This is a genomic window from Novacetimonas hansenii (assembly GCF_014843995.1).
In the GTDB taxonomy this organism is placed as follows: domain Bacteria; phylum Pseudomonadota; class Alphaproteobacteria; order Acetobacterales; family Acetobacteraceae; genus Novacetimonas; species Novacetimonas hansenii.
In genome coordinates this window covers 3,347,501-3,402,991 of sequence record NZ_CP062147.1, presented here as the reverse complement: position 1 = coordinate 3,402,991, position 55,491 = coordinate 3,347,501, and the positions used below count along the sequence as shown (strand labels likewise).

The window sequence follows — 55,491 nt, the reverse complement described above, 5'->3', positions numbered from 1 at the left end:
GGGATTTCCACCTTGCCGAACTGACGCATGCGCTTTTTGCCTTCCTTCTGCTTGTCCAGAAGCTTGCGCTTGCGCGAGATGTCGCCGCCATAACATTTGGCCGTCACATCCTTGGACATCGCGCCGAGTGTTTCACGTGCGATGATACGGCTGCCGATGGATGCCTGAATTGCGATCTTGAACAACTGCCGGGGGATCAGCTCTTTCAGCTTCGCGCAGATCGCACGTCCCCGCGTTTCGGCTGCCGAACGGTGCGCGATAAAGGACAGCGCATCCACGGGTTCCTGATTGACAAGGATGGAGATGCGCACAAGCTCGCTCTCTTCATAAGTGTCCATCTGGTAGTCAAAGCTGGCATACCCGCGTGAGACGGATTTCAACCGGTCATAGAAGTCAAAGACCACTTCATTCAACGGCAGGCGATAGACCGCCATCGCCCGGTTGCCAACATAGGTCAGGTCCTGCTGTATCCCGCGCCGTTCCGTACACAGCGTCAGCACCGCGCCCAGATATTCGTCAGGCACCATGATCGTCGCCTTGATCCACGGTTCCTCGATACGTTCAATCAGCGATCCGTCGGGCATGTCGGCGGGGTTATGCAGTTCCTCCATCGCGCCATTGGTGCGCCACAGGCGATAGACGACCGATGGGGCCGTGGCGATCAGGTCGAGGTTGAATTCCCGGCTGAGGCGTTCCTGGATGATTTCCAGATGCAAAAGCCCAAGGAAACCACAGCGGAAACCAAAGCCCAGCGCGGCGGAGGTCTCGGCCTCGTAATGGAACGACGCATCATTCAGGCGCAGTTTGGCAAGGCTGTCGCGCAGCTTCTCGAAATCATCGGCGACGATGGGATACAGCCCGCACCATACCACCGGTACGGATGGCTTGAACCCCGCAAGGGGCATGTCGGCGGGGCGCCGGTCATCGGTCAGGGTATCGCCCACGTTACAATCGGCCACCGTCTTGATCGCCGCGTTGATATAGCCGATTTCCCCCGGGCCAAGTTCATCCATCGGGGTCAGGCGCGGGGCGAATACGCCCACCTGGTCAACATTGTGAACCACGCCGGTGGACATCATGCGAATGCGCATGCCCTTCTTCAGGCGGCCTTCCTTCACACGGACCAGTGTGATGACCCCAAGATAGGGGTCATACCAGCTATCGACCAGCAGCGCCTTGAGCGGGGCTTCGGCATCGCCCTTTGGCGGGGGCAGACGCGTGACCAGGGCTTCGAGTACCGCCTCGATGTTCAGGCCGGTCTTGGCGGAAACTTCCACCGCGTCCTCGGCGTCGATGCCCACGACTTCCTCGATCTGCGCCTTGACGCGTTCGCAGTCAGCGGCAGGCAGGTCCACTTTGTTCAGGACGGGTACGATCTCATGGTTGGCGTCGATGGCCTGATACACATTGGCCAGTGTCTGCGCCTCCACCCCCTGTGACGCATCAACCACCAGCAGCGATCCCTCGCATGCCGCCAGCGAACGGCTGACCTCATAGGCGAAGTCGACATGGCCCGGCGTGTCCATCAGGTTCAGGATATAGGTCTTGCCATCCTTTGCCGGATAGGTCAGGCGCACGGTCTGTGCCTTGATCGTAATGCCGCGTTCACGTTCAAGGTCCATGTTGTCAAGGACCTGGTTCGTCATCTCGCGCTGTGTCAGCGCGCCACAGGCCTGGATCAGGCGATCGGCCAGCGTCGATTTCCCATGGTCGATATGGGCAATGATCGAGAAATTGCGGATCAGGGAAAGGGGCGTGTCGGTCATGCGCGAGACATAAGGTAAAAATTGCCAAAAGTCAGCCGGGACATCATGAATTAATCCTGTTTTCAGGGGCCGTCGCGCCTGAACCTGCGGCAATGGTCAAAGGCAGGCCATCGCAATGCGGTGAACACGTGTATCGCCGTCCATTTCGATGGTTTCCCCCTCTATGCGCCCAACGCCACGAATACGGATTCGTTCATGCAGCGGCGCGGTCAGGGGCACGTCATGCCACCGGTCGGTCACGATCCCGCAACAGGCATGGGAATCAGGACCATGCAGCAATACGCGGTCATGCTGCCGGATCGCAGCGGTGGGGGAGACCACAAGTACGGTCCCGGCGCGAAAGATCGGTTCCATGTTATCGGAATCGACCAGTACCGCGTAGGAATGATGGTCCGCCAACCCATGGAAATCCCATGTTTCCCAACGGTCGCCACTGGGCAGGCCGGATTCGTCAAACAGTTCGGCCTGCCCCAGTTCCGAAAATGGCACGATCATAAGGTGCGCATGATGCGTCCCGCCCAGCCTGTCGCCATGGCCGGTCATCAACCGCCCGAACCCTTCGAGCGAGATGCCGGTGGCCGACAGTGTGCGCGCCAGACTTTCGGTCCCGGGCCAGCGCGGCCGCCCCGATGATGTCATACGTTTGGAGGGGTTGAAGGTCGTGCTGTCCAGCCCCGCCGCGCGGGCCAGTCCCGATGGGGTCATGCCGCGTTCCGTCGCCAGAAGATCCAGCGCCCGCCAGATGTCTTCATGGCTGATCATGTCAGGGCCGTTTCATGATTTCGCTGCAATGCCGTTTGATTCCTGTTGCTGAAATTACAAACCGCCCGTCATCGCGTTGCAGGGCCAGCCCCATTCCCGCCAGCCGTTCCAGGCACGGTGTATCCGGCAGACCCGCCGGGCGCCCAGCCTGTTCACTCAGGCTCAGGCGGTGCAGGGCCGAACGGCAGCAGGTCTCAAGATAAGGCTGGTCCCACATGGCGTCAGTCACCCTGTCGCATGGGCACAGCGCCAGCCGGTGCCGATGCGGCAGGCTGGCGGGGCCCAGGGACGCAAAACCCGCGTCGGTGGCCGCATGAAGGACGTATCATCATGAATGTCGATAAGAAAATGCAAAGCTTTCAATGGCGAACCATCAGTATACATCATCACAATATTTTAATAAATATGCTATTTTTCAATATAACCGAATTGGGCGGGTTTCGTGTCCCTTGTGCCACGGAAAAGGCAGCCATGTGTTATGGGGTCTCCCGTCCGGCGGAGGGGGACATTATGTGAGGTGCAGGGCGACAGGGTGCGATTTTGACACAACCTTGTCCAAATGCAGCCATATGTCCGTGGTTGTTTCCAGTCGGACCAGCTTATCTTGCAGTTGATGAGGGTAATAATGAAGTTTAATCGTTTTTTTCTTGCAGCGAGTCTGTCCGGTGCTGTTTTCGCCCTTTCCCCTGCGGCGCACGCCACGGATTGCAGCCAGAACTCAACCACGCCAAGCTGGGACGTGCTGGATCGTGCGGCGCAGGCGGGGGATTGTGCGAACAACCGTCTTCAGGCCTATCGTGACAAGAGCAACGCGCAGATGCAGCAGCGCCAGCAGGCCCTGAAGGACAAGGAAAACCAGTTGCGTGATAATACGACCGGCCGCTGGGACCGTGCCCGCAAGGCAGAGGAGCAGAAGCTGGCGAACGAACGTTCGAACCTGGACCAGCGCGTGCAGAATGGTCGCAACCGTCTTGATACGATCCGTAATGCCCCACAGCAGAAGATGGACCAGATCCGCAACGCTGGCGCCGCGGAAAAGCAGAACTGGAACAACATGCGCAATCAGACGCGTTCCGATGTCGATAGCCTGTTGGGCGGCGGGCAGTAACGCCTGATCCCTTTCCCATCACGGGGACAGGGAACGACAATGGCGCGTATTGCGGTGTGCCCCGCGATACGCGCCATTTCTTTTTGTCCCCGGGACTTGTCCCAAACAACCGTGGCTATCCTGCCTGGGGATTACAATTTTTCTGGGGCAGGGTCCAAGATGTTGGGTTCTGTCCTGCCGCAAAAGGACAGCACCCAATATTCCTTAGAGACTGTTTGAAAAGTCAGGCTCGATAACATCCTGAAATCATAAAAGTTTTTGGTGAAGCTTTTTCCAAAAAGCTTCAGAAGACGCCGCCTTTTTGGAAAAAGGCGGCACCCAAACACTTCTCTTGTTTTTTATCAATGAGTTGTTTTCAAACACTCTTTTAGTTGTCTCGGAACGCCGTCAGGTCAGACCGTTCAGGCCGGTCGTGCGCTGCGCTTGCGTGACGATCCGGGTGCGCCCCCACGCGGGCCACCATGCCCACCCCCGCCACCAAAGGGACGCGGACGACGGGCACCGGCGGGCGGGCGTCCACCAGGGCCACGCGGCCCCATGGAACGGCGCGGGCCCATGCCGCCACCGGGGGGGGCGGATGCCGGGGCGATCTGCACCTCGTCATTGTCGATCGCGGCGATGCAGGAACTGAACTTTTCCGCCGTATCAGGCGTGATTTCGAACAGGGTCTGTGTATCGGCGATGCGAATCGCGCCGATATCGGACTTGCGCACCCCGCCAAGGCGGCAGATCAGCGGCACCAGCCATTTCGGGTCTGCCTTGTCCTGCCGTCCGACGCTCATGGAAAACCATGATCCCGGCTCACGCGGGGCATGATCGCGGCCTTCGCGCGGCGCACGGGGGCCTTCGGCGCGCGGTGCGCGGGTGTCAGGCGTGATCTGGCGCACGTTTTCCGGCTGCGGCAGGTGTGCGCGATAACTGCGCAACAGGGCGGCCGCCAACTGTTCGGGGGAATGGCCTTCCGTCAGGCGGGCAATCAGTTCATGATCCGCCTCGGGCACGGCGGCGGACAGGGCCGGGTCCGCCAGCAGGCGCTGTGTATCAAGCACACGGATTTCTTCCGCGCTGGGCACGGCGGACCATGTGGCCGAAATCTTGGCCCCCATCATCAGACGTTCTGCGCGACGGCGCTGCGATACCGGCACCATCAGGACGCAGACGCCCTTGCGTCCCGCGCGGCCCGTGCGGCCCGAACGGTGCAGCAGGGTGGCCGGGTCGGTCGGCAGGGAGGCATGCACCACCAGCGCCAGCGCGGGAATGTCGATGCCGCGCGCCGCCACGTCGGTTGCGACGCAGACGCTGGCCTGGCCCTTGCGCAGGCTGTCGATCGCGCGGGTGCGTTCGGCCTGCCCCAGTTCGCCAGACAGCGCAACGGAGGAGAAGCCGCGTTCCACCAGCGCGGATTGCAGATGGCGCACCAGTTCACGCGTGGCGCAGAACACCATCGTCGTCGGGCTGTCGGTTTCGCGCAGGACATTGACAACGGACGGAATGATTTCCCGTGCATCCGTCAGCAGTGCGCGATATTCGATATCCGCATGTTGCTTGGTGCCCGACAGGGTGTCGATGCGCAGGGCATCATGCTGGTAACGCTTGGCAAGCGAGGCGATCTCGCGCGCGATCGTGGCGGAAAACAGCAGCGTACGCCGCGTTTTCGGCATCGCGTCAAGCAACTGTTCAAGCTCGTCACGAAAGCCGAGGTCAAGCATCTCGTCCGCTTCGTCCAGCACGACCACCCGCAGGTCCGTCATGACCAGACGCCCGCGTGACAGATGGTCACACAGGCGACCGGGCGTGCCGACGACGATATGCGCGCCGATCTGCAGGGCGCGTGCCTCGCGTCGGGCGTCCATCCCCCCGATGCACGAGACGATGCGCGCGCCTGCCGCCGCGTACAGCCATGTCAGTTCACGCGTGACCTGCATGGCCAGTTCGCGCGTGGGGGCGATGATAACCGCAAGCGGTGCGCCGGCGGGACCCAGGCGTTCGTCACCGCCCAGCAGCGTATCGGCCATCGCCAGGCCAAAGGCGACCGTCTTGCCCGACCCGGTCTGGGCCGACACGAGGAGGTCACGCCCGTCGGCGGCGACGTCGAGAACGGCGGTCTGTACGGGCGTGGGGTTTTCATACCCCTGTTCGTCCAGCGCGCGCTGAAGTGCGGGATGGGTTTCAGGAAACGGCATATTATGAAGCAATCCGGGCAGAGTAAATTCAGGGCGACGCAGGAGGAGAGGCCGCCGGCCCTTCATGCGTCATGGGGGAAGGGGGTGCATAAAGAAAGATGGCCCGAAATGCCAGCAATAATGACGGGCCATGCCCAACGTCGCTTTGCGCGGGATGCTCACCCACGGCTTGTCACGCATGATCGGGGCCCCTCATGACAGGCCCGCCCGTGCCCGTTCCCGGCCGTGACGCACCTTCGACCCATCTCAGTGACCAGCCGTGGAGCGTCGTGAAAAAACGGTCAGGGCTGCTTTTGGCGCCCTGATTTCCCGGACATGTTCCAAGGCGCGCCGCCTGATTTGGGCCGGGAGGCTTTTGGACATGGCCGCTTCGGGAGAAGGGGGCATCGAAGAAATTTTGCATTTTCATCAATGCCGCGAAAATTCCTTGCGATCCGCACGTATCAGGGAACGAGGACGGCTGCCCCTTCGAAACGGCCATGGCGCAGGTCATCAAGCGCACGGTTGGCATCACGCAGGGGATAGGGCGTGGTTTTCGTGCGAACCCCCACGCGCGGGGCAAGTTCGAGGAAGTCTATCCCGTCCTGTCGCGTCAGGTTCGCGACCGAGACAAGCTGCCGTTCCTCCCACAGCAGGTCATATGAGAATGCCGGGATCTCGCTCATATGGATGCCCGCGCATACGACGCGCCCGGCCTTGTGTACGGCCTTCAGCGCAGCAGGCACGAGTGCGCCTACCGGGGCGAAGATGATCGCCGCGTCAAGCTGTTCAGGTGGGGCCTCATCAGATCCGCCCGCCCATGTCGCGCCAAGGTCGCGGGCGAAATCCTGTGTCTTCGTATCGCCAGGCCGGGTAAAGGCATAGACCCGGCGTCCCTGCCACAGTGCAACCTGTGCGATGATGTGGGCGGCGGCGCCGAACCCGTACAGGCCGATACTCTGCGCGTCCTTGCCTGCGATCACCAGTGAGCGCCATCCGATCAGGCCCGCGCACAGCAGGGGGGCCATGGCCACGTCATCTGTGCCATCGGGCAGGGGGAAGGCGAAATGCGCATCCGCCACGGCCATGGTGGCATAGCCGCCATCACGCGTATATCCGGTGAAGAGCGGGTGATCGCACAGGTTTTCCCGCCCGGTATCGCAATAATGACAATGCCCGCATGTATGGCCCAGCCATGGGATGCCGACGCGTTGGCCGATATGCAGGTCCGTGACATTGGCGCCAAGCGCGTCGATGCGACCGACAATTTCATGTCCCGGCGTCAGGGGATGGCCGGGAAAGGGCAGGTCGGCATCCACAACATGCAGGTCGGTGCGACAGACGCCACAGGCCCCGACCTTGACACGGATCTGTCCCGGTCCCGGGGCAGGGTCCGGCAGGGCCGTCCATTGCAGCGCTGTGTGCGGGGCGTTCAGTCTCATGGCATGCATGGCGTTATTCCTCCCTCGTCATCAGGCCCGTATGTGCGGGGCGCTGGAGCGGGGGCATCCTACCATCATGATGCGCGCGTGCGCATGACATGCGTCACACCGCCCTACAACACCGACGCATGCGGCACATGCAGGCCACGGACAGGTCTCTGTCGGGAGCGCGCGCATATGATTGACAATGTGCTGGGGCAGTCGTTCTGGAGCCGTCGTTGCTACATGACGCCGGAAGGCGATGTCCGGGTTGGACGATACCTGCTGTAAAAAGGGATACCGGCCGCGCCGTCAGGCTGTTTCCGGCAGGGGTCAGTCAGATGTGCGGTAAGGGGTCATGGCATCAAGGGCCTGCATCTCGCCAAGGATGGCGGTACGTTCATGGCCCAGGAATTCCGCCACCGCATGGCGCAGGCCCGGATGTTCGATCCAGTGCGCGGAATGGGTCAGGCATGGGCGATAGCCACGTTGCAACTTGTGTTCGCCCTGCGCGCCCGCCTCCACCCGGCGCAGGCCGTGGCTGATGGCGAAATCCATGGCGCGGTAATAACAGAGTTCGAAATGCAGGAAGGGCCAGTCGCCACGTTCACAACCCCAGTTGCGGCCATAGAGCGTATCGCGGCCCATCAGGTTCAGCGCCCCGGCAACCGGCGTCCCGTCCTGTTGTCGCGCGATCATCAGGACGACCCGTGCGCCCAGACGTTGCGACAGAAGGGAGAAGAACGGGCGACGCAGGTAGGCGCTGCCCCATTTGCGGTCCACGGTGGAAAGGTAGAAGCGATAGAAATGATCCCACAGTTCCTCGGTAATGTCGGGGCCGCGTAGGGTTTCGAACACCAGGCCACAATTGTTGGCGTCGCGGCGTTCGCGTCGGAGTGTCTTGCGCTTGCGCGAGGCAAGGGTGCCAAGAAAATCGTCAAATCCGCCATAACCGGGATTGTCCCAGTGATACTGCACCCCCAGCCGCTGAAGCCATCCTTCGTCCCCCATCAGGTCATATTCGCCCGGTTCGCAGAATGTCACATGGGTGGAAGACAGGCCCAGTTCGCCACAAACCTGCCGCAGGGCCGCAATCAGCGTACGCGCCATGTGTGCATCCCTGCGCAGGTCCGCGCGCACCAGCAGGCGCGGCCCTGGCACCGGGGAGAACGGCACGGCGACCTGTAGTTTGGGGTAATAGGCGCCACCCGCATCCTCGAATGCGCGGGCCCATTGCTGATCGAACACATATTCGCCGAATGAATGCGATTTGACATACATCGGGGCCACCGCGGCGATGGACCCGTCGGCCATGCGCAGGACCATATGCTGTGGCAGCCATCCGGTGCGTGCATCGACCGACCCGCTATCTTCAAGCGCGCAGAGGAAGGCATGGCTGACGAACGGATTGTCGTCGCCTGCGCACAGATCCCACTGCGTGGCCGCAATCTCCGCGATGCGACGGTGAAGGGTCAGGGCCGGCCGGGCCGGGGGGCGGGTGGAAGACATCGCGTTATCCCCGCATGTCGTGCGGCGGGCCTTCGCATCTCGACAGGAAGGCCCGCAATCGTGGATCAGGCGATTTCGAACAGGCCTTCGACCTCCACCGCCGAATCCAGCGGCAGGGAGGGTACGCCCACGGTCGAACGCGCATGACGCCCGGCATCGCCAAACACGGCAACGGCCAGGTCGGATGCGCCGTTCATGACAGTCGCATGCTGTGTGAAGTCAGGCGTGCAGGCAATGAAACCACCAAGGCGCACGACCCGCTTTACGCGCGACAGGTCGCCAATGGCGGCCTTTACCTGCGCGATGACGTTGATCATGCTGTATCGTGCGGCCTCCACCGCCAGTTCCACTGCGACATTGTCGCCCAGCTTTCCGGTGGCATACAGCTTGCCATCCACCAGCGGCAGCTGCCCCGATACAATCAGGGAGGAGCCGTTGATGACGGCGGCGACGTAATTGGCAACCGGGGCGGCAGGCGTCGGCAGGACAATGCCATGCTGCTTGAGGCGCTCTTCGGGGGTGTGTGCGGACATCGGATCAATCCCTGTTTTTCACTGGCGCACGTGCGCCGTCATACAACCAGCCGCAGCCTGCCGCGTCGCGGTGGCGGCGTTTCGTCATTGTCACCGCCCGAATGCCCACTGGCCGGGTGTCCCTTGGCCATGTGCCCCTGTGCGGCATGTTCACGCGCAGGAAGGTCCAGCGGCAGCATGGGCGATGGCGTCGGCATCATGCTGTCCTCATGCGGGGCATCAGGCAGCCTGCGGCCAAGATAGGCATCGGACAATGCCCTGAAGGCGTAGTCCAGCATGGATGTCGCATAGGATGCAACCGCATCACCTTCGACCGTCCCGGCTGGGCCGAAATGGCTGTAGGCAAAGGCCTCGATATAGGTTTCCAGCGGCGCGCCATATTGCAGGCCGATGCTGACGGCCTGTCCCAGACTGTCCATCAGGCCACGTGTCATCGGGCTTTCGCGCGTGGGCGTGATCGAAATTTCGCCCAGCGTCCCGTCTTCGTATTCGCCAGTGCGCAGGTACAGGCGGTGACCGCCGACACTGGCCTTTTGGGTAAAGCCGCCATGGCGGGGGGGCAACGGGCGGCGCACGCCACGTTCCAGCAGTGCGCGGGTCTGCAACGTGTCACGCACGCAATCGGGGCGTGGTGGCATGCGGTCGATAAACCCGGCAAGCGCGCGATACATCGACTGGTGGGAGGACGCATCGGGCAGGGGCAGCACGACATCGCCCGCCAGTGTGGCGGCAAAAGCAGCCTCCAGCGTCAGGCCACGGCATGCCAGTCGCGCCAGCGTGCTTGTCGCCAGGCGCCCGTCGGGACGCAGGGGGGAAAATGCCGGGGCCAGCCCGCATGCTTCGACCCCAAGCAGTGCGTCGATCGGGCCGGGGGCGGAAAAGCCGGTTTCCACACGTGCCATGGGGCGTTCGGTTTCCACCGCCGCATCCTGCCATACGGTGCGTGCGATCTGGTTCACGCCGGGGACGACGCTGCGCACGGGCGGCAGGGGCAGGGCGTCCGCGCCTTCGCCTGCGTGGGCCACCAGCGTCGCCAGCGCGACAAGGCTGCATGCCGCGTCGCGTCCGCCCTCGCTATTGTAATCAAGGCCAAGGCCCGCAAGGCAGGCATCAAGGTTGGTCAGCAGGATTTCCCCCGCGACCATCGTGCGTGTTCCCGCCATGTCATCGGGCATCGTGGCCGGGGTCGGTGCGGGATCACCAAGCGGCAGTTCCCCGTTGCGCAGCGCCGCCTTCTGTTGCGCGATGGCGCGCAGCACGCGGGCCAGCAGGCGCAGCGCGGCCACAAAATCATCGGCACGGAAGCCGATGTCGGGATGCACGAATGCGGCAAGGTTGACGATAAATCCCGGCCTGCGGTCGAAATGCCCGTGCCACAGCGCCTCTGTCGGGGCGGCCTGGCGCAGCAGCAGCAGGCACGAGAGAGAGCGCGCGACCGGTTCGATGGCCGGCCCGGCGGTATCGCCCGCGCACAGGTCATCAATCCATCGCGCCGCCTCGTGCGTCAGGTCGATGGGACGGTGGCCCGGCGTCAGCCGCGCAAGCGCTTCCGCCGCCGTATCGTCCCAATCGGCGGGAAGTGTGACGGTGCGGGGGGTATCGTCGGGGTCCGCGGCGGCCTGCACGGTACGCATGCGAACGCCGTTCCAGTGGCTTCGTGCTGTCATGGGGGCAGTTTATCCCCGCCTGCCATCCGGCCGGAACCCGGTGGAAGGGGAGTCGCAACTATACATTCCACTGTATATCGTGGATATGGGGGATAACTTTGTGTGAATGACGCATGGGGCCATTGGCGGCGGCACGGTCGCGGCGTGATGCGTGCGATATGGGCACGATATGTGCGCGATCCCGCAGATGTGACGCCGTGTTCGCGGAAAATGCCGCTAGGTTGCGGGTCATGGCAAATCTCGGCACCCGTATCTATACCAGATTCAAGGGCCGGCTGGTTGGCAAGGATGCCGATGGCCGGTGCTATTATGAGGCCCGCACGGCCAACCGGACCGGTGGAGGTCTGAAGCGGCACGAACGCTGGGTCATCTATCACAAGGGGGAGGATGCGTCCGCCGTCCCGCCGGAATGGTGGGGATGGCTGCATCATGTCGATGACGCCCCCTTGCCCGAAAGCGCGCGCAAGGCTTGGCAGGCCCCGTACCAGCCCAACCAGACCGGCACGCCCGATGCCTATCGCCCGCCCGGCAGCGATTATCGCGGCGGGCAGCGGGCTTCAACCACCAGCGATTATGATGCATGGTTCCCCGAAGGGTGAAACGCACGGCATAACCTGTTATGGGTGATGCTGATCGATTTTGGGAAAGCATCGCGTCATGGTTGCTGCGGTTTCAGCACGTCCGGAACGAAAGCCGGCTGATCTTCTGGCCGGGTTCGCGGTCCTTGCATTGCTGGGCGGGTTTCTGGCCTATGCCGTGATTGACAAGGGCCGGCCCGCCGAAAGCGGATACCGCCTGAATGCATCGTTCGCGCATATCGACGGGCTTGCCGTCGGGTCGGACGTGCGCCTTGCCGGGATTACGGTGGGACAGGTCGTTGAGGAACGGGTTGACCCCAAAACATTCGCCGCGGGCGTGACCTTTACGGTGCGCCCCGATATCAGGCTGCCCGATGATACGGCGGCCATCATCACCAGTGACAGCCTGTTGGGCGGGAAATATATCGCGTTGTCCCCCGGCGGGGATGACAGGATGCTGCGCCCCGGCGCCACGATCGGGGAAACGCAGGGGTCCATCAGCCTCGAACAACTGCTGAGCAAGTTCATCTTCTCCGTCACCGACACATTGACGCAGGCCAACCAGGCGCGTGCCCACGCGCAGCAGTCCGGCGCGGCCCCTGTAGTAACTTCCCCTGTTGCACCTTCCCCCGTTGCACCTGCCTCTGTCGCACCTTCCCCTGCCACGTCTGGCACTCCCACGTCTGGCACTCCCACATCTGCCCCGCCCCCTCTTGCGCCACTTGATGCGCCTGCCGTGGGCAAGGCGCCGTGACGATGGGACACGGTGAGAGTGAAGATGATGCGATTCCCGCGATCTGGCCCCAACCCGATGGACAGCCGGTGTCATGTCGGGAAAAACTGGTGGTGCTGCGTGAAAATTATGTCGAACTGCATGATGTCATGCGCGACGCGTTCGAGGATGCGATCCTGATGGGTGTGGATGAGGCGCAGATGCGGCGTATCCTGACTGAACTGGTCAACAGGATGCGGAGCCCGCACGCATGATCCGGCAGATGCGTGTTGCTGCCTTCGCCAGCTTGCTGCTGTGCGGGGGCATGGCCCTTCCTGTTGTGGCCCATGCCGATGCGCCGCAGTGGCTGGCGCCCCCCGTGATGTATCCGCCTGATACGTGGAAGGGGCGTGGCGTCGCGATCGTGCGTATCCTCGACAAGCTTGATGCCCATGTGCAGATCCTCAATATTCCCGCCGGGCAGGATGCGACTTACAAAAGCCTGACGCTGCATGCGCGGGCCTGTCTTGAACGGCCGCCGACGCTGCCTGCTGACACGGCGGCGTGGCTTGCCGTGCGTGACGCGCATGAGGGCATGACCCCCTTTGATGGCTGGATGCTGACGCAGGAACCCGCGCTCGGCCTTTTCCAGAATCCGCTTTATGACGTGCAGGTCGTCGGGTGTGCCGGGGCGGATGTCGCCCCGATTCCCCCGCCGCTTGCGGTGGTGCAGCAGCAGGCCACCCCTGCCGACGTTCCTGCCGCCCCCTCTACCGCGGCATTGGGGACAGCCGCCATGACACCCGATGGTGCGGCGTCCCCGGCCACACCGCAGACGGCCACACCGCAGCAGGCGACGGCCCTGCCGCCGTTGCCGCCCCTTCCGCCTCAGCCGTCATCGCCGCCCCCGGTGCGCCCGGCAGCCCCTTCGCTGTCGTCCCCCGTGGCGCCCATGGCCGCCCCGCCACCGGCAGCGGAAGATAATTCGGCGGCTGCCCCACTCTTGCTGCATTGATATGCAAGCATGGTTCGACGCCACGTAAACGGGGGGCTGGCAGTGCCGTTCCCTTCGTTTGCGTCGATATTTTCGCCTGTTCGGTTTCCCGGAGGTCATGAAACATGATGAGCCTGATGTCTTTCCTGCCTGGCCATGGCGACATGCCCCCCCCGGACAAGACCGCGTTCTTGCTGGATTTCGACGGGACTCTGGTGGAAATCGCGCCGACACCCGAATCGGTGAAGGTGCAGGCCGGGTTGCTGGCGACATTGCGGCGGTTGCGGGCGAAATGCGGGAATGCGGTGGCGGTCATTTCGGGCCGCCCGATTGACCAGATCGACTTCTTCCTGGGCGATGTGCCCTATGCCGTGGCGGGGGAACATGGCATCGCCGTGCGCCGCAGCCCCGGCGGTTCCATCGTGCGCGCCAACCTGCCGGCCGTGCCGTCCGCATGGCTGGTGCAGGCGGACGCGCTGGCGGCGAAATATCCCGGCGTGCGGATCGAGCGCAAGAAGGCGGCCGTTGTCCTGCATTTCCGTGGCGCGCCCGATGCCGGTCCGGCCCTGCGTGAGGTGGCCGATGGCTGGGTCGTGTCCGACCCGCGTTTCCATGTGCAGGAAGCCAAGATGGCGTGGGAAATCCGTCCCGCCGGTATCGACAAGGGCCACGCGGTGCGTGATCTGATGAAGGCGGCGCCGTTCGCGGGGCGTTATCCCGTGTTCATCGGCGATGATGTAACGGACGAGGACGGGATACGCGCGGCGGTCGCACTTGGCGGGATCGGCCTGCGCATCCCGCGTGACTTTACCGATCCCGCCGCCGTGCGGGCATGGCTTGGGGCACTGGCATGTGGGGGGGCTGACACATGGGGCGCCTGATTATCGTATCGAACCGTGTCCCCGCCCCGCGGGAGCGCAACCAGCCCGCAGGTGGGCTTGCCGTCGGGTTGAAAGATGCCCTGCGTGAAGGCGATGCCCTGTGGTTTGGCTGGTCCGGCCGGCAGGTGGAGCAGATGGAGGGGGACCCCACCCCCGGTATCGACCAGGTGGGGAACGTCACCTATGCCACCATCGACCTGACCCGCGCGCAGCATGACGGGTTTTACCAGAATTTTTCCAACGGCATCTTGTGGCCGCTGTTCCATTATCGTGTCGGGCTGATGAACTATTCCCGCATGGACTGGGAGATGTATCTGGGCGTCAACGCCATGTTCGCGCGCACGTTGCGCCCGCTTTTGCGGTCCGACGACACGATCTGGATCCATGACTACCACCTGTTTCCGCTTGGGCAGGCGCTGCGTGACCTTGGGGTAAAGTGCCGCATCGGATTTTTTCTGCATATCCCCTTCCCGCCATGGAGCCTGGTGCGCGCACTGCCGGGTGCGGAATTGCTGCTGGAGGATATGCAGAGCTATGACCTCGTTGGTGTGCAGACGCCCGAGGACGCGGAAAACCTGAACCATGCGCTGCGTATGAATCACATGGCCGAACGTGGGCAGGCGTTCCCGATCGGCATAGACCCGGTCGAATTCCGCGCGCAGGCCGAAACCAGCATGGAAGGGCCGGAGGTCAGCCGGTTGCATGACAGCCTGCGCGGGGCGCAACTGGTGCTGGGTGTGGACCGGCTGGATTATTCCAAGGGTTTGCCCGAACGTTTCAAGGGATACGAGGCGCTGCTCTCGCGCTATCCCGAACATCGTGGCAAGGTCACGTTCCTGCAGGTCGCCCCGATTTCACGCGGCAATGTGGAGGAATACCGACAGTTACGCTGTCAGCTTGATGAACTGACGGGACGGATCAACGGGGCCTATTCCGAATTCGACTGGACGCCGATCCGCTATATCACCCGTCCGATTTCGCGCGACGTGCTGGCCGGGTTCTATCGCATGGCGGATGTGGCGCTGATTACGCCGCTGCGTGATGGCATGAACCTTGTGGCCAAGGAATATATCGCGGCACAGGACCCGGCAGATCCCGGTGTGCTGATCCTGTCGCATTTCGCCGGGGCGGCGCCCGAACTGGACGAAGCGATTCTGGTCAATCCCTATGACACGGACGAAATTGCCGATGCGCTGCATCAGGCGCTGACGATGCAGCGACCCGAACGCCAGACCCGCTGGATCGCGTTGGAAAAGGAAGTCAGCCGCACGACTGCCGTAAGCTGGGCCAATGATTTCCTGCAGGCGCTTGACGAGGCACCTGTTTGTGTTTCTTCGTAAGGAATGATGAAAGGCACAGGATTTGTGATGGCGCTGGCGGGTGCGCTGGCGCTCGCTCTGGCGTGGTGGACGGAACACGTGCTGGGACATGTCCCATGCGGGTTGTGCCTGTGGGAAAGATGGCCCTATCGCGTGCTGGTGGGGCTGGGGCTTGGGACCATGGTGCTGCCCCGTGATACGGCCCGCGTCATGCTGTGGCTGTGCATGCCGGTTCTGCTGGTGTCATGTGGGTTGTCCGTGCTGCATGTCGGGGTGGAACAGGGGTGGTGGCCCAGTCCGCTGCCGGAATGCATGGCCCCCACCTTTCATGGTGGCACCTTTGCCGAACGGCTGGCGTCGATGCCCGCGCGTCCGGCAAAGCCATGTGATGCCCCGACCTACCTGATTGCGTGGCTGCCGGTTTCCATGACCGCACTTAGCGGGCTTTACGCCCTTGGGCTGCTGTTGCTGGTGCCACGGGGGCTGAAGGTCAAGGGACGCTTCCGCGGCCGCGGCCGAAAAACAATCCAATGACGAACAGTATGATAAAGATAAAGAACAGGACCTTCCCGAAATAGGCGAAGGTCGATGAAATCCCGCCAAACCCGAAAACCGCAGCGATCAGGGCCAGGACGAGGAAAGTGATGGTCCAGCGTAACAGGTCCATATCCGCGTTCCTTCAGTTGGTATGTCGCATGGTGCCTGTGCGTCGCCGACGCCCATGCATGCAGTATAAATGTTTCACTCCCGATGAAGTTCATCGCGATGGGCATATCGTGAAGGCCGGGGGTTTGTGACGGGCCGGATGTAGGACTACATCTGACGGTCCGTGCTGCGTGCGCTGTCCCGTGGGGGCGGTACGTAGGGGCGCTACGTGGCCGGGTTGCGGCATCAGGCGGAGGCAGTTTCATGACGGATTTCCACGCACTCTATCGTCATGGGTTCGCGCGGGTCGCGGCCTGCACGCTGCCGGTGGCGCTGGCGGACCCGCAGGCCAATGTCGCGCGCACTGTACAGCAGGCAGGCGCCTGTGACGCGGATGGGGTGGCGGTTGCGGTTTTCCCCGAACTCGGCCTGTGCGGTTATGCCATTGAGGACCTGCGCCAGCAGGATGTCGTGCTGGAGCGTGTGGATGCGGCCGTGGCCGAACTGGCGGCGGCCACGGCCGGGCTGTTGCCGGTGCTGGTGGTGGGCGCGCCGTTATGTCATGGGGGCGAACTGTATAACTGCGCCATCGTGATCCACCGTGGCCGCGTCCTTGGCGTGGTGCCCAAGTCCTACCTGCCCAATTACCGTGAATTCTATGAGGCGCGGCAGTTCGCCCCCGGCGCGGGCGTGCGCGACAGGCATATCCGCGTCGGCGGACAGGACGCGCCGTTCGGGACGGACCTCCTGTTCGATGCGGCTGACGTGCCGGGCCTGACGCTTGGGGTGGAAATCTGCGAGGATATGTGGGTGCCCCAGCCCCCCAGCACCCATGCCGCATTGGCGGGGGCAAGCGTGATCGCCAACCTGTCCGCCAGTGACATCACGGTTGGCAAGGCGCAGACCCGCACCCTGCTGTGCCAGGCCCATACGGCGCGGTGCGTCTGCGCCTATGTCTATGCCGCCGCGGGGGAGGGGGAATCGACCACAGACCTTGCCTGGGACGGACAGGTTTCGGTGTTTGAAAATGGGGCGGTCCTTGCGCGCAGTGCCCGCTTTCCCACGGGTGCCGTGCGTGCGGTGGCCGATGTCGATCTTGACCTGCTGCGGCAGGAACGCATGCGCATGGGCACATTTGGCGACAACCGTCGCGCGGCAGGCGGGGATGGCACATGGCGGCGGGTGGGGTTTGTCCTTGATCCACCGATGCGTGACATCGGGCTGCGGCGCGACATCGCACGCTTTCCCTTCGTGCCGTCCGATCCCACCCAGCTTGAGCAGGACTGCTACGAGGCATTTGCCATTCAGGTGTCCGCGCTGAAGCAGCGGATGCGGACATCGGGCGCACGACGCATGGTGATCGGCATTTCGGGGGGGCTTGATTCCACGCACGCACTGCTGGTCGCGGTCAGGGCGGCGGATGAACTCGGGCTGGGGCGCGATGTGGTGATGGCCTATACCATGCCCGGATTCGGTACGACGGCGGGAACACGTTCCAACGCACTGGCGTTGATGGAGGCCCTTGGCGTCACGGCGGCGGAAATCGACATCCGGCCAACCGCACGCATGATGCTGGAACAGATGGGGCACCCCTTTGCCGGGGGGGCGGCGGTATATGATGTAACGTTTGAAAATGTGCAGGCCGGGTTGCGCACCGATTTCCTGTTCCGGCTGGCGAACCAGTCAGGGGGCATCGTCATTGGCACAGGCGACCTGTCCGAACTTGCGCTGGGGTGGTGTACCTATGGCGTGGGGGACCAGATGTCGCATTACAATGTCAATGCCGGCCTGCCCAAAACGCTGATCCAGCACCTGATCCGCTGGGTCATGTCCAGCGGGGCAGAGGATGCGCGGACCTGTGTCATCTTGCGTGACATCCTCGATACGGAAATTTCGCCCGAACTGATCCCCGCGCATGAGGGGCACCCGGTCCAGAGCACCGAGGCACGAATCGGCCCATACGCCCTGCAGGACTTTAACCTGTATTATATCCTGCGCCATGGGTTCCGCCCGTCGCGCATCGCGTTCATGGCGTACCATGCCTGGGGTGATGCCACGTGTGGGGCATGGCCACCCGGATTCCCCGATGATCGCAAGGTGGCCTACCCGCTGGAGGAGATCCGTCGCTGGCTGCTGGTGTTCGTGGAGCGTTTCTTTGGCTTCAGCCAGTTCAAGCGTTCCGCCATGCCCAACGGCCCCAAGGTGCTGGCGGGTGGGGCATTGTCACCGCGCGGCGACTGGCGTGCGCCATCAGATGGGAATGCGCGCTTGTGGGTCGAGGAAATAGAGCGCGCTGTTCCCCTGAAGTAACGCCAGCCGGCCAATTTGCGCAATCCGTCGGCCCGGCCTGTCGTCTTCGAGAATTGTTAACTTCCTTCTGTCTAATTCCTGCGTGCGGGATCGGGTACGCCGCGCTGGTGACGGCGGCGGCCCCATTCACGGTGGGATGCAGGCGGTTGTTCCGTAACGCATGGATATCCCCCCACAGGTCGGAACAGGTTGGTGGCAGGGCGCGTGGCCCATGTCCGCACCACGGAACAGGGAGCGCAAAGCATGCAGGCTGTAAGCATCACGGGTGCGCAGGGTAGTACCGTATCCATTGCCACTGACAGTACGTTCACCAATACCCTTGCCCAGCAATATGCGCAGCAGGTGACTGCGACGCTGGCGGATGACACGATGGTCAGTGCGACGACCGGCACGAACCAGGCCACCGCCGCCCGCACCTTCGTCGATATCACGTCAGGCGGGACCTATACCCTTGATGGCAGCGATGCAGGCATCGTCATCGGTGGCCTGAACGGGCAGACGCTCAGTCAGGCCGTATCCGTCAACGCCACGGGTGTCACGACGCCGGTGGATGTGATCGCGGGTGACAGCGGCGGCGTGACCTATACCGCCGGCAGCCAGTCCGGGGTCTTTACGGCGGCATCAGGCAATAACGTGTTTATCGGCGGGTCGGGTGATTACGTCATCAATACCGGCGCCGGGCGCGACACCATCAGCACCGGCACCGGTCAGGACACGATCAATGCTGGCATCGGGGCGGCCGCGATCTACCTTGCCGCCGCCAACAACACGCTGGACCTGAAAGGCGCGGATACCGTTTATTCCGCCGCTGGCGCGGCACAGAATGTCACGCTTGAAAGCAAGGGATCGGTTTCTGGCGGTTCCAGCCTTGACCTTGGGGCAAAGTCGCGTGTGACCGATACCGGCAGCGACAACAGCATGACCGTGCATGGCGGCAGCACGATCACCGGCGGCACGGATGACAGTGTCACCCTGATGAACCAGCAGGGCCTGTACGGGCTTGAAGACCTGCTGGAGGCGCAGACGATGAACAGCGAGGCGGGGGATACGATTTCCGCCACCGGATTCGTGACGATCAACGATCCGACCGGCGGCGATGTCAGTGTCGATGGCTGCCTGCGGTTCCTCAATGCCCGCGGTAGCGCCACCGTAAGCGCATGGCGCAGCACCATTTATGGCGCGGCTGGCACCGATGACCTGAACATTACCGCCAGCGATGATACCTATACCGATTTTGATGGCAGCCAGGGGTCAGGCAATGAACTGTTCGATGGCAGCAATTCGACGGGTGACATCACTGCCATCGGCGGCAGCGGCCATAACACCCTGATCGGTGGCAGTGGCAACGACACGATGTCCGGCGCCAATGGCATCAATGATTTCATCTTTATCAAGGGGCATGCAGGCGGCCAGGACATCATCAAGGATTTTGGCAAGTCATCGGGAAATGTCGTGCAACTGAGTGGGTACAACATGACGCAGGCGTCCCTGCAGGACATGATCGCCGCCGCAACCGTGGCCGGTGGCAATACCACGGTGTCCCTGTCGGACCATACGCGCGTGACCTTCGTGGGTGTGACGGACCTCGGCGCACAGAATTTCAAGGCATAGGGTCTGATGACGGCGCGGTTGCCTGCCAATTGATCCACGGATGATCCGTCCCGGGAAATGGCCGGGGCGGATTTTTTATTCCCCTCACGTGACGGGGCAGGGTATCTGGCGCGATTTCAGGTATGCGCGCATATGATGCCATGATGCGACATGTGGCATGGTGTTGTCCCTGATTCCTGCTGGTCTTTTCGGGCATTTTGCGGGGATGCCTGTCCGGGGAAAGATGACAGGAATGTGAAATAATGATACATATTCGATATAAAACATTCCCTCTTCACCAAAGTTGGTATCATATCGTCTACTTCGGTAAGGGATGACGCTTTTGCTGATCAGAACAGCAATATTTGGCATGTAATGACAAAAATTCTCTGGCGTAACTCTATCTGCCGCGTTACAACCCGCGACCTCCCGGCCATGATGGTTCATGCACCATCGCGGGCGGGGACAGGATATGACCTGATTTTATACAGCATGGTTTGAAAGGAGCAGACAGTCTCGATGAGCAAAGCCTTTATTGCCGCCGTGATTCAGGATTCGATCGATTGCACTGGCGTGGCCGCCAACCAGGCTGCTTCGGACCTGATGGAAGCTATTATCAAGGAACTGAAGCGCGAAGGTGGGTTCACCCTGCCGTCATTCGGTACTTTTACCGTCAAGAAAACCAAGGCTCGCAAGGCGCTTAATCCGCGCACTGGCGAACCTGTCAAGGTCAAGGCAGGCAAGACCGTCCGTTTCAAGGCGAGTCCCAACCTGAAAAAGGCTGTCTGATATAACTTTGCCCGCCGACCGTCATGTGACGGCCGGCGGGCACATATATTATGTGACATCTATCACTGTGGCACGGCCCGTGGGCCGGGTCAGGTGAACCATACGCTCAGGCTACGTACGCCCTGCGCGCCGCGGATCAGCACGCCCTGGATATCCGCCGTTGCGGAAGGGCCGCTCATCAACACGCCATAATGCGCAGTGTGGAATTCCGGCCGCGTCTGATAGGCCGTGTGCATATTGGCCGTGATCTCGCCCGGCGACAGCAGGATGACGATATGCTGTGCCAGATGCGCCAATGAATTCAGGGGCAATTGCGCCTCGCTCAGGAAAATCGACCCCGTCTCCGCAATGCCGAAGGCCGCGCGTACGACCGCGATGTCCACATCCTGGGCGTCCTGTGGGGTTTTCAGGGTTTCCGCGCGCATCGTGCCGTTGGTTTCGGGCACGGCGGAACAGACATTGCGCGCATCGGGGAAACGTCGTGCGATTGCCGCGTCAAGCGTTTCGTCACCCTGACGTTCCATCACGTCCCCGCCCAGGAGCTTGAGCGAGGCAACGAACCGTTCCACGCTGGCGTCAAGATTGCCCAGCGTCACAACGGGCGGCAGGGGATACTGCTCTGGCGCGGGGCGGTTGGTGCGCAGGGCCTGAAGGATTGTATCGCGCGCGTTCATCGTGAGTCCTCGGTCTTGCTGGCCTTGTCTGTCCGGTTGGCCTTGTACCATGCATGGAATGTCTGTTTGACCGGATGGGGATTTTCGCGGTGCTTGCCCCATGGATTGAGCCAGTTATACAGCGCAAAGCGCGGCAGCGTGCCCAGGGCTGTTTCCGTGGCGCTGATGGCGGCGCGGTACAGCTTTGGCTGTCCCATCAGCTTGCCCGCCATGTGCATGATCTCACGCTTGACGAACGGCATTTCATGGTGCTGCACCAGCACGCGGCGCCATTTGTACAACTGTTCGTGGATGTTGATCTTGACCGGGCAGACATTGGTGCAACTGCCATTCAGCGTGGAGGCATAGGGCAGGGTGCTGTATTTGCGTTCGTTGAAGGTCGGGTCGATGATCGCCCCGATCGGTCCTGAATACACCGCGCCATAGGACAGGCCACCCGACCGGCGATAGACGGGGCAGGTATTCATGCATGCCCCGCAACGGATGCATTTGAGCGAGGTCCAGAAATCCTCCATCCCCAGCCGTGCGGAGCGCCCGTTATCGACGAAGACGACATGCATTTCGCCCCCCTTCTGCGGGCCACGGAAATGCGTTGTGTATTGCGTGATGGGCGATCCCAGCGCACTGCGTGACAGCAGGCGGATGAAAACACCAAGGTCGGCCATGCGCGGCACAAGGCGTTCGATGCCGATGGTTGCGATATGCAGGTTTGGCACGGTGGCGCTGAGGTCGGCATTGCCTTCGTTCGTACAGACGACAAAGGTGCCGGTTTCCGCGACGACGAAATTGCCGCCTGTCATCCCCGCATCGGCGTGCAGGATTACGGGACGGGCCGCCTGTCGTTGTGCCTCCGCCAGCAGGTGGGGGGCGCGGATGTCGGGGTCGGTCTTGTAATCCTTGGCAAAGATGCGTGCGACATCCGATGTCAGCTTATGCACGGCGGGTACGACGATGTGGCTGGGAAGCTGATCGTCAAGCTGCTGGATGCGTTCGCCAAGGTCGGTTTCGGTGACGGTGACGCCGCGTTTTTCAAGGTAGGGCCGCATGTCACATTCTTCAGTGACCATCGACTTGCTTTTGATCAGGCTGCGTGCGTTGTGGGCTTGGAGGATCTCGCCCACGATACGGTTATGTTCCGCCCCGTCACGTGCCCAGTGGACGTGGATGCCGTTTTTCTTTGCGTTCTCCTCGAACTGCTCCAGATATTCCGGCAGGCGGGCGAGCGTATGTTCCTTGATGCGCGAGGCCTCGGTGCGCAGTTCCTGCCATTCGGGCAGCATGTGCATCTGGTCATCGCGTTTCTGGCGCATGTCCCACAGGCGTTCATCATGGAACTGCAGGTGAGGGGCATCTTCGAGGAATTTTTCGGCGGCTCTGGCGTGGTTGACCGGCCTGTTGCTCATGACCGTGCTCCGTTCAGGATCTGTGCGATATGGATGAAGCGGATCGGGATACCGGCACGTTCGGCGCAGCCCTGCTGGTGCATCACGCACGACGAATCCGCCGATACGATATATTCCGCGCCGGCCTGGTAATGGTCGCGCACCTTGTCCACGCCCATCCGTGCGGACACCGCTTCTTCCGTGACGGAGAAGGTGCCGCCAAAACCACAGCATTCGTCAGGCCGCTTGGGGGTCGCAAAACGGATGCCCTTGACCTTCGTCAGCAGGTCCATCGGCTTGGAAAACGGTTTTTCACCCAGTTCCGACATGCTGGCGGTGCGGAGTGAGCGCAGGGTGCCGCAACTGTTATGCAGGCCGACTGTGTGGTTGAACTCCGCCCATGGGAATTCCTCCACCTTCAGGATGTCATGCAGGAATTCCACCAGTTCATAGGTGTTTTCACGCACATGACGGACCTCATCGGTCTGGGGGATGGCGTCGAAATTGTCGCGTACATGATGCGTGCAACTGCCTGATGGCATGACGATCTTGTCAAACCGGGCGAAGTTGCGCACGAACAGGGCCTCGGCAGCGGCGGCATCGGAATTGCAGCCGGAATTGCCCATTGGCTGTCCACAGCACGTCTGGTCAAGCGGGTATTCGACATCCTGTCCCAGTTTTTCCAGCAACTCCAGCGTGGCAATGCCGGCCTGCGGGTAGAAAGCATCAATATAACAGGGAATAAACAGGCCAATCTTCATCAGGGAGCACTCATCCGTAACAGATGGGGGGAACGTGGCGCATGGTATGTTATGGCGTCAAATATATATTGAACTAGGTTTCCATATATTATTTATATGGCAAATGGATTTAAGACATCTACGCTATTTTGTCGCTGTCGCGGAAAATGGCAGTTTCACACGCGCGGCCGAACAGTTGGGGATAGAGCAGCCCCCCCTGAGCCAGCAGATCAAGCAGTTCGAGAACGAACTTGGCGTCCTGCTGTTCCAGCGGCTGACACGTGGGGTGCGTCTGACGGATGTGGGCGTCGTACTGATGGATCAGGCCAAGGCCATCCTTGGCATGCAACAGCAGTTCCTGTCCATCGCGACCGGCCTTGCGCGGGGTGAACGTGGGCACCTGCGGGTCGGGCTGGCGGGGGCGGTGTCGCTGTTGCCGCTGATCCCGCAGACGGTGCGCCACTTTCGCGAGGAATGGCCTGATGTCACCATCTCGCTGGAGGAAAGCAATACGCCCGCCCTGCGCAAGGCGTTGCATGACCGGGCCATCGATATCGCAATCGTCCGCCCCCCCGTGCCCGATGGGGGGGAGGGGCTGGTTGTTTCGCCCCTGCTGGCGGAACCAACGGTGGTGGCGCTGCCCAAGGGGCACGAGCTGGCCTCCCGCCCAAGGCTGGAGCTTGAGATGCTGGCGGATGAACCATTGATCATCTTTCCGCGCGAACTTGGTCCCGGGTTTCATGACGCCATCCTGTCGGCGTGCCAGAATGCGGGCTTTACCCCCCGTATGGGACAGCAGGCCCCGCAGATCGCCTCGACCGTACCGCTGGTTGCGGCGGGTCTTGGCATTTCTGTGGTGCCACAATCACTGCACCAGATCCATTCGGGGGGGGTGACCTATCACTCGCTGGGGCCCAAGGCGCCCAAGGCGGACCTGGCGATTGCAATACGCGCGGGGCAGCATTCGCCGCTGATTGCGCATTTCGTGGCGATCTTGCGTGATTCGTGCCGTGATATGCAATTGCCAGAGGGGGACGGGATGACGTCCGATCCCCCGGAGATTACCTGAAAAATTGCCCGAAAAGCTGACGCCTACAGGACAGTGGGCGATAGGGGCGGTTGGGCAATGGCCGGTTGGGAAAGAACAATCAAAGCTTTTGGACGCGGCCTGTTCAAAAAGACAATGTTTTTGTGATGTTTTTGAAAGCGGATTCTTTGGGAATCTGAACTTTCGCTCTCATTTACCCGTGGGTCGATTTCAGAATAACCATGTGGACATGGTAAAAAGGGGGAACCCCTCTATGGGAGTTCCCCCTTCATAACCAATCACGGCCCGCCATTCAGGCGGGATCACGGCAGGTCAGTTGTTGTTGCTGTCGTTGCTGGTGTTGCCGTCGTGGTTGTGGTGCTTGCCGCCATGGTGCCTGCCCTCGTGATGTTCACCTTCATGGTGCTCACCTTCTTTATGCTCGCCACCATTTTCGCCATCGCGATGTTCGCCGTGGTTGCCCTGCTCTTCATGGCGCTCTTCGTGGTGGTGGTTGTTTTGCTCGTCCTGCGCCATGGCGGGAACGCCATACGCACCAAGGGCACCAGCAACACCGGCAATCATCAGGAAACGTGTAAACTTCATGAAATGTCCCTCCTATTTATTTCATCAATAAAGCATTATGAACGCGACCTTATAGTGTCTTTAATGTGTACAAATGTTTCAGTCCGAAATAATTGAAAAATAAATTTATAGTTTTTTAATAAATATATTAAGGGCGGACAAGACTATACGATTCTGGACATGGATCATGGGTGTTCCACAAGATTTGTTTGCGGTGTGACGGGTTTTACTGTCTGTCACGTGCCGCATGTACCAGCGTATGGATAAATGACAGCTTGCGCAGAATGGCCGGTGTCAGCACGAAAGGATAGAAATCCGCCAGTCCCATGGACCGGTTCAGGCTGTTGACGGCATAGGTCAGTGGCAGCCACCCCTGCGCAATGGTATCGAATGCCGCCACGTCATAGGGATTGTCGTCAATCATGGCGCGCTGGCTCTGTGGATTGCCGGGCTGTTCACGCACCGTCATGCCATAGGCCCATGCCGTTTCCAGCGTGGAGACGATGTGCAGGTAATGCGCCCATGTCTCTGCAAAATCCTCCCACGGGTGGCAGGTGGCGTATTCGCTGACATAATGCGTCCGCCATCCCTGTGGTGGCCCATTTTCATAATGCCGTTGCAACGCCTGTTGGTAATCCATGCGGTCATCGCCGAAAATGGCCCTGCATTGCGTCAGGAACTGCTCGTCGCGTACCAGCAGGTTCCAGTAATAATGTCCGATTTCATGGCGGAAATGGCCCAGCAGCGTGCGGTAAGGTTCGCCCATTTCCATGCGCATCTTCTCGCGCTGGGCATCATCGGCTTCGCGCAGGGCGATGGTGATCAGGCCGTTCTGGTGCCCCGTCATGACCGGTGGCCCCTTGGGTGCGTCATCAAGGAAATCGAAGGCCAGCCCCTCTGTGGGGTCCTGTTGGCGCGTATGCATCGGCAGGTGAAGGCGCAGCAACGTATAGAACAGGCGATGCTTGGCGATTTCGATCTTGTGCCATCGTTCCAGGTTGCCGGGCACGGACAGGTTGGGGATGATGCGGTTGAACTGGCATGCAACGCAGAATGCCTGTCCGGGCTGGCTGGCGGGGATCAGCCAGTTGCAGGTTCCATGGGCATGGTTGGCGCAGAATCGGTAAGGGCCGTCATCTGCACGTGTATCAAGCGCATGCCATGCGTTGCCATCTTCGGTCGGGGTCAGTGCAGACAGGCTGTTAAGGGTGGGGATATAGCCTAGCCGGTGCCCACAGCGTTCGCAGGCCGTATTTTCGAAAAACAGGACCTGATCGCAAGACTGGCATGAAAAGAGTTGCACGGCTGTTTGCTTTCCGTAACGCGAAGGGGTGCATGTGCCACGCCCCATGGGGAAAGTCAGGATATGGCATTCCCGTGTGGGTCGTGACAGTCCTTTATCTTCTGGGCCTTTATCTCATGGGCCTTTGTGTTGTCGCTGCGGCCTGCATGATGAAGGGTCATCGAAACGTCGAGGGTTGCGTTACAACTGTCGAGCAGCCCTGAAACCGGGGCGACCTGTTCGGGATGTGCCGCCGCTGCCAGCGCGATGTGTCCCCGTGACGTCAGCAGTCCCGACGTGGTGTCGAACCCCACCCATCCGATGTCGGGGATATGGGCCTGTGCCCAGGCATGCAGGTCGCATGTCGTGCCGCTGGCATCGGGTTGTATCAGGTATCCCGACACGAAACGCGCGGGTATGCCCATGTGGCGCAGGACCTGTATGAACAGCCACGCGCTGTCACGGCATGATCCCGTCTGGCGGCCCAGTGTTTCTTCGGCGTCCCAGACACCGGCCTCCATGCGGGTGCGGTAGGTGGTGCGGGTGGCAATCATCCGGTTGATCGCCGCCAGCCGGGCGCATGGGTCGGCAGTGTGGATCGACGCGGCCTCCGCAACGAAGGCGCGCAGGTGCGGCCCGGCGGCCTGTGGCGTCATGAAGGTGCCAAGCGCCGGGGCCGGGGTGGGGATAAGCTCGGCGCACGGGGCGGAACCTGTTGCTGGGGCAAGGTCCGCCGTCAGGCGCACCGTGATGTCGAAATCACGAACCTGCCGGTCAAATGTGATGTGGGCTTCGTGGTTGCCAAAATCATCATGTCGCCATGTCCTGTGGTGGTCATGGGGCGCAATATCCATGGCATAGGATACGATGGGGGTCGGGCATGCCGCGTGCGGGCGCAGGCGGATGGTCTGGGGGCCAAGGAAAACCGGGCGGTCGTAATGGTAGCTTGTCCGGTGAACCAGCGTGACGGGCCGGTTCATCACAGGGGGGCTTTCACGAAAGCATGTCGTACAAGAAAAGGCATCATGTTCCCGGACCGCCATGCGTACAATGTATCAGGCACGCGCCCCCCATGCATTGCATGACTTTGCCAGCAGCACCATACGCTGTGGTCATTTCGTTGAAGGAATGGCGAAAAAAGGAAATGGCATGCAGATTTCACCTTGGCAAGAACGTGTTTTCTTGCTCCGCTAAGTCGTAAGCGTAACGAAATGGCAGGTGGGTGGGCATGTTTCCGTCACGCCTGACCCCCCTTCCGCCAAGGGTACGGGAGCAGGGGCATGAATGATACGGTGGGGCGCGGCCAGGGACAGGGCGCGGGGCTGTTTGCGACATATGACGTGCCATCGTCCTTTTGCGAACTCATGCACCGTGCCGATCCCGCCACTCCGGGCCTGCGCTGCGTGCGCGACCGGCTGGCGCATTTCGACCTTGATGAGCTGCGTCGTCGCACCGCGGCGGTGGAGGCACAGCTTTATCGCCTGGGTATTACCTTTACCGTCTATACCGATAATCAGGCCATCGACCGCATCCTGCCCTTTGACGTGGTGCCGCGGATCCTGACGGCGGCGGAATGGGATCATGTGGAACGCGGCGTGCGTCAGCGCGTGCAGGCGATCAACCTGTTCCTGTGGGACATTTACCATGACCGCCACATCCTGCGTGACGGGATCATCCCGTCGGAAATGGTGTTGGGCAATGCCAATTACTGTTCCGCGATGGTGGGGCTTGACGTGCCGGGCGGGGTCTATGTCCATGTCAACGGCACGGACCTGGTGCGCGACCCCGCCGGGCGTTTCCTGATATTGGAGGATAACGCCCGTACGCCGTCGGGCGTGTCCTATGTCATTGAAAACCGGCACATGATGTTGCGCATGATGCCTGACCTTGCCTCCGGTCTGGATATCCGCCCGGTTGACGAATATGGCCCCCGCCTGCATCGCGCGCTGGCGGAAACCGCGCCGCAGGGCGTGGACGACCCGCAGGTCGTGCTGCTGTCGCCGGGTATTTATAATGCGGCGTATTTCGAACATGTCTTCCTTGCACGCGAAATGGGCATTCCCCTTGTAGAGGGGCGTGACCTCATGGTTGTCGATGGTCGCGTTTTCATGCGTACGGTCGCGGGGCTGTCGCCGGTCCATACGATCTATCGTCGCCTGAATGACGATTTCCTTGACCCGGAGGTCTTCAATCCCGACAGCCTGCTTGGTGTGCCGGGGCTGGTGAATGCCTATCGCCGGGGGAATGTCACCATCGCCAATGCCCTTGGGACCGGCGTTGCCGATGACAAGGCGGTCTATGCCTATATGCCGCGTATCATCCGGTATTATCTGGATCAGGACCCCATCCTTGATAATGTGGAAACCCATATCTGTGCGGAGAAGGCGGGGCTGGATTACACGCTGGCGAATCTTGAACATCTCGTGGTCAAGCCGGTTGGGGAATCCGGGGGATATGGGCTGCTGATCGGGCCGCATGCCACGTCGGCCGAACTGGATGATTTCCGTGCGCGCCTGATGGCTGATCCCGCCAATTATATCAGCCAGCCCGTCATCAACCTGTCGGTTTCACCCACATTGTGCCCGGCTGGGCTGGAGGCGCGACATGTGGACCTGCGTCCCTTTGCCGTGACGGGCAAGGATACATGGGTGCTGCCCGGTGGCCTGTCGCGCGTGGCGTTGCGCAAGGGATCGCTGGTGGTCAATTCCTCGCAGGGGGGTGGTTCAAAGGACACATGGGTGCTTGCGTCATGAAAAATCTTTCGGTTTTCCCCACACCCGTCCTGCCGGGCCTTCATAACCTGCTGTCACGTTATGCCGAGAGCATGACATGGATGGCGCGTTATATGGAGCGCATCGAAAACCTTGCCCGCCTGATTGAGGTGACGGGCACCTTTGTCCGTCCCCGCAATGGTCATGCGGGGTGGGAATCCCTGCTGCAGATCAACGCGGACGAGGACCGTTTCCATGCAATACATGAGGAGGCGTCGGAACATGCGGTCGTGGGATTTTATATCACCGAACGTGACAATCCCGGTTCCATTGCCGGGATGGCCCATGGCGTACGTGAAAATGCCCGGGCGTTGCGTCCACTGATTTCCACGGAAATGTGGATGCACCTGAACGTCTTTACGCAATGGGTGCGCGACCTGACGCCGCGCGATGTTCGGGCCGGCAGCCTGTCGGGCATCTGCACGCGCCTGAAACAGGAATGCCAGACCCATTTCGGCATTACCGAAGGCACGTTGTACCGTGATCAGGCATGGCTGTTCTATGTGCTGGGCAAATATCTGGAACGGGCGGACCAGATCACCCGCCTGTTGGATATCAAATATCACATCCTGTTGCCGCGCGGGGTTGATGTCGGGTCCGATATCGACACCAGCCAGTGGACATCCGTCCTGCGGTCTGCTGCGGCCTATCACGCGTTCCGCCGTGTGCTGCCATCGGGGATGACACCGGTGAACATCGTCGGATTCCTGCTCAAAAATGATGGGTTTCCGCGTTCACTTTCCACCAGCCTGCGTCAGGTTCATTCCGCGTTGGGGTTGCTGTCGGGGGAATATCGCCTGCGCCACAGCAGCCACATCCTTGAACGGGTGGAGGAATTGCGCGTAACCCTTGCGGAACAGACCGCCGAGGAAATCATCGGGCGCGGCCTGCATGAATATATGGAATGGATGCAGTGCCAGTTGCGCCAGATTCAGGAGGAAATCATGCAGGCGTTCTGGCCTGCCGTGCCGGTGCCTGTATCGGTCGCGATGTCAGGGGGGCAGGTGCAGTAATGCGCGTGGCCATGCCCCCGCCGGGGGTGGGTGACCCCATATAAAATGCAAGGGCGTGCCGCGCGCGGATATTTCCACTCCCCCCCAGGTCACGCCGCTTTTTTAAGAGACTGTTTGAAAAGTAAGTCTCAATAACATCCTGAAATCATAAAAGTTTTTGGTGAAGCTTTTTCCAAAAAGCTTCAGAAGACGCTGCCTTTTTAAAAAAGGCAGCACCCAAAAACTTTTCGTGTTTTTTATCAGTGAGTTGTTTTCAAACACTCTCTAAGAAAAAGGCGGCATCCGGAAGCTCTTGCTCACCCCTGCCGTCAGGCCGGGGCAATTTCCTTGGGCGTATAGCCCGCAAGCCATGTGATGAGGTCGTCAGAGGCAAGCGGCTTTGAGAACATGTAGCCCTGCAGCACATCGCAATCCATGTTGACCAGGATCTGGCGCTGTTCTTCATGCTCCACCCCTTCGGCAACCACGGTCATGCCCAGACTCTGGCCAATGCGGATCACCGCGGTTACGACCGAACGGACCTTGTCCACTGTTTCCAGACCGTTCATGAAGCTGCGGTCGATCTTCACCTCGTTGACCGGCAGGCCAGCAAGGTTCGACAGGCTAGAGAAGCCGGTCCCGAAATCGTCCATCGACATGCCGACCCCCAGTTCACGCAACGCCTGTGCGGCCTTGATGGTGCGGTCATAATTGTCGATCATCGTGCTTTCGGTAATTTCCACCATCAGGCGTGCAGGCGGGATACCTGTTTCTTCCAGGACTTCCGCCACGAATTCCGGCAGCTTTTCATCGCGGAAATGCAGCGGGGACAGGTTGACCGACACGGTGGGGACATCAATCCCGTCGCGGATCCATTCGGCCATCTGGCGACATGCCGCGCGCATCGACCATTTGCCGATGGCCTCGATCTGTCCTGTTTCCTCCGCCACGGCGATGAAGCGCGCAGGGGAAATGAACCCAAGGGTCGGGTCGTTCCAGCGTGACAGCGCCTCCACCCCATACATCTTGCCCGTGCGGGCATGTACCTGCGGCTGATAGACAAGGCGCAGGCGATCATGCGCAATCGCATCACGCAACGCCGCAGCAAGGATCAGGCGGTCCGTAGCCTGCTGGTTCATCTTGGGGCTGAAGAAGCAGTAATTGGCCCCCCCATGCGCCTTTGCCTGGAACATCGCCGTTTCGGCATGCTTGAGCAGTGTCTCCCCCGCCTCACCATTCTCGGGATAGACGCTGATCCCGATGCTGGCGGAAAATGTGACGGATACGTCGCCTACCTGCATCGGTTGGGACAGCAGGCGCAGGACCATGTCAGACAGGGATGACGCATGCTGCTGGATGCCGCTGGTGATGATCGTGAACTGATCGCCGCCGGACCGTACGATCGTGTCGTCGATGCCGATCGCATCACGCAGTTGCGTCGCGATATAGGAAATCAGGTCATCGCCCGCCGCATGGCCGAAGACATCGTTGATGTTCTTGAAATTATCCAGTCCCAGCGACAGCAGCATGAAATTGCCGCGTGTGGGACGGCGCAGCATCTTGTCGAGGTGCTGGCGCAGCCACATCCGGTTCGGCAGGCCCGTCAGCGTATCGAAATGCGACAGCTTGGCGATATGTTCCTTTGCCTCGTACCGCTCCAGCGCCAGCGTACACAGATGCAGGCTGGCGCTGACGGCCTTCTGGCACCATGATTGCGGCTGGCGCTTGGTGCGGAAATACAGGGTGAACACCCCGGCCACCCTGCCGCCACGCAGTACGATGGGGGTGGCCCATGCGGCGCGGATGCCGTTGCGCATGGCCGCCGAACGCAGCGTCAGCCATTTGGGGTCAATCTCGATATCGGGGGAGGTAATGCTTTTCCCGGTATAGGCGGCGACGCCGCTGCTGCCGACATCCGGCCCGATTTCAAGGGAATCGAACAGTTCGACCAGCGACAGCGGCAGGCTGGCGCGACCGACGCATTTCAGCTTGGAACTGTTATCCACCGTAAAGATGGCGGGCATCACGTCGAGGCCGTTATTTTCAATGCGGCGGCAGATGAAATCCATGATTTCGCGCAGGCTGAGATCGCTGGAGATTGCCTCCAGCGCGTCGCGCTGCAACGTTTCGAGGAAATGGTTTTCTGTAATGTCCGTCAGCACGACGACGATATTCTCGATATCGCCATGGTCTTCGAACACCGGGTTCATCGTGGCCGAAACCCAGATGTCGCGTCCGTTCTTGTGCCGTGCGCGGATGTCCAGGGTAAAGCCCTTGTCATTCTGCGCCCCGGCATGAAGCTGGTTCAGCGTGCTGATATCCGTCGTGTCGCCCGCCAGGATGACCGACAGGCCATGGCCGATGACGTGGCTGGGTTCATAGCCGAACATGTCGGTAAAGGCCCGGTTGACGTAAATCAGCCTGAATTCAGGATCGAGGATGACCACCCCACGATCGGTTTCGCGTACCACAAGTGATAGCAGGCGGATTTTTTCGCGGTCCGCCACCTCCTGGGAAATGTCACGGATCAACGCCATGTAGCCGATCTTGCCGCTGACTGAAATGCGTGACAGCGACAGTTCCGCCCAGAAGCTGGTACCGTCGAAACGTTCCACCTGCACCTCGCGCGAGGTGCCGACGATCTTGTTGATGCCCGTGTCGCGATTATGCTTGATCAGGTCATCATGGGATGAGCGGATCTTGCGCGGGACCAGCACGTTGACGTTGCGGCCCAGCACATCCGCGCGCGTGCAGTTCCACAGCCGTTCAGCCGCGCTGTTGAAGAATGTAACCGTGTTGGTCTCATCAATCAGGACGACCCCCAGAATGGTCTGTTCAAGGGCAGGCAGGACTGTGACCTGCGTGTCATCGAGGGTGTCCCGGGGCATGGCGAACTCCACAATTTCAGATGCGAACCAGATTACAGGCAGAAAATGCAAAAAGCCCCGCGACGGAAATGACGGGTCGCAGCGGGTGGGAATGAAGGGAATGAAATGCGGATGTGCGGGCGTATCATCGTGGCCCCGTGCCCATGTTGCATCGGGGCCAAGCCTGCAGCAAACAGGCGGGGCACTGTAAACGGGCAGCAGGAGACTGATTGTCGTAAAGAGGCATCCAGCAGTCTGATTTTATCATGGCACCAGAAGTAGATTTGTAAATTCGTGAAATAATATCAAAAACTTATGATCCTCTCTATAAGTTTAAAAAAACATTAATAACTGTTGCGGCTAATTTAAATCACATTTTTGTGATATTTGCGTGTCATATCATATTCATACCGGCATCACGGGACCAGAACGTTCCCGTCCCGCGACTGTACACCGCCAGCGCACATTACGGGCAGTCCGCACTTTGGTGGGAGAATTCCCCCAACGTTCCTGTGTGCATGACGGGCAACGGCCATATGTGAACACATGTATGATAAATGTTAAAAAAGAATATCGGAAATACGGAAATCCAAGCGCTGACCCGGTCCTGATTGGCATGGGGCCTGCGCATCATGCGCCATGCGGATTTTGCGTCGTACGATTCGAACAGAAGGGGGCATTTGTCCCCCGTATCGCAATGGACGCGTCACAGTCGCAACGGTGCGCCACAAAAACAGCAATGCTGCCTGCACCCGGCAGGGGCCTCTCCAGAGAGGGGCGGCGTGCGGGGATAGGGATGATTTGGAAAATCGGCTGGCTGGGGCGGGAGGATTCGAACCTCCGCATGGCGGAATCAAAATCCGCTGCCTTACCGCTTGGCTACGCCCCAATTTTTACGAACGATTCGTCGTTGCTGCCGCACTTCTAAAGCGCGAAGCGGGTGCGCGTAAAGGGGCAACAGCACTTCGACGGATGGAAAAGCCGTTTTCAGGCAAAAGGTTCCAACGGCAGGTCCACACTTGGGTCCGTGGAGAAGTCATGCGCCCCGAGGCCCGTGGCGGATTCCGGTGCATCAGTGGCCTTGCCGCGTCCGGGCAGTGCGCTGAAACGCAGCGCCTTGTCGAGTGCCTTGTCGAGGGTGGCCATGGTGGTGCCCATGTCCTGGCTGTCATCCTTGTCCCATGCACGCAGTGTCAGGGTCCATGCCCCAAGCAGCGCCTGGACACGCAGCGCGCCCGCCAGTCCGCTGACTTCCAGACCTGCGGCGCCAAGCATCCATTTCATGCTTTCGACCGTCGCCCCACCCAGCAGCAGCGCCAGTGGCGGGTCGAACGGCAGCGCACGCAGCGCGGCGCGCACACCGGGGCGGTACTGTTGGAATACATCAAGGCGACGCATCAGCAGGTCGAACAGTTTTTCACGCGGGGTGCCGGTTGATCCGTCATCCACCAGCGCCGCTTCATCCGCAAGGCGCCCCAGCGTCAGCAGGATATTCGCCTTGAACGCAAAGCGCTTGCGCGCGACATCCAGACTCAGTCCCGCATCGCGTGCGGCATCAACAACCGTCATTCGCCGCCAGCCGTAAAGGGCGGCGCGCTCCATCGCGGCGCGGAGAAGGGCATCGTCAAACTGGTCGTTGTCCATGGAAATCACGATCTTCCGGATGTCTTGTCTGCCCGGGCGTGTCGGGTGCGCATATGATGCAATGACACGGGCCGGGCGCTGACGTGATATGGCGAAAGGTTTCGCCGGGTTGTGGCCGTTATATTGCGCGTATCTCAGGATGCAAGTTCACGTGCCCGTTCGGTTGCCGCCCGTACTGCCGCATGCAGGGTGGCAGGCCATGCATCGGGGGCCATCAGGACCGACAATGCCTGTTGCGTGGTGCCGCCCGGGCTTGTGACGTTGCGGCGCAGTTCGTCGGCGTCGATCCCGCTGCGCTGCATCAGCACGCCCGCGCCCGAAACCGTCTGGCGTGCGATCTGGCGTGCAAGGGCGCGGGGCAATCCCCCCTCTATGCCCGCCTGTTCAAGAAGTTCCGCCAGCAAGAAGACATAGGCCGGGCCGCTGCCGGAAATGGCGGTCACGACATTGATGTCATCTTCGTGCGTAATCCATGCGGTCTGTCCCACTGCGGACAGGACCCGGTCGCACAGCGCGCGTTGCGCCGCGCTGGCGCATGGTGGCGCATAGGAGACGGTCATGCCTTCGCCCACCGCCGCAGGGGTGTTGGGCATCGACCGGATGACGACGGGGTGCGCGCCGGGGGGCATATGGGCACGCAATGCGTCCGTCAGGCCACCGACCGTTCGCCCCGCGAGGACCGACAGTACCGGTGCATGGGTGGCCAACGGTGCGACGGCGGCGATGGCGGCCGCCACCTTCTGTGGCTTCATGGCCAGTACGATCAGGGCAGGGCGGAAATCCGCCGGCAGGTCCGCCACGTCACGGACCAGACGGTGTGGCGCGGGCAGCGTGTCACGATGGCGATCGACGACGACGGAGGGGGCAAGCCCCTCCGCCAGCCATCCTTCGAGCATCGCGCCGCCCATTTTCCCGCATCCGATCAGCAGGATGGACGGAAGGGGAGTGGCCTGCGCATCCGCCATCACGCCATACCCGCACAGTCGAGCATTGCGGCTTCGAGTGCTTCTGTGGGGGATTTCCCGCCCCATAGTACGAACTGGAACGCGGGATAGAAACGCTCGCACTCCGTCAGGGCGATGTCGATCATGTCCTCAAGGCTTTCGACCGATGCGCCGGGCGCGCCACGCAGCAGGACGGCATGGCGAAACAGGGGCATGCCATTGTCCAGGTCCATGCCAAAATGTCCGATCCACAGGCGTTCGTTCGCCAGCGCAACAAGTTCGAATAGGTTGCGCCGCTGCGCATGGGGGACCTTCAGGTCAAAGGTGCAGGTGAAATGCATCGCGCTGACTTCGCGTGACCACGAGAAGAACAGGCCGTAATCGCACCATTTGCCAGGTGCCTCGGCCGCCATTTCCGAATCATTGCGCCGGTCGAAAGCCCATTCATACCCGCCGACGATCTGTTCCATCAGATCAAGCGGGTTGGAGTCCTTGGGCGTGGTCGTGAAATTCAAGGCAGGCATTTTGGGACTCCCCGAAGCCGTCGTGGAGGGAATCCGGCATTCCCCGGATCCCGAGCGTCTGCAACCCGTTCCCCGCCACAATGGGGGCGTGGGAACGTAATCCCAACCCTATTGCCGGTATGGTCGTGGTGGCAAGCCTGTGGCGATGTGGCGGCTGCTGCATGTCCGGGGCGCATGTTGCGGATTCATGCGCCGGGGGCCGCACCAATGGCGGCAACCTGCGGGCGCGACCCGTCGGCGCGTCCACAGGTCATGCACGCGCTGCCCGCGATGGCGTGTCGCGCCGGACGCCGTGCCGCGTCAGCCGCGATAGGATGTGGCGGCGGGCGTCGTCATGCTGGCTTCAAGGTCGGCGATGCGGGTTTCAAGGGCCGCAATCTGCTTTTCGGTCGTTTCCTGTGCGATTCGCGCACGGGTCGCCATTTCGCGCACGACCTCGAATTCATCGCGGCGGACAAGGTTCAGGTTCGCAAGCGCCTCATCAACGCGGGCGCGGACCATGGCGCCGATTTCCTCGCGCACGCCGGACAGGGCGGAAAAGGCACCGCCGGCAACACCGGCAAGGTCATCAAAAATGCGTGGTCTGGCGGACATCGCGCGTAACTCCTTAGGTCATGGACCGGATGGGCATGGCACGCCGGGTCGCGACGTGCGGTGCGTAAGTATAGCCCCATACCCGTCGCAGAGCCATCCGTGTGGCCATCCATGCCACAACGCCATCCGCGCGGCGGCATGGATGGCGTTGTGGCATGACGAAGTTGGCGCTGTCTTTGTGGTGGTTTATGGCATGGTGTTGCGGCGTTTGCGGACAATAAGAGAGTGTTTGAAAACAACTCATTGATAAAAAACAAGAAAAGTTTTTGGGTGCCCCCTTTTTTCAGACAAGGCGGCGTCTTTCGAAGTTTTTTGGAAAAAGCTTTACCAAAAACCTTTATAATTTCAGGATGTTATCGCGCCTGACTTTTCAAACAGTCTCTAATGGGATTTTGGCGTCATGATCATCATTACAGGCGGCGCGGGGTGTATCGGGTCGTGCCTGCATCAGGCGTTGCAGGCGCGGGGGGAACAGACCGCCATTGTCGATTCGCTGGGTAATGGCGGGAAATGGCATAACCTGTGCAAGCATGTGCCGGATTTCCTGATCGCACCGGCAGACCTGGATGCTTTCCTCGACAGTCGGCCTGACGTGACGGCGGTTTTCCATCTTGGCGCGGTCAACGACACCACCGCCACTGATGGCGACATGGTGTGGCGCACCAATGTGGACCTGTCGCTGCGCCTGCTGGAATGGTGCACGCATGAAGAAGCCCGCTTCATTTATGCATCATCCGCCGCGACATATGGTGCGGCGGACCGGGCGGGAATGTTTTCCGATGATCCGGCGCACCTGCACATGCTGCGCCCCAACAGCCTGTATGGATGGTCCAAGCACGCATTCGACTGCCTGCTGCAACGCCGCCTTGCGCAGGGCGACCTGCAGGGGCTGTCATGGGCGGGGCTGAAGCTGTTCAACGTCTATGGCCCCAATGAATATCACAAGGGAGCCATGGCCTCGCTTGTGCATGCGAAATACGTCGAACTGCGTGCCGGTGGCCCGGCGCGCCTGTTTCGTTCCGACAGGCCGGACGTGGCTGACGGGCATCAGGCGCGTGATTTCATATGGGTGGGGGATGTGGTGTCGGTCATGTTGTGGCTGCTGGATCACCAGCATGTCCACGGGCTGTTCAATTGCGGGACCGGGGTGGCGCGCACCTGTCTCGACCTTGTGGATGCGGTGTGCGATGCGGCGCATGTCGCGCGGCGGGTCGAATTCATCGACATGCCTGCCGCCCTGCGCGGGCAGTACCAATCCTATACCTGCGCCGACATGACGCGCCTGCGCACGGCGGGTTACACACAGGCTTTCACCCCGCTTGCACAGGGTGTGGAACGCTATGTCCGTGCGTATCTTGCCGCTGCCGACCCGTATCTTTAAAGGTTTTGGGTATCGCTTCTTTTTGACATGATGACGCCTTCTGACCTTTGGGTTTGACAAAGCTCCGCCACGACATTGGGGAAATTCGCGATGGTGTGGGATTTTTCATGTCAAACGGATGTGGGGGATTGCCGGATGTGGCAGACCCAATAACATCTTGGGATTATGTGGGACCCTGGGAATGGATTTTCCGCGAACCTTCAGGTAACGCCGCCTTTGCCGCAGGTGGGGATGGCATCGGAAAACGTTTACTTTATTTATTATCAACGGGTTATTTTAATGAAGCAGGCACTGCGGCCCCGTGCCTGTAAAATCCCGATTGTGAAAGTCGCTGCATGCTGCCTGTCCTGATATTCCCGCAATTCGACCCGGTCATGGTGCATTTCGGACCGTTTGGCCTGCGCTGGTATGCGATGGCCTATATCGTGGCACTGGTGGTCGGGTGGCGCGTGGCGCGGCGCCTTGTGGCGCTGGCACCACGTGCGGCGTCCGCGCTGCAGGTCGATGACTTCCTGACCTGGGCGACGCTGGGTGTGGTGCTTGGCGGCAGGCTTGGCTACATCCTGTTTTATCAGCCGGGATATTATCTGTCCCACCCGCTGGCGATCCTGGAGGTCTGGCACGGGGGAATGTCGTTCCATGGCGGGGCCGCAGGGGTCATTATCGCGCTGATCATCTTTACGTGGCGTAATAAACTCAGCTTCCTTGGCTTTTCGGACCGGATCACCACGGTGGTGCCCATCGGGCTTGGGCTGGGGCGGGTCGCCAATTTCATCAATGGCGAATTATGGGGGCGTGAGGCCCCGGCCACCCTGCCATGGGCGATGATCTTTCCCGATGCCGGGCCGGTGCCGCGCCATCCCTCCGAACTGTACGAGGCTTTTGCCGAAGGGCTGGTGCTCTTTACCGTGATGTGGCTGGTGTCACGCAGCCAGAAGGTGCGTGAACATCCCGGCTTCCTCGCGGGGCTGTTCCTGTTCGGTTATGCCATCGCACGCACGGTGTGCGAACTGTTTCGCGAACCGGACTCCTTTATCGGCTTCCTGCCGTTTGGCGTTACCATGGGGCAGGTACTGTGCGTGCCCATGGTGATCGGCGGGCTGGGGCTGATGCTCAATGCCTGCCTGCGTCCCGCGCGCACGGAGCTGATGCCCCCCGATGCCCCCGGGCTGGAGGAGGACGGGGACATCGCCCGATGAATGTTCCTGCCGCGCCTGTCCGGCTGGACCGTTTCATGGCCCGTGCCAATGCGGCGTATTACAGCGGGCGTGACCCGTTTGCCGATTTCATTACCGCGCCCGAAATCTCGCAGATGTTTGGCGAACTCCTTGGCGCATGGGTGGCGGTCACATGGCAGGCCATGGGCACCCCCACGCCCTTTGTCCTGGCGGAGGCCGGGCCGGGCCGCGGGACGCTGATGGCCGATGCGCTGCGCCTGCTGGCACGCGTGGCCCCCGCCTGTTACGCTGCGGCGCGGGTGCATATGGTCGAAACCTCCCCCCGCCTGCGTCAGGTCCAGGCCACGTCGCTGGCGCCGCATGTGGGGGTGTGTGCGCCTGTCTGGCATGATGCGGTGACAGGACTGCCACCGGGGGCGATGATCCTGCTGGCCAATGAATTCCTTGATGCGCTGCCCATCCGGCAGTTCGTGCGCACCGCGCGGGGATGGGACGAACGCAGTGTGGTGGGGGAGGTGTTCGTGACCGCCCCCGCCACTGACCTGCCTGCCGATGGCCCCCTTGCGACACGCGATGTGCCCGAAGGCGAGGTGCTTGAAACCTGCGAGGGCGCGCTTGGCATCGCGCGTCAACTCGGGCGGCGGCTGATGGATGGGATGGGGGCCGCACTGTTCATTGATTACGGGTATGACGGGCCGGGATGGGGCGATACGTTGCAGGCCCTGTGCGATGGGCGTCCGGCATGGCCGCTGGCTCGGCCGGGGATGGCGGACCTGACGGCGCATGTCGATTTTGCGGCATTCGGTATGGCCGCGCGCGCGGGCGGATGCACCACATGGGGCAGTGTGACACAGGGGGCGTTCCTGTCGGCGCTGGGCCTGTTTCCCCGTGCGCAGCAGCTTGCACGCAACCAGCCGCATGAGGTCGCACGCCAGATTGGCGAGGCCGCGCAGCGCCTTGCGGCGCCCGATCGCATGGGCGGCCTGTTTCGTGTCATGGCCCTGACATCGCCCGGCATAACCGGATTGGCGGGATTTGAGGGCTGCATGCCCACCGCGCCAACTTGCGCCGGTGGTGGCGGGAATGCTGGTCCAGCAGAAAGCGGCCAGGCGAAAGATTAAGTCCAGGGAAAGATTAAGTAAGGAAAAGGTAAGTTGGGAAAAGGCGGGCCGGAACACGGCGGACAGGTAACGGGCGGATGATGCAAATGGCGGGGAAGGGGCAACTGGAAGACGATCAGCTGGATGGGGCGATCGTGCGGGCCGGGGCGCTGGGTCATGTGCCACATGGGTTTTTCACCCGCCTTGGGGGGGTATCGACCGGGCCATATGCATCGCTGAACTGCTCCATGCGCAGTGGCGATAATCCTGCCGCCCTGCGTGAAAACCGTGCACGGGTCGCACGCGCGGTGGGGGTCGCGCCAGAACACCTCCTTAGTGTGACGCAGGTCCATGGCCGTGATGTGGTCAGCGTCAGCGCACCATGGGCCGAGGGACAGGGCGCGTCGGCAGATGCCATGGTATGCGCCCGTCCCGGCCTGGCACTGGGGGTCATTACCGCCGATTGCGCACCGGTTCTGTTTGCTGATGTGCGGGGGCAGGTGGTGGGGGCCGCACATGCCGGATGGCGTGGCGCCGCCGCTGGCGTGCTGGAGGAAACGGTTGCTGCGATGTGCGCGCTGGGAAGCCGGGCGGGCGATATCCGTGCCGTGGTCGGCCCCTGTATCGCGCGTGACAGTTACGAGGTCGGGGCTGACATGCGGGACGCGGTGCTGGCGCTGGACGGTACGGCGGGTGCATTTTTCACCCCCGCGCGGCGGGAGGGGCATGACCAGTTCGACCTTGCTGCCTATTGCGTGGCGCGCCTGCATCGTGCGGGCGTGGGGGTGGCGCGGGCGCTGGGGATTGATACCCTGACGGACGAGGGCCGGTTCTTTAGCCATCGCCGCCGCACGCTGGCGGGGGGCGGGAAGATCGGGCACCAGATTTCAGTAATCACCGTGCCCCATGTATGATGCCGCAATGAGGGTAAAGTTTTTCAGGCATGGCGTGATGGCCCTGACGATGTCGGGCCTGTGCTTCCTTGCCGGGTGTCTCGACGTGCCGCATCCGTTCCGTCGCACTGGCCTGTCGCAGCTTTCTGATGCGCCGCCCGCACGACTTGCGGTGCCGTTGCCCACGCAGGCGCTGCTGGTCAACATGGCCGCGCAGACATGGCAGAAGGACATGGTTGCCGCCATGCTGGACCAGTCGGTTCCCGCCGTGGGGCAGGCCGCGAAAAATGGCGACTGGTGGTTACGCATGACCGCCACACTTGAGGGGAACATGGTCGTCCCGACCTATGCCGTGATCACCCCGAAAGGGGAGGTCCGGGGGCAGGTCAAGGGGGCGCCCGTGCCCGCCGCGTCGTGGTCTGGCGGGTCTGATGCGGTAATGATGGCATCGGCGGGACAGGCCGCGCCAGAGGTCGCGACCCTGCTGACCGGTATTCAGGCCGCCCAGATGCAAAAAGACCCGAGCAGCCTGAAAAATCGGCCCGCCCATGTGTTTTTCCAGGGGGTGAGGGGCGCGCCGGGTGATGGGAATGCAGCACTGGCCCGGGCATTTTCCGCATCGTTGCGCGATGCCCACGATCAGGTCCAGCATACGCAGGGCGGGGCCGATTTTACCGTCCTGTGTACCGTGGTCGTAACACAGTTGCCCGCGCCCGGTCCGGCACGTCAGCGCCTGACGCTGACATGGCGTGTGACCGACCCCCATGGCAAGGAAGCCGGGGCCGCGACGCAGATCCATGATATCGCCGCGCATGCGCTTGACCGGAAATGGGGCGATGCCGCCGAAGCCGCGGGCGAGGAAGCCGCCGGGGGCGTGCGACAGATCATCTCGCGCTATTCCGGGCGGGATAATGTGCCGCTTTCTGCGAATGCCGCCACCGTTACGGCCCCGCCTGCCGCGAGTCCGCCCATCGTGCATTCAGCCGCCCCACCACATTCCGTGACCCGGCATGTGCCTGCCATGGCGGAGTCGCCCGTGGCCTCTATCCCCGCGGCCTCCACCCCTGCGGCCTCGACCCCCGTGATATCGACCCCAGTGGCGCCAGCTTCGGTGGCGCCAGTTCAGGTGGTGCCAACCCCGGCGGTGACGGCGTCACCGCTCCCGGTTGCCCGTGTTGCCCCTGCTGCTCCTGTCCCGGCCGCCCCTCCTGTTCCTGTGCCCCCTGTCCCTGCCGCTCCTGTCACACCGCCTGTGGTGGCCAGAGCCACCGCCGTTCCTGCTGTTGCTTCTGTCCCGGCTTCTGCGGTTGTGGCCTCTCCTGCCGCACCACCCGTGATGGTTCCCGCGACGGCGGGGCCGACGATACCGCCATCCGTACCGTCACCCGTGCAAGCGTCCGTTCCGCCTGCCCAGACCGTATCGACACAGGTTCCATCTTCCGCATCGTCCGCCACGCCGTCCACCGCCACACCCGTCACCGTGCCTGCGCGGCACCTGCCGGGGGTGACCCTGCCGCCGCGATAACCGCCCGGCGGCAGGTGTGGCTGTCACGCCACGTTGGGGATGTGTGTTTATGATGCAGGTCCGCGTTGATGTGTTCTGGCCGCACTTCGGGGCGGTGCGGTGGTGACACGGACTGGCGCGATTGCTAGAACCCGGCCCATCCATGCAAACGGAAGTGCCCTGCACGGTCGCTCCGCCTCACGTCGTCCGGGAACGTCGCAAGATGAAAATCGTCGCCTGTAACAGTAATCTGCCCCTTGCTGAAAAAGTTGCGGTCGAACTGGGGATGCCCTTGTGCGACGTAACCGTCCGTCGCTTTGCCGACATGGAAATCTTTGTCGAGATCCATGAAAACGTGCGTGGCGAGGATGTGTTTGTCATCCAGAGCACCTGCTCGCCCACCAATGACAACCTGATGGAACTGCTGATCATGCTCGATGCGCTGCGTCGTGGCTCTGCCCGGCGCATCACGGCGGTCATGCCTTATTTCGGTTATGCGCGGCAGGATCGCAAATCCGGCCCCCGCACCCCCATCAGCGCAAAATTGGTGGCGAATATCCTGGTGGAGGCCGGTGCCAACCGCATCCTGACGATGGACCTGCATGCCATGCAGATCCAGGGATTTTTCGACGTCCCGGTGGATAACCTTTATGCCGCCCCGCTATTTACCCGCGATATCAAGGGCCGCATGGGGCTGGAGGCGCCGTTGCCGTACGAGGCCCCGGAACTCAATATCCCCGGCGGACCGCATAACCTGATGATTGTCTCCCCCGATGTGGGGGGCGTGGTGCGTGCGCGGCAACTGGCGCAGCGGCTGAATGTGGACCTTGCCATCATCGACAAGCGGCGCGAACGCGCTGGCGTGTCAGAGGTGATGAATGTGATCGGTGATGTGCGCGGGCGGTACTGCGTGCTGGTTGATGATATCGTCGATAGTGGCGGGTCGCTGTGCAATGCGGCGGAGGCCCTGATGCGCCATGGCGCCGCTGCGGTGGAGGCATATGTGACCCATGGCGTCCTGACGGGCGGTGCAGTCAGCCGCATCGGGCAGTCCCCGTTGCAGATGCTGACCCTGACCGACAGCATTGCCAAGACGGAGGACGTGCGCCAGTCGCATAATATCCGCCAGATCAGCACGGCCAACCTGCTGTCCCGCGCCATGCGTGCGGTGTCGGATGAAAGTTCTGTGTCGTCCCTGTTTGACTGATTGGACTGATTTGACTGGGGCCACCGGACGGTGGGGGCCTGTGTGACGGGCACGGTCTGACTGGCACGGTCTGATGGGCCGGCGTCATGATGCAGGATTTATTTCATAGTATGTCACGGGGTTGAATTGACCCGGCAATGGGTGAAGGCTATCGCCGGGACAGCCAATCAGGAAGGAACCTGCTGATGACGGACCTGCTCGCCCGGCCATACTGGTATCTGCGACATGGGGAGACGGACTGGAATGCCGAGGGGCGTTCACAGGGCCGGACCGACATCCCGCTCAATCCCACGGGGGAGGCGCAGGCGCGGCAGGCGGGGCTGGTGCTGGCGCGGCATCTGGGAGAACATCCCATCGCGCGCATTGTCTCTTCCCCGCTGGGGCGTGCGCGGCGTACGGCGGAAATCGTGGCGCAGGTCCTTGCGGAACATGGTGCGCCGCTGTTCCAGGTGGACCTTGATGACGGGCTGAAAGAAGTCTGTTTCGGCGACCAGGAAGGCAAGCCGATGGGCAATTGGTACGATAGCTGGATCGCGGGGGAATACACGCCTGTGGATGGCGAAAGCTTTGCCGAACTGCGTGAACGCGCGGTTTGCGCCATCAACCGCGCGACCGAGGCCCCCGGCGTACCGCTTGTGGTCTGTCATGGCGGCATGTTTCGTGCCCTGCGCGCGGCAATGGGGTTGAAGCCCAACGTACGCCTGCCCAATGCAACGCCCATGTGGGCGCAGCCCGCAGGCCCCGCACAGCCATGGGAACTGACCGCCGTTTCCTGATACCGCTCTTCGCGTTTCGCGGGCCATTGCGCGACGCGGCGGCCGTTTCAAGGTGATGTGGTGGCCGTAAGACCCATCCCCGATGACGGAAGGGCAGGATGCGTATCGTGCGCGCCACATTGCCCGGCCCGATGGGGTAAAAATGCCTGTCCACATTGCATCGCGCAGCCTTTTCCGTTAAAGGCCGCGCACGCGCTGGCACCCCTGGAGGCTGGCGCGCCTTGTGATTCAGGAGCAGACAAGTGACCAAATTCACGAAAATCAATGTTTCTTCGCGCGCGAAGGCTGGTAAGGGGGCAGCGCGGGCGACGAGACGTGCCGGGCTTGTTCCCGGTGTTATCTATGGCGGCAAGCAGGAAGCCGTGCTGATCGCGCTCGACCCGCGTATCGTGGCCCGCGAACTGCACAAGCCGGGCTGGCGCTCGCGCATCTATGACATCTCCATCGATGGCAGCAAGACGGAGCATGCGCTCCTGCGTGAAATCCAGTTGCACCCGGTATCCGACGTGCCGCTGCATGTTGATTACCAGCGCCTTGCCGAAGGGCAGAAGGTGCATGTGGAAGTCTCCATCACCTTCACCGGTGAAGAAGTCTCCCCCGGTATCAAGCGTGGTGGTGTGCTGAACATCGTGCGTCATACCGTGGACGTCGTGGCCGACCCCGCCAACATGCCCGAGGGCTTCAGCGCGGATCTGTCAAAGCTCGACATCCATGACAACGTGCGTTGGGAAGACCTCAAGGGTACGGAACATGTGACCCCGGTCCAGCATACCCCGAACTTCGTCATCGCCACCATCGCCGCACCGACGGTCGAGGCTGACGACGCGGGTGGTGACGCCGCGGCCGCGGACGCCGCGGGCTGATCGCGCGAACCTGACACGACTGGACAGACGCCATGCTCCTTTGGACCGGATTGGGAAACCCCGAACCGGGGATGAGCCGGAATCGCCATAATGTCGGGTTCATGGCCGTTGACCGGATCGCCGAACGCCACGGGTTCGCCCCGTGGCGCAAGCGCTTTCGCGGTGAAGTCAGCGAAGGGCAGATTGGCCGCCACAAGGTCATGCTGCTCAAGCCGCTGACCTATATGAATCTTTCGGGTGAAAGTGTTCAGCAGGCGGCGGCGTTTTACAAGCTGTCGGCCGATGCCATCACGGCATTTCACGACGAACTGGACCTTGCCCCCGGCCGTATCCGCGTCAAGCGCGGTGGCGGGGCGGCAGGGCATAACGGGCTGCGGTCCATGGACCGCATGCTTGGCACACAGGATTACTGGCGTGTGCGGATCGGCATCGGCCATCCTGGCACCCGCGAACGGGTGACGGGGCATGTGCTGGGCGATTTTTCGCGCGATGACCGGCTGTGGCTCGATCCCATGCTTGATGCGCTGTCGGATACGGCGGCAATCCTTGCGGACGGGCAGCCGGAACTGTTCATGACCAGAATGGCCAGCCACACGGGGGAATAGGGGATATGGGCTTCAACTGCGGGATCGTGGGGCTGCCGAATGTCGGCAAGTCCACGCTGTTCAATGCCTTGACCGAAACGGCGTCGGCACAGGCGGCGAATTACCCCTTCTGCACGATCGAGCCGAATGTCGGCCGCGTGGCCGTGCCTGACCCGCGGCTGGCGGAACTGGCGCGTATCGGCAAGTCGCAGAAGATCCTGCCGACCAGCCTTGAATTCGTCGATATCGCGGGTCTGGTGCGTGGCGCGTCGCGTGGCGAAGGGCTGGGGAACCAGTTCCTTGCCAACATCCGCGAGGTGGACGCCATTATCCATGTCCTGCGCTGTTTCGAGGATGATGACATCACCCATGTCGAGGGTGGGGTCGATCCGCTGCGCGATGCGGAGATCATTGAAACCGAACTGATGCTGGCCGATCTCGAGTCGTTGGAAAAACGGATCGTGGCGCTGCAGAAAAAGGCGCGCGGCAATGATCGTGAGGCCGCAGCCCAGGTCGAATTGATGGAGCCGTTGATCGCGGCCCTGCGTGAGGGGCAGCCCGCGCGCACCGCCATCCCCGCCGGACAGGAAGAGGCGGTGCGCCGCCTGAACCTGATGACGTCCAAGCCGGTGCTGTATGTCTGTAACGTGGACGAAGGCTCTGCCGCGACGGGCAACGCATTTTCCGACAAGGTCCGTGCCCGCGCCGAAGCCGAAGGGGCGGCCGTGGTCATCGTGTCTGCTGCGATCGAGGCCGAAGTCAGCCAGCTGGGCGCGGAAGACCGTGCCGAATTCCTTGATGGGCTGGGGCTGAGTGATAGTGGCCTCGACCGTGTCATCGCCGCAGGGTATCGCCTGCTGGGCCTGAGCACCTACTTCACGGTCGGGCCAAAGGAAACGCGCGCATGGACCATTACGGCCGGGATGCGCGCGCCGCAGGCCGCCGCCGTCATTCACAATGATTTTGAACGCGGGTTCATCGCCTGCGAAACCGTTGCGTATGACGACTATATCCAGTGCAATGGCGAGGCTGGCGCCAAGGAAGCTGGCAAGCTGCGAATCGAGGGACGTGATTATGTGGTGCAAGATGGTGATGTCTTGCTGTTCCGCTTTAACGTCTGATGCATGGTGCGATGTGGTCCGCATGGCCCGCATCGCGCATTGAATGACAGGGAAACCCAAGGGCATGACCATTTCCGCGACATCCACCCCCATGGATCATGCCCCGCTTTCCCCGACGGCCGCGACAGTGGTGGCCGATATGGCGCGCCGTGCCCGCATCGCAGGTCGCGCATTGGGCCATAGAAGCACAGCACAGCGTAACGAGGCCCTGTGCCAGGCGGCGGCCGCGCTGCGGGCGGTCCGGGCCGAGCTGCTGGCGGCCAATGCGCGCGATGTCGCGGCGTTTTCTGGCGCCGCGTCCTTTCGTGACCGCCTGACCCTTGATGAGGCACGGGTCGAGGCGATGGCGAAGGCGCTGGAGGATGTCGCGAAATTGCCCGACCCGTTGGGGCGGGTGCTGTCCGAATGGACGCGCCCCAACGGATTGAAAATACGCCGTGTCGCAACCCCGGTTGGCGTGATCGGCATGATTTATGAAAGCCGCCCGAATGTGGGGGCGGATGCCGCTGCTTTGTGCATCAAGTCGGGCAATGCGGTGATCCTGCGTGGCGGGTCCGACAGCATCCACAGTGCGCGTGTGATCCACGGTGCGATGCAGGCCGGGCTGCGGGCTGCGGGCCTGCCGGTGGATGCGGTGCAGATCCCCCCCGATACGGACCGGCGCCATGTGGCCGACATGCTGGCGGCGTCGGGCCTGATCGACCTGCTGATCCCGCGTGGGGGCAAGTCATTGGTGGAGCGTGTGTGCCGTGAGGCCCGCGTTCCTGTCCTGTCGCATGCCGAAGGATTGTGCCACACCTATGTCCATGCCGCCGCCGACCTTGAAATGGCGCGGCGCATCGTTCTGAATGCCAAGATGCGGCGTACGGGCATCTGTGGCGCGACGGAAACGCTGTTGATCGACAATGCGATCGCCCCGGTGCTTCTGCCCGGACTGGTGGAGGATCTGGCGACGAAGGGATGCGCGTTCCGTGCGGATGCGCGCGCGCGCGCCATCGTGCCCGACCTGCCCCCCGCGACTGCGCAGGATTTTGCCACCGAATGGCTGGATGCGGTCATATCGGTTGCGGTGGTGGACGGGATTGATGACGCGCTGGCCCATATCGTGCGTTATGGAAGTTCCCATACCGAAGCGATCATCACCGAAGATGCGCACGCCGCGACCCGGTTCCTGAATGAAACCGACAGTGCGGTGGTGATGTGGAATGCCTCCACCCAGTTCTGTGACGGGGGGGAATTCGGGTTTGGTGCGGAAATTGGCATCGCCACCGGGCGTTTTCATGCCCGCGGCCCCGTCGGGTTGGAACAGTTGACCACGTTCCGGTACGAAGTGATCGGCACCGGTCAGGTCCGTCCCTGACGCGTTATGATGGCTGCGTCATGACGGGGGCCTCTGCGACCATTCCCGTGCGTGGGGACCGTCGCCGCGCATCAATCGGGCTGCTGGGTGGGTCGTTCAATCCCATCCATGATGGGCATATCCAATTGGCCTGCCGGGCGTTGCGCCAGCTTTCCCTGGATCAGGTATGGTTGCTGGTGTCGCCGGGGAATCCATTGAAACCCGTGGCGGGCATGGCCCCGCAGGCACAGCGGCTGGAGCAGGCCCGCAGGCGTGTCGCCCCGTTCGGGCGGCGGATCATCGCCACCGATATCGAAGGCCGCATGGGAACCCGGTACACCATTGATACGATTACGCAGTTGCGACGCCGTTTCCCATGTGCCCGCTTTGTCTGGCTGATGGGGGCGGATGGTCTGGCGCAGATGGCATGCTGGCGGCGATGGCGGCGGATCATGCAGCTTGTGCCCGTCGCGATTTTACCGCGTCCGGGATATAATCCGGCGGCGTTGCGCGGGCAGGTGGCGCGATATATGGCGTCATCACGTCGCCCCGCGCGTGAGGCGCCGGTACTGACACGATATGGGGGATGCGCATGGGTCTTTCTTCCCGCGCCGCAGAACGCTATATCAGCGACAGAAATACGTGCATCGGGCCACCGCCCGGCCTAGCCATGCCTGACGGGCATGCGCAGGCACCCCGACAGGAGTGAGAGCCATCATCAGGAAGCCTTCAGCCGAAACGGGTGCAAAACGCCGTACGGGCACCAAGACCACGGTCGCGTCTGCAACCCCGCTGGGTGGTGCGATCACCGCGCCGGGAACCCCGCGCAAGAAAGCCGCCGTGGCAGGCCCCGCCGCATCGGAGCAGCGTGAGCCGGTGATCGACCCCATGGTCGAAACCTATCTGGACATCATCACGAACAGCCTTTCCGATGACAAGGGAGAGGATATCGTCGTGCTGGACCTGCGTGGGCGTGCGGCTTTTGCGGATCGCATGGTGATTGCCACCGGCGTGGCCGACCGTCAGATTTCGGCCATGGCATCCCATATCGAGCGCAAGTTGCGTGAAGTCGGGTTGAAGCGGGTCCTGATCGAGGGCGCCAATGGTTCTGACTGGGTGCTGATTGATGCGGGTGACATCATTGTCCACCTGTTCAAGGCCGAAGCGCGCGAGATGTATGGTCTGGAACGGATGTGGGGCAAGGAACTCGACATTCCCCCCGAAGAGCCTGCCGACCCGTTGGGCTAGGCAGTATTGCTGCATATGATCGCCATCGGGCGGATGAAGGATCGGGTCGAAAAGGATCTGTTCAACCGCTATGCCGACCGCCTTTCCCCGCGCCTTAAACTGACGGAACTGCCCGAAGGGCGCGGTGCGGCGGGGGAGGCCAAGCGGCGCGAAGGGCAGGCGCTTCTGGCCGCACTTCCACCGCGTGCGCAGGTCGTGGCGATGGATGAGGGGGGCAGGACCTATGACAGCCTGTCTTTTGCGCGGGCGTTGGAACGCTGGATGGGCCTGTCACGTCCCATCTGTTTCCTGATCGGTGGTGCAGAAGGGCTTGATGGCTGCGTCATCGAACGCGCGGACGAGACCTTGTCACTGGGACAGATGACGTGGCCGCATATGCTGGTGCGGGGCCTGCTGGCGGAACAGCTTTATCGGGCACGGGCGATCGCGACGGGCCATCCCTATCATCGGGCGGGTCGACCGGGCTGATTATTCTCTCTTGATGGGGATAAAAGTTCTGGGATGCCGACTTTTTAAAAAAAGTGGCGTCTTTTGAAGCGTTCTCAGAAAAAAGCTTCACCAAAAACTTCTGGATGATATCGGGCGCCCTTCAGGCGGTCATGCCCGTACGGGCAATGCCCTGTCGCCGTGGTCTCGTATCAGGAGGTTCGCGCGGTCCCGGTTATTCCCAGGAACGGTTGGGCGCGTCGTCTTCAAAGGCGAGGGAGGAGGAATCCGCTGAAACGGGTTCTGGGGCTTCCGCGATTTCCGTCACCGCATGATGGCCCTTGCGGCTGGTGGCGACAGGCTGGCGGGCAACCTGCTGATAGGCGGTCATCATGTCGGCCTGCTGGCTGCTGTTTTCACGTCCGCTCCCTTCGGGGCGGCCATAAATGAAGCCATAGGTGGGATAGATGCTGCCAAACGCACCGTTACGGCTGTTCAGGGCAACGCGCACGGCGGACCAGTCATTGTTCGGCGAAACGTCGATGACGGACACATTCCGGCTGACACCGCGCTGGCCCCAGTGTGACTGATCAATGATGACCGTCCGGCTGTCGACCAGTTGCCGGACAACGGCGACATGGCCAAGGGGCATCCGGCGCGTGGCGCGGAAGTTCAGGACGCTTCCTTCCTCTGGCGTGTTGCCACGGGCATAACGACCTGCGGCATTGTGCCACCAGTCGGCCGCATTGCCCCGGATCATCACATTGGACGCGCTCTTGGCGAAGGCGACGCACTGGATGACATGACCGGTTTCATGACGGTGCGTGCGATAGGAAGCGTGATGCACGCCACTGCGATGTGTGGTGGAGGCATGCGTCGCGCGGGACGCTGCATGATGAATGGTGCGGGCCTGTGTGGTGCCCGATATCAGCAACCCGAAAGAGGCTGTAAAGACGGATAGGTAAAAGCCACGCTTCAGACTGCCGATCCGCATTCTCTTAAAGTCTCCGCCTCTGGGTTATGCCGTAAGGGGTCGTTGCATCCCGCCCATGTGAAGTAGCAAGCCGTTTGCAATCCTGACAAGCCTGCGTGGCGTATCTCGATCGCGAGTATGTAAGTTTTCGCAGAATAACCTGTCAAAAACGAAAAAATAGGAATTAATTCCTTAACTGGACTAAAAACATCTGCTTTCTCCAGCGCTTTTCACGGCTTTATGTCTTGATTCGCACTGCGCGAAGATCAGCATGTAGATACGAAGAGTGGCATAAATGTGACACCTGATTCGCGCCCCGCCACCCTTCGCCATGGTCTGCCGAAACGGATTATTTCGTGCAGATGATCATGATTTCGACGCGTACGTCGGGGTGGGCCATCTTGGCTTCGACGCATGCGCGTGCCGGGGCGCCACCCTTGGGCAGCCATGCGCTCCAGACCTTGTTCAGGGCATCACGTTCGGTGATGTCCTTGACCCAGATTTGGGCCTGCAGCAGGCGTGTATTGTCGGTGCCGTGCGCTTCCAGTGCCGCGTCGATCTGTTCCAGGACGTCCTTGGTCTGTGCGGTGATGTCGGCGGACAGGTCACGCGCGACGAAGCCCTGCGTGAACAGGAAGCCGTGATATTCGACAACCTTTGACAGGATCTCGTTCGAATCACTGCGGATAATCTTGCTCATGTTTTTATTCCCTGTGTGAAAGATTTAAGGAACGTTGCCGCAACGGCTGCCCGTTCGCCCGTTCTGTGTGCCACGCCCGTTCCGCAGGTCAAGTCAGACCCGCAGGTCAGGAGACGAGCGACAGCATGGAAAACTGCGCCAGCCGTTCGGGCGTGTCGAAATCCGCGTGGATTTCCGGCCCCGCCGGCAATCGCCGCAGGTCATCGCCCATCTGGCGCAGCAGGTCGCGTGCGCCGCGATCGCCCTGCATCCGCAGCAGCGCGGGGAACATCCGCCGGTCCCACAGGACGGGATGGCCGCGCCTGCCGCCCTGCATCACGACCACCGCGGCGGGATGGCTGTCGTGATGGGTCTGGATCATGCGGTCAAGCAGTCCCGTCGGCACCAGTGGCATGTCACCAAGGCAGATGAGCGCCCCGCCCGCCCCCTCTGCCTGCGCGGCTGCGACGCCTGCGCGCAGGCTGGCGGACAGGCCGGACGCATGCCCGGCTGCGTGGATCAGGTGGGGCGGTGGGTGGCGGGGATCCATATAGGGCATGATCGCGTCACGTATATCGTGCGCGCGATGGCCCAGTACGACGATGGTGTGCCGCGCGGTGCTGGCCTGTATACGTCGGATGGTCGTGGCGAGCATGGGGCGGCCATCCGCATCGCGGGCCAGCAGCTTGTGCTGTGGAAATGTCCTGCGTGACTGTCCCGCGGCCAGGACGATGGCATCTATATCGCCCGGTATGGCTGCAATATCCGCGATTCCGGGGGGCATGCCTGATCGGGTCATGCCCAGCCGGGATGATGCCCCAGCGGCGCGTTACGGCGGACCGCGACGATTTCCGCAAGGATGGACAGCGCGATTTCCGCAGCCCCGATCGCCCCGATCGCCAGCCCGACGGGGCCGTGGATGCGGCGGGCCTGATCGTCGGTAAAGCCATCTTCGCGCAATCGTTCCAGCCGCGATGCCTGTGTCTTGCGTGACCCAAGCGCCCCTATATAGAAAGCTGGCCCCTGCAGGGCATGGCGCAGCGTCGGGTCATCAAGTTTGGCGTCATGGGTCAGGGTGACGATTGCGGTCTGGTTGTCGATGCACAGGCGGTCAAGGGCTTCGTCAGGCCATTGCGTATCCAGCGTGATGCCGGGGAAACGTTCCGCCGTGGCCAGTTGCGTGCGCGGGTCAATGACCGTCACGGCAAAGCCCGCCGCCTGCGCCATGGGGGCCAGGACCTGCGCGATATGGACGGCGCCCACGATCATCAGGCGCGGCTGCATCGGGATCAGGTGCAAAAACCATGCCTCGTCATGTGCATCCGTATGGCGCAGGCTGCGTCCGGCATGAAAGGCCTGGCGTGCGGTTTCACGCAGGGAGGCGACGTGACGCGCATCCTCTGGCAACGCATCGGGTGCCTGCACGCCATCGGCCGTGCGGGTCAGGATGATGTGCCTGCCATCTGACAGACGTGTCGCAAGAATGACGGGGCGACGCGCGCATCGCAGGGCAACAAGCCGCTCCAGCAGGTCAAGCCCCAGCGTGCCTGCGGGATGTTCGGGGGTGCGTATCGATTCGACATACACGTCGAGCAGTCCGCCACAGGCCAGCCCCACGGACCATGCCTCCTCGCTGCTGACGCCATAGGACAGGCTGCGCGGTTGCCCCTTACGCATGACCTCGCCCGCTTCCTCGATCACGGCGCCTTCGACGCAGCCGCCGCTGACCGATCCTTCGATCCGGCCCGTGGCGCTGATGCTCATCATGCTGCCGGCGGGGCGGGGAGAACTGCCCCATGTTGAGGTAACGCAGGCAAGGGCGGTGGCCTGTCCGGCGCGGGCCCACGCGATGGCGAGGTCCAGCGGATCGTGGGAGGTGAGGGTCTGTGTCATGGCAGGGCTACTCTATCAGCACGGATACGGGTGCGTCACCTGCTGGAAATCGCGTGCGTTCGTCTCCATGTTCGTGCTTGTGCACGCACTGGCGTGATGTGGTCATGGCCTCTGCGTTTCGTTTCATATCAAGGAGCTGATATTTCATGAGTTACATTGATCCCGTCTGGTATGTTGTGGCCGACAGCCTGCATGCGCGTATCCTCAAGCATGGTGAACATGGTCTTGCGACGATTGCCCATCTCAAGAGCGATGATGCGAAAGGCCCCACGGCGCCGCATGATGGTGCTTATGGCAAGGTGGTCGCGGCATATCTGAATGACGCCGTGCGCAAGAAGGAGGCACCGGGCCTTGCGATCGCCGCGCCGGGCGAAGTGATGCACCAGATCATTGCCCATCTGGATGTCGAGGCACGCCCCGCCGTGGTGGCAAAGCTGGAAAAGGATCTGACCAACATCCCAGACCATAATCTGGTTTCACACTTCGATATTCCTGCGACGGGATGGCCGCTGCCTAAAATCCGTTGATAAACGGTGGTCCCGTCTGTGTGTTTATGGCTCAATGACGGGACCATCCGGTCAACAGGACCCACAGGAGTAGTCCCTAGATGTCGCAACCCCCGTCACTTGCGCTGGAGGTCGTCGCGGTTACGGCCTTTGCCCAGAACTGTTCCATCCTGTGGGACAGGCGGTCACGTCACGCGGTTGTCGTGGACCCGGGGGGCGATGTGCCCCGCCTGTTGCAGGTGATCGCGGACAAGAACCTGACGGTTGATGCCATCATCCTGACACATGGCCATCTTGACCATGCCGGTGGGGCCGATGCCCTGCGCGATGCCCTGACCACACGGCAGGATGGGGTCACGGTGCCCCTGATCGGGCCAGATGCGCGCGATCAGTTCCTGTTGGAAAGCATTACACAGCAGGCCGCCCGCTTTGGCGTGGATGGCATGCATGATGCCCATGTCGATCGTTTCGTCACCGATGGCGAACGGCTTGACCTGCTTGGACATGAATTCCAGGTGCTGCATGTGCCCGGACATACACCGGGGCATGTCGTCTATTTCAACCCGCAGACCCGCTTTGCCTTTGTCGGGGATACCCTTTTTCAGGGATCGGTCGGACGCACCGACTTTGCCTATGGCGATGCGGATGTGCTGAAGGAAGCCATCGTGCGGCAATTGCTTCCATTAGGCGATGATGTCACGATCCTGCCCGGTCATGGACCGACCACCACGATCGGGGCGGAACGGCAGGGCAACCTCTTTCTGCGCTGATCGTGCGGGACCGATTGCTGGAGAGAGAGATTGATGAAGTCATCCGTGATGACACCTGCCGGGATTGCCGGTGCGTGTCTGTGTGGGCTGTTGCTGTGCGGTCCCGTCGCCACGCATGCGCAGGAAACGGGCGAGCCCACCCATGCACAGCCCGAACTGCCCAAGGTTGCCCTGACCATTACGGGCCATGACAATGCGCGGCATGTCTTTTCCGTGGAAAAAGCCACGACCCCCCGTGAACAGCAGGTAGGGGAAATGTATCGCAAGTCCGTTCCCGC

At 61.7% G+C, this 55,491-nt stretch carries 55 protein-coding genes, 1 tRNA gene and 1 pseudogene (2 of these 57 only partly in view); 32 read left to right on the top strand and 25 right to left on the bottom strand.

Features of this window, described 5'->3' with window-relative positions:
• The 3 genes from lepA to IFJ82_RS14925 all read right to left on the bottom strand — a co-directional run.
• On the bottom strand, positions 1-1,766 hold the 5' portion of the coding sequence (gene lepA, locus IFJ82_RS14935) for a translation elongation factor 4 (RefSeq protein ID WP_003617413.1). It extends 40 nt beyond the left edge of the window; only the first 1,766 of its 1,806 coding nucleotides appear in the window; the start codon lies at positions 1,764-1,766; its stop codon lies beyond the left edge, outside the window.
• Positions 1,767-1,862: 96 nt separating this feature from the next.
• Positions 1,863-2,528 (bottom strand): helix-turn-helix transcriptional regulator, encoded by a 666-nt coding sequence (locus IFJ82_RS14930; RefSeq protein ID WP_003617416.1) that lies wholly within the window; start codon positions 2,526-2,528, stop codon positions 1,863-1,865.
• A 1-nt stretch (position 2,529) separates the two neighbouring features.
• The gene (locus tag IFJ82_RS14925; RefSeq protein ID WP_192266598.1) at positions 2,530-2,745 is read right to left on the bottom strand and encodes a hypothetical protein; all 216 of its coding nucleotides are present in this window, start codon (positions 2,743-2,745) and stop codon (positions 2,530-2,532) included.
• A 408-nt stretch (positions 2,746-3,153) separates the two neighbouring features.
• Here IFJ82_RS14925 and IFJ82_RS14920 point away from each other — a divergent pair, with 408 nt between their 5' ends.
• Positions 3,154-3,636, top strand: coding sequence for a hypothetical protein (locus IFJ82_RS14920; RefSeq protein WP_003617421.1), 483 nt, complete (start codon positions 3,154-3,156; stop codon positions 3,634-3,636).
• A gap of 401 nt (positions 3,637-4,037) precedes the next feature.
• On the opposite strand, the gene IFJ82_RS14915 is transcribed toward IFJ82_RS14920, so the two are convergent.
• Both IFJ82_RS14915 and IFJ82_RS14910 read right to left on the bottom strand, forming a co-directional pair.
• Positions 4,038-5,819 (bottom strand): DEAD/DEAH box helicase, encoded by a 1,782-nt coding sequence (locus tag IFJ82_RS14915; RefSeq protein ID WP_003617424.1) that lies wholly within the window; start codon positions 5,817-5,819, stop codon positions 4,038-4,040.
• A gap of 443 nt (positions 5,820-6,262) precedes the next feature.
• Positions 6,263-7,249: a zinc-dependent alcohol dehydrogenase family protein gene (locus IFJ82_RS14910; RefSeq protein ID WP_062808524.1), complete on the bottom strand. Its 987-nt coding sequence runs from the start codon at positions 7,247-7,249 to the stop codon at positions 6,263-6,265.
• 33 nt (positions 7,250-7,282) lie between these two features.
• Here IFJ82_RS14910 and IFJ82_RS14905 point away from each other — a divergent pair, with 33 nt between their 5' ends.
• Positions 7,283-7,510: a hypothetical protein gene (locus IFJ82_RS14905; RefSeq protein WP_141312677.1), complete on the top strand. Its 228-nt coding sequence runs from the start codon at positions 7,283-7,285 to the stop codon at positions 7,508-7,510.
• Positions 7,511-7,552: 42 nt separating this feature from the next.
• On the opposite strand, the gene IFJ82_RS14900 is transcribed toward IFJ82_RS14905, so the two are convergent.
• The 3 genes from IFJ82_RS14900 to IFJ82_RS14890 all read right to left on the bottom strand — a co-directional run bounded on the left by IFJ82_RS14900 (position 7,553) and on the right by IFJ82_RS14890 (position 10,928).
• Positions 7,553-8,728 carry a GNAT family N-acetyltransferase gene (locus IFJ82_RS14900; RefSeq protein WP_192265081.1) on the bottom strand — a complete coding sequence of 392 codons (1,176 nt, stop codon included), beginning with the start codon at positions 8,726-8,728 and terminating at the stop codon, positions 7,553-7,555.
• Between the two features lie 65 nt (positions 8,729-8,793).
• A complete protein-coding gene (locus IFJ82_RS14895; protein ID WP_003617435.1) occupies positions 8,794-9,261 on the bottom strand; it encodes a RidA family protein in 468 nt (155 codons plus the stop codon).
• A gap of 38 nt (positions 9,262-9,299) precedes the next feature.
• Positions 9,300-10,928 carry a TSCPD domain-containing protein gene (locus IFJ82_RS14890; RefSeq protein WP_225578705.1) on the bottom strand — a complete coding sequence of 543 codons (1,629 nt, stop codon included), beginning with the start codon at positions 10,926-10,928 and terminating at the stop codon, positions 9,300-9,302.
• Positions 10,929-11,158: 230 nt separating this feature from the next.
• On the opposite strand from IFJ82_RS14890, the gene IFJ82_RS14885 reads away from it, so the two are divergent.
• From IFJ82_RS14885 to IFJ82_RS14855, 7 genes and pseudogenes are all read left to right on the top strand, one after another.
• Positions 11,159-11,527, top strand: a complete 369-nt coding sequence (locus IFJ82_RS14885; RefSeq protein WP_040511351.1) for an NADH-ubiquinone oxidoreductase subunit NDUFA12 family protein — start codon at positions 11,159-11,161, stop codon at positions 11,525-11,527.
• Positions 11,528-11,585: 58 nt separating this feature from the next.
• Positions 11,586-12,080: pseudogene (mlaD, locus tag IFJ82_RS14880) on the top strand (outer membrane lipid asymmetry maintenance protein MlaD); the annotation flags it as partial.
• 182 nt (positions 12,081-12,262) lie between these two features.
• Complete coding sequence (locus IFJ82_RS14875) at positions 12,263-12,493, top strand: hypothetical protein (RefSeq protein ID WP_003617442.1); 231 nt, start codon at positions 12,263-12,265, stop codon at positions 12,491-12,493.
• Positions 12,490-13,233, top strand: coding sequence for a DUF2155 domain-containing protein (locus IFJ82_RS14870; RefSeq protein ID WP_192265077.1), 744 nt, complete (start codon positions 12,490-12,492; stop codon positions 13,231-13,233). Before IFJ82_RS14875 ends, IFJ82_RS14870 begins: the two co-directional genes overlap by 4 nt.
• Before the next feature lie 107 nt (positions 13,234-13,340).
• Positions 13,341-14,093, top strand: a complete 753-nt coding sequence (otsB, locus tag IFJ82_RS14865) for a trehalose-phosphatase (protein ID WP_075625263.1) — start codon at positions 13,341-13,343, stop codon at positions 14,091-14,093.
• On the top strand, positions 14,081-15,433 hold the full coding sequence (locus tag IFJ82_RS14860; RefSeq protein ID WP_003617447.1) for an alpha,alpha-trehalose-phosphate synthase (UDP-forming): 1,353 nt from the start codon (positions 14,081-14,083) through the stop codon (positions 15,431-15,433). Before otsB ends, IFJ82_RS14860 begins: the two co-directional genes overlap by 13 nt.
• Positions 15,434-15,460: 27 nt before the next feature.
• Positions 15,461-15,946: a disulfide bond formation protein B gene (locus tag IFJ82_RS14855; RefSeq protein ID WP_040511357.1), complete on the top strand. Its 486-nt coding sequence runs from the start codon at positions 15,461-15,463 to the stop codon at positions 15,944-15,946.
• Here the strand turns inward: IFJ82_RS14855 and IFJ82_RS14850 are convergent.
• Positions 15,903-16,079, bottom strand: coding sequence for a DUF1328 domain-containing protein (locus IFJ82_RS14850; protein WP_003617451.1), 177 nt, complete (start codon positions 16,077-16,079; stop codon positions 15,903-15,905). The two genes, IFJ82_RS14855 and IFJ82_RS14850, sit on opposite strands and share 44 nt — an antisense overlap.
• Positions 16,080-16,321: 242 nt before the next feature.
• On the opposite strand from IFJ82_RS14850, the gene IFJ82_RS14845 reads away from it, so the two are divergent.
• The 3 genes from IFJ82_RS14845 (at position 16,322) to IFJ82_RS14835 (ending at position 20,746) form a co-directional block, all read left to right on the top strand.
• The gene (locus IFJ82_RS14845) at positions 16,322-18,367 is read left to right on the top strand and encodes an NAD(+) synthase (protein ID WP_003617452.1); all 2,046 of its coding nucleotides are present in this window, start codon (positions 16,322-16,324) and stop codon (positions 18,365-18,367) included.
• Positions 18,368-18,559: 192 nt separating this feature from the next.
• The gene (locus tag IFJ82_RS14840) at positions 18,560-19,978 is read left to right on the top strand and encodes a hypothetical protein (protein WP_048859178.1); all 1,419 of its coding nucleotides are present in this window, start codon (positions 18,560-18,562) and stop codon (positions 19,976-19,978) included.
• A gap of 498 nt (positions 19,979-20,476) precedes the next feature.
• Positions 20,477-20,746: an HU family DNA-binding protein gene (locus IFJ82_RS14835; protein WP_003617455.1), complete on the top strand. Its 270-nt coding sequence runs from the start codon at positions 20,477-20,479 to the stop codon at positions 20,744-20,746.
• 89 nt (positions 20,747-20,835) lie between these two features.
• On the opposite strand, the gene IFJ82_RS14830 is transcribed toward IFJ82_RS14835, so the two are convergent.
• Genes IFJ82_RS14830 through IFJ82_RS14820 form a run of 3 tightly spaced genes read right to left on the bottom strand, consistent with a single transcriptional unit; the run spans position 20,836 to position 23,563 of the window.
• A complete protein-coding gene (locus IFJ82_RS14830; RefSeq protein WP_003617457.1) occupies positions 20,836-21,420 on the bottom strand; it encodes a LutC/YkgG family protein in 585 nt (194 codons plus the stop codon).
• Positions 21,417-22,823: a lactate utilization protein B gene (locus IFJ82_RS14825; RefSeq protein WP_192265076.1), complete on the bottom strand. Its 1,407-nt coding sequence runs from the start codon at positions 22,821-22,823 to the stop codon at positions 21,417-21,419. Before IFJ82_RS14825 ends, IFJ82_RS14830 begins: the two co-directional genes overlap by 4 nt.
• Positions 22,820-23,563 carry a (Fe-S)-binding protein gene (locus IFJ82_RS14820; RefSeq protein ID WP_003617461.1) on the bottom strand — a complete coding sequence of 248 codons (744 nt, stop codon included), beginning with the start codon at positions 23,561-23,563 and terminating at the stop codon, positions 22,820-22,822. Before IFJ82_RS14820 ends, IFJ82_RS14825 begins: the two co-directional genes overlap by 4 nt.
• Before the next feature lie 103 nt (positions 23,564-23,666).
• On the opposite strand from IFJ82_RS14820, the gene IFJ82_RS14815 reads away from it, so the two are divergent.
• A complete protein-coding gene (locus IFJ82_RS14815; protein WP_062808531.1) occupies positions 23,667-24,611 on the top strand; it encodes a LysR family transcriptional regulator in 945 nt (314 codons plus the stop codon).
• 291 nt (positions 24,612-24,902) lie between these two features.
• Here the strand turns inward: IFJ82_RS14815 and IFJ82_RS14810 are convergent, their stop codons facing one another.
• The 3 genes from IFJ82_RS14810 to IFJ82_RS14800 all read right to left on the bottom strand — a co-directional run bounded on the left by IFJ82_RS14810 (position 24,903) and on the right by IFJ82_RS14800 (position 27,416).
• Positions 24,903-25,175 (bottom strand): hypothetical protein, encoded by a 273-nt coding sequence (locus tag IFJ82_RS14810; protein ID WP_062808532.1) that lies wholly within the window; start codon positions 25,173-25,175, stop codon positions 24,903-24,905.
• Between the two features lie 205 nt (positions 25,176-25,380).
• Positions 25,381-26,457: a zinc-binding metallopeptidase family protein gene (locus IFJ82_RS14805; RefSeq protein ID WP_192265074.1), complete on the bottom strand. Its 1,077-nt coding sequence runs from the start codon at positions 26,455-26,457 to the stop codon at positions 25,381-25,383.
• A gap of 56 nt (positions 26,458-26,513) precedes the next feature.
• Entirely contained in the window at positions 26,514-27,416 is a 903-nt protein-coding gene (locus IFJ82_RS14800; RefSeq protein WP_081378624.1) for a transglutaminase family protein, read from the bottom strand.
• A gap of 300 nt (positions 27,417-27,716) precedes the next feature.
• Between IFJ82_RS14800 and IFJ82_RS14795 the strand changes: the two genes are divergently transcribed.
• Both IFJ82_RS14795 and IFJ82_RS14790 read left to right on the top strand, forming a co-directional pair.
• Positions 27,717-29,189, top strand: coding sequence for a circularly permuted type 2 ATP-grasp protein (locus tag IFJ82_RS14795; protein WP_003617472.1), 1,473 nt, complete (start codon positions 27,717-27,719; stop codon positions 29,187-29,189).
• Positions 29,171-30,220 carry an alpha-E domain-containing protein gene (locus IFJ82_RS14790; RefSeq protein WP_040510386.1) on the top strand — a complete coding sequence of 350 codons (1,050 nt, stop codon included), beginning with the start codon at positions 29,171-29,173 and terminating at the stop codon, positions 30,218-30,220. The genes IFJ82_RS14795 and IFJ82_RS14790 overlap by 19 nt, the downstream gene beginning before the upstream one ends.
• 308 nt (positions 30,221-30,528) lie before the next feature.
• On the opposite strand, the gene IFJ82_RS14785 is transcribed toward IFJ82_RS14790, so the two are convergent.
• The 6 genes from IFJ82_RS14785 to IFJ82_RS14760 all read right to left on the bottom strand — a co-directional run bounded on the left by IFJ82_RS14785 (position 30,529) and on the right by IFJ82_RS14760 (position 36,772).
• Positions 30,529-33,087 (bottom strand): EAL domain-containing protein, encoded by a 2,559-nt coding sequence (locus tag IFJ82_RS14785; protein ID WP_110550136.1) that lies wholly within the window; start codon positions 33,085-33,087, stop codon positions 30,529-30,531.
• A 793-nt stretch (positions 33,088-33,880) separates the two neighbouring features.
• Positions 33,881-33,955: transfer RNA gene (locus IFJ82_RS14780), tRNA-Gln, on the bottom strand.
• 98 nt (positions 33,956-34,053) lie between these two features.
• Positions 34,054-34,710 (bottom strand): hypothetical protein, encoded by a 657-nt coding sequence (locus IFJ82_RS14775; protein WP_062808535.1) that lies wholly within the window; start codon positions 34,708-34,710, stop codon positions 34,054-34,056.
• A 134-nt stretch (positions 34,711-34,844) separates the two neighbouring features.
• Positions 34,845-35,675, bottom strand: coding sequence for a pyrroline-5-carboxylate reductase (gene proC / locus IFJ82_RS14770; protein ID WP_192265072.1), 831 nt, complete (start codon positions 35,673-35,675; stop codon positions 34,845-34,847).
• Positions 35,675-36,178, bottom strand: a complete 504-nt coding sequence (locus tag IFJ82_RS14765) for a type III secretion system chaperone family protein (protein ID WP_003617481.1) — start codon at positions 36,176-36,178, stop codon at positions 35,675-35,677. Before IFJ82_RS14765 ends, proC begins: the two co-directional genes overlap by 1 nt.
• A gap of 300 nt (positions 36,179-36,478) precedes the next feature.
• Positions 36,479-36,772, bottom strand: coding sequence for an accessory factor UbiK family protein (locus tag IFJ82_RS14760; protein WP_003617484.1), 294 nt, complete (start codon positions 36,770-36,772; stop codon positions 36,479-36,481).
• Between the two features lie 400 nt (positions 36,773-37,172).
• Here IFJ82_RS14760 and rfaD point away from each other — a divergent pair, with 400 nt between their 5' ends.
• From rfaD to IFJ82_RS14690, 14 genes are all read left to right on the top strand, one after another.
• Positions 37,173-38,153, top strand: coding sequence for an ADP-glyceromanno-heptose 6-epimerase (gene rfaD / locus IFJ82_RS14755; protein WP_075632391.1), 981 nt, complete (start codon positions 37,173-37,175; stop codon positions 38,151-38,153).
• 335 nt (positions 38,154-38,488) lie between these two features.
• Complete coding sequence (gene lgt, locus IFJ82_RS14750; protein WP_192265070.1) at positions 38,489-39,352, top strand: prolipoprotein diacylglyceryl transferase; 864 nt, start codon at positions 38,489-38,491, stop codon at positions 39,350-39,352.
• On the top strand, positions 39,349-40,452 hold the full coding sequence (locus IFJ82_RS14745; protein WP_192265069.1) for a class I SAM-dependent methyltransferase: 1,104 nt from the start codon (positions 39,349-39,351) through the stop codon (positions 40,450-40,452). Before lgt ends, IFJ82_RS14745 begins: the two co-directional genes overlap by 4 nt.
• Positions 40,453-40,529: 77 nt before the next feature.
• The gene (pgeF, locus tag IFJ82_RS14740; RefSeq protein WP_192265067.1) at positions 40,530-41,345 is read left to right on the top strand and encodes a peptidoglycan editing factor PgeF; all 816 of its coding nucleotides are present in this window, start codon (positions 40,530-40,532) and stop codon (positions 41,343-41,345) included.
• 7 nt (positions 41,346-41,352) lie between these two features.
• Complete coding sequence (locus IFJ82_RS14735) at positions 41,353-42,849, top strand: hypothetical protein (protein ID WP_225578704.1); 1,497 nt, start codon at positions 41,353-41,355, stop codon at positions 42,847-42,849.
• Between the two features lie 202 nt (positions 42,850-43,051).
• Positions 43,052-44,035: a ribose-phosphate pyrophosphokinase gene (locus IFJ82_RS14730; RefSeq protein WP_003617498.1), complete on the top strand. Its 984-nt coding sequence runs from the start codon at positions 43,052-43,054 to the stop codon at positions 44,033-44,035.
• 185 nt (positions 44,036-44,220) lie between these two features.
• Positions 44,221-44,811 carry a histidine phosphatase family protein gene (locus tag IFJ82_RS14725; RefSeq protein ID WP_003617501.1) on the top strand — a complete coding sequence of 197 codons (591 nt, stop codon included), beginning with the start codon at positions 44,221-44,223 and terminating at the stop codon, positions 44,809-44,811.
• 242 nt (positions 44,812-45,053) lie between these two features.
• Positions 45,054-45,674 (top strand): 50S ribosomal protein L25/general stress protein Ctc, encoded by a 621-nt coding sequence (locus IFJ82_RS14720; protein WP_075594867.1) that lies wholly within the window; start codon positions 45,054-45,056, stop codon positions 45,672-45,674.
• A 32-nt stretch (positions 45,675-45,706) separates the two neighbouring features.
• Positions 45,707-46,279 (top strand): aminoacyl-tRNA hydrolase, encoded by a 573-nt coding sequence (pth, locus tag IFJ82_RS14715; protein ID WP_040510392.1) that lies wholly within the window; start codon positions 45,707-45,709, stop codon positions 46,277-46,279.
• Between the two features lie 5 nt (positions 46,280-46,284).
• On the top strand, positions 46,285-47,379 hold the full coding sequence (ychF, locus tag IFJ82_RS14710; protein ID WP_003617507.1) for a redox-regulated ATPase YchF: 1,095 nt from the start codon (positions 46,285-46,287) through the stop codon (positions 47,377-47,379).
• A 91-nt stretch (positions 47,380-47,470) separates the two neighbouring features.
• The gene (locus IFJ82_RS14705; protein WP_192266594.1) at positions 47,471-48,739 is read left to right on the top strand and encodes a glutamate-5-semialdehyde dehydrogenase; all 1,269 of its coding nucleotides are present in this window, start codon (positions 47,471-47,473) and stop codon (positions 48,737-48,739) included.
• Between the two features lie 20 nt (positions 48,740-48,759).
• Entirely contained in the window at positions 48,760-49,386 is a 627-nt protein-coding gene (locus IFJ82_RS14700) for a nicotinate-nucleotide adenylyltransferase (RefSeq protein WP_003617511.1), read from the top strand.
• 124 nt (positions 49,387-49,510) lie between these two features.
• Complete coding sequence (gene rsfS / locus IFJ82_RS14695; protein ID WP_040511377.1) at positions 49,511-49,966, top strand: ribosome silencing factor; 456 nt, start codon at positions 49,511-49,513, stop codon at positions 49,964-49,966.
• A gap of 15 nt (positions 49,967-49,981) precedes the next feature.
• Positions 49,982-50,434, top strand: a complete 453-nt coding sequence (locus IFJ82_RS14690; protein WP_003617515.1) for a 23S rRNA (pseudouridine(1915)-N(3))-methyltransferase RlmH — start codon at positions 49,982-49,984, stop codon at positions 50,432-50,434.
• 193 nt (positions 50,435-50,627) lie between these two features.
• Here IFJ82_RS14690 and IFJ82_RS14685 read toward each other — a convergent pair whose 3' ends face one another.
• The 4 genes from IFJ82_RS14685 to IFJ82_RS14670 all read right to left on the bottom strand — a co-directional run bounded on the left by IFJ82_RS14685 (position 50,628) and on the right by IFJ82_RS14670 (position 53,937).
• Positions 50,628-51,386 carry a CHAP domain-containing protein gene (locus IFJ82_RS14685; protein ID WP_003617517.1) on the bottom strand — a complete coding sequence of 253 codons (759 nt, stop codon included), beginning with the start codon at positions 51,384-51,386 and terminating at the stop codon, positions 50,628-50,630.
• Positions 51,387-51,714: 328 nt separating this feature from the next.
• Positions 51,715-52,065 (bottom strand): RidA family protein, encoded by a 351-nt coding sequence (locus IFJ82_RS14680; protein WP_003617519.1) that lies wholly within the window; start codon positions 52,063-52,065, stop codon positions 51,715-51,717.
• A 106-nt stretch (positions 52,066-52,171) separates the two neighbouring features.
• Complete coding sequence (locus tag IFJ82_RS14675; protein ID WP_225578703.1) at positions 52,172-52,828, bottom strand: nucleotidyltransferase family protein; 657 nt, start codon at positions 52,826-52,828, stop codon at positions 52,172-52,174.
• Positions 52,829-52,839: 11 nt separating this feature from the next.
• A complete protein-coding gene (locus IFJ82_RS14670; RefSeq protein ID WP_075594871.1) occupies positions 52,840-53,937 on the bottom strand; it encodes an XdhC family protein in 1,098 nt (365 codons plus the stop codon).
• Positions 53,938-54,083: 146 nt separating this feature from the next.
• Here IFJ82_RS14670 and IFJ82_RS14665 point away from each other — a divergent pair, with 146 nt between their 5' ends.
• The 3 genes from IFJ82_RS14665 to IFJ82_RS14655 all read left to right on the top strand — a co-directional run.
• On the top strand, positions 54,084-54,464 hold the full coding sequence (locus IFJ82_RS14665) for a baeRF12 domain-containing protein (RefSeq protein ID WP_003617524.1): 381 nt from the start codon (positions 54,084-54,086) through the stop codon (positions 54,462-54,464).
• An 80-nt stretch (positions 54,465-54,544) separates the two neighbouring features.
• Positions 54,545-55,213, top strand: coding sequence for an MBL fold metallo-hydrolase (locus IFJ82_RS14660; RefSeq protein ID WP_003617525.1), 669 nt, complete (start codon positions 54,545-54,547; stop codon positions 55,211-55,213).
• Between the two features lie 48 nt (positions 55,214-55,261).
• Positions 55,262-55,491, top strand: the 5' portion of a protein-coding gene (locus IFJ82_RS14655; protein ID WP_192266592.1) for a DUF192 domain-containing protein. 280 nt of this gene lie beyond the right edge of the window; 230 of the gene's 510 nt are visible here — the first part of the coding sequence; its start codon is at positions 55,262-55,264; the stop codon falls past the right edge of the window.

Bases quoted from the DNA above. Each gene is read 5' to 3' on its own strand.
- IFJ82_RS14930 (WP_003617416.1), bottom strand. From the start codon at position 2,528: ATGATCAGCCATGAAGACATCTGGCGGGCGCTGGATCTTCTGGCGACG.
- IFJ82_RS14925 (WP_192266598.1), bottom strand. From the start codon at position 2,745: ATGTGGGACCAGCCTTATCTTGAGACCTGCTGCCGTTCGGCCCTGCAC.
- IFJ82_RS14920 (WP_003617421.1), top strand. From the start codon at position 3,154: ATGAAGTTTAATCGTTTTTTTCTTGCAGCGAGTCTGTCCGGTGCTGTT.
- IFJ82_RS14915 (WP_003617424.1), bottom strand. From the start codon at position 5,819: ATGCCGTTTCCTGAAACCCATCCCGCACTTCAGCGCGCGCTGGACGAA.
- IFJ82_RS14910 (WP_062808524.1), bottom strand. From the start codon at position 7,249: ATGCATGCCATGAGACTGAACGCCCCGCACACAGCGCTGCAATGGACG.
- IFJ82_RS14900 (WP_192265081.1), bottom strand. From the start codon at position 8,728: ATGTCTTCCACCCGCCCCCCGGCCCGGCCGGCCCTGACCCTTCACCGT.
- IFJ82_RS14895 (WP_003617435.1), bottom strand. From the start codon at position 9,261: ATGTCCGCACACACCCCCGAAGAGCGCCTCAAGCAGCATGGCATTGTC.
- IFJ82_RS14890 (WP_225578705.1), bottom strand. From the start codon at position 10,928: ATGACAGCACGAAGCCACTGGAACGGCGTTCGCATGCGTACCGTGCAG.
- IFJ82_RS14885 (WP_040511351.1), top strand. From the start codon at position 11,159: ATGGCAAATCTCGGCACCCGTATCTATACCAGATTCAAGGGCCGGCTG.
- IFJ82_RS14875 (WP_003617442.1), top strand. From the start codon at position 12,263: ATGGGACACGGTGAGAGTGAAGATGATGCGATTCCCGCGATCTGGCCC.
- IFJ82_RS14870 (WP_192265077.1), top strand. From the start codon at position 12,490: ATGATCCGGCAGATGCGTGTTGCTGCCTTCGCCAGCTTGCTGCTGTGC.
- otsB (WP_075625263.1), top strand. From the start codon at position 13,341: ATGAGCCTGATGTCTTTCCTGCCTGGCCATGGCGACATGCCCCCCCCG.
- IFJ82_RS14860 (WP_003617447.1), top strand. From the start codon at position 14,081: ATGGGGCGCCTGATTATCGTATCGAACCGTGTCCCCGCCCCGCGGGAG.
- IFJ82_RS14855 (WP_040511357.1), top strand. From the start codon at position 15,461: ATGGCGCTGGCGGGTGCGCTGGCGCTCGCTCTGGCGTGGTGGACGGAA.
- IFJ82_RS14850 (WP_003617451.1), bottom strand. From the start codon at position 16,079: ATGGACCTGTTACGCTGGACCATCACTTTCCTCGTCCTGGCCCTGATC.
- IFJ82_RS14845 (WP_003617452.1), top strand. From the start codon at position 16,322: ATGACGGATTTCCACGCACTCTATCGTCATGGGTTCGCGCGGGTCGCG.
- IFJ82_RS14835 (WP_003617455.1), top strand. From the start codon at position 20,477: ATGAGCAAAGCCTTTATTGCCGCCGTGATTCAGGATTCGATCGATTGC.
- IFJ82_RS14830 (WP_003617457.1), bottom strand. From the start codon at position 21,420: ATGAACGCGCGCGATACAATCCTTCAGGCCCTGCGCACCAACCGCCCC.
- IFJ82_RS14825 (WP_192265076.1), bottom strand. From the start codon at position 22,823: ATGAGCAACAGGCCGGTCAACCACGCCAGAGCCGCCGAAAAATTCCTC.
- IFJ82_RS14820 (WP_003617461.1), bottom strand. From the start codon at position 23,563: ATGAAGATTGGCCTGTTTATTCCCTGTTATATTGATGCTTTCTACCCG.
- IFJ82_RS14815 (WP_062808531.1), top strand. From the start codon at position 23,667: ATGGATTTAAGACATCTACGCTATTTTGTCGCTGTCGCGGAAAATGGC.
- IFJ82_RS14810 (WP_062808532.1), bottom strand. From the start codon at position 25,175: ATGAAGTTTACACGTTTCCTGATGATTGCCGGTGTTGCTGGTGCCCTT.
- IFJ82_RS14800 (WP_081378624.1), bottom strand. From the start codon at position 27,416: ATGAACCGGCCCGTCACGCTGGTTCACCGGACAAGCTACCATTACGAC.
- IFJ82_RS14795 (WP_003617472.1), top strand. From the start codon at position 27,717: ATGAATGATACGGTGGGGCGCGGCCAGGGACAGGGCGCGGGGCTGTTT.
- IFJ82_RS14790 (WP_040510386.1), top strand. From the start codon at position 29,171: ATGGGTGCTTGCGTCATGAAAAATCTTTCGGTTTTCCCCACACCCGTC.
- IFJ82_RS14785 (WP_110550136.1), bottom strand. From the start codon at position 33,087: ATGCCCCGGGACACCCTCGATGACACGCAGGTCACAGTCCTGCCTGCC.
- IFJ82_RS14775 (WP_062808535.1), bottom strand. From the start codon at position 34,710: ATGGACAACGACCAGTTTGACGATGCCCTTCTCCGCGCCGCGATGGAG.
- proC (WP_192265072.1), bottom strand. From the start codon at position 35,675: ATGGCGGATGCGCAGGCCACTCCCCTTCCGTCCATCCTGCTGATCGGA.
- IFJ82_RS14765 (WP_003617481.1), bottom strand. From the start codon at position 36,178: ATGCCTGCCTTGAATTTCACGACCACGCCCAAGGACTCCAACCCGCTT.
- IFJ82_RS14760 (WP_003617484.1), bottom strand. From the start codon at position 36,772: ATGTCCGCCAGACCACGCATTTTTGATGACCTTGCCGGTGTTGCCGGC.
- rfaD (WP_075632391.1), top strand. From the start codon at position 37,173: ATGATCATCATTACAGGCGGCGCGGGGTGTATCGGGTCGTGCCTGCAT.
- lgt (WP_192265070.1), top strand. From the start codon at position 38,489: ATGCTGCCTGTCCTGATATTCCCGCAATTCGACCCGGTCATGGTGCAT.
- IFJ82_RS14745 (WP_192265069.1), top strand. From the start codon at position 39,349: ATGAATGTTCCTGCCGCGCCTGTCCGGCTGGACCGTTTCATGGCCCGT.
- pgeF (WP_192265067.1), top strand. From the start codon at position 40,530: ATGATGCAAATGGCGGGGAAGGGGCAACTGGAAGACGATCAGCTGGAT.
- IFJ82_RS14735 (WP_225578704.1), top strand. From the start codon at position 41,353: ATGAGGGTAAAGTTTTTCAGGCATGGCGTGATGGCCCTGACGATGTCG.
- IFJ82_RS14730 (WP_003617498.1), top strand. From the start codon at position 43,052: ATGAAAATCGTCGCCTGTAACAGTAATCTGCCCCTTGCTGAAAAAGTT.
- IFJ82_RS14725 (WP_003617501.1), top strand. From the start codon at position 44,221: ATGACGGACCTGCTCGCCCGGCCATACTGGTATCTGCGACATGGGGAG.
- pth (WP_040510392.1), top strand. From the start codon at position 45,707: ATGCTCCTTTGGACCGGATTGGGAAACCCCGAACCGGGGATGAGCCGG.
- ychF (WP_003617507.1), top strand. From the start codon at position 46,285: ATGGGCTTCAACTGCGGGATCGTGGGGCTGCCGAATGTCGGCAAGTCC.
- IFJ82_RS14705 (WP_192266594.1), top strand. From the start codon at position 47,471: ATGGATCATGCCCCGCTTTCCCCGACGGCCGCGACAGTGGTGGCCGAT.
- IFJ82_RS14700 (WP_003617511.1), top strand. From the start codon at position 48,760: ATGACGGGGGCCTCTGCGACCATTCCCGTGCGTGGGGACCGTCGCCGC.
- IFJ82_RS14690 (WP_003617515.1), top strand. From the start codon at position 49,982: ATGATCGCCATCGGGCGGATGAAGGATCGGGTCGAAAAGGATCTGTTC.
- IFJ82_RS14685 (WP_003617517.1), bottom strand. From the start codon at position 51,386: ATGCGGATCGGCAGTCTGAAGCGTGGCTTTTACCTATCCGTCTTTACA.
- IFJ82_RS14680 (WP_003617519.1), bottom strand. From the start codon at position 52,065: ATGAGCAAGATTATCCGCAGTGATTCGAACGAGATCCTGTCAAAGGTT.
- IFJ82_RS14675 (WP_225578703.1), bottom strand. From the start codon at position 52,828: ATGCCCCCCGGAATCGCGGATATTGCAGCCATACCGGGCGATATAGAT.
- IFJ82_RS14670 (WP_075594871.1), bottom strand. From the start codon at position 53,937: ATGACACAGACCCTCACCTCCCACGATCCGCTGGACCTCGCCATCGCG.
- IFJ82_RS14665 (WP_003617524.1), top strand. From the start codon at position 54,084: ATGAGTTACATTGATCCCGTCTGGTATGTTGTGGCCGACAGCCTGCAT.
- IFJ82_RS14660 (WP_003617525.1), top strand. From the start codon at position 54,545: ATGTCGCAACCCCCGTCACTTGCGCTGGAGGTCGTCGCGGTTACGGCC.